Below are 57,671 nucleotides of genomic sequence, written 5' to 3' on the forward strand. Positions count from 1 at the left end.
AAATCAGATAGGTGATCTGGATTAATTTTCACATTAGCGTCCAGTGCTCTTTCAAAAGCTATCCATTTTTCCTTATTTTGCTTCACAAAAGCAGCTTCACGCATGGGCTATTTTTTTATAAAGATATAAACTTACAACTGTATGTCAAATACTGCAATTAACACAGCACAAAATGTAAACATAGAATATGAATTTGCCGGTGTTGGTAAACGCATGTTAGCCTTCTTATTAGACTTAGTTATATTTGCTATTTATCTGATTACCATGTCTCTTACTATATACAGAGCGGTAGGATTATTTGACGATAATAATACATTAGGAATTCAAGAACTTTCTATGCTTCCTATTTTTTGCTACTCACTATTAATGCATCTTATCTTTAATGGACGTACGGTAGGTAAATTTATTATGGGTATTAAAGTGGTAAGAGAAGACGGATCACCTGCTCGTTTATCAGATTATTTAGTGCGATGGATATTCAGATTAGTAGATATTGTAATCTTTTTTGGTACCGTAGGTGTAGTTTCTATTCTATTTTCAGAAAAAAAACAACGCTTAGGTGATCTAGCTGCAAAAACCATAGTCATTAACACTAAGAAAAGCACAAAAATATCGCATACCATTCTAGAAGATCTAGACCCTAATTATCAGACTCAATTTCAAAATGCTTATCTATTAACAGATGCAGATGTTAATGAGATAAAAGATATTTACCGCCTTGCTGGAGAAAGTCGTGATTATATGACTCTTAGAGAACTGCGTATTAAAGTAGAATCTCTCTTAAACATCAATTCAGATTTAAGAGATGGAGTTTTTATACGCACCGTGCTCAAGGACTATACTTACCTAACTCAAGGACGATGAATTTTATAGAAATTATTGATTTTCTAGGGATTATTGCCTTTGCCATTTCTGGTGCACTCGCAGCTTTTTCTAAAAAACTAGATCCATTTGGGATAGTCATCATAGCCTTTGTCACAGCCGCTGGTGGTGGTACTTTAAGAGATGTTCTTATAGGAGTGCAACCCATCTCGTGGATGCGTAACATGAACTTGATCTACACCATACTAGCTTGTGTGGTCATCACTTTTATCTTCAGGGCCCAACTAGCAAAACTGCGTAAAACTCTCTTTTTATTTGACGCTATCGGTATAGGTCTATATACAGTAGTAGGTCTAGAAATGGGACTGGCCGCTGGTTTACATCCATTAATCTGTATTATTATAGGGTGTATTACTGCTTGTTTTGGTGGTGTGCTCAGAGATATTTTGATTAATGAAATTCCCGTTATTTTCAGGAAGAATATCTATGCTACCGCTTGTATTATAGGTGGTATGGTATACTTTATACTTTTAAAGTTCAACTTACCTAACAATATTGTTTTTACAGCATCTGCAGTGACGGTAATATTAACACGTGTACTTGCCGTGGTCTTTAAAATAAAATTACCATCGCCTTACTCTAAAAATGAAATTATAAATAAGTGATTTCATTATTCCGCTTTCGCGAAAGCGGAACCAACTATCCAACTAAAAAGAAATAAACTAGTCTTTTCCTGCTTTAAACAAGTAATCTTTTTCTGCTTTTGATAAGGACTCATAACCACTCGCCGAAATTTTATCAAGAATAGCATCTACCTTTTTCTGATCTGTAGATTTTACTGTACTAGCTGTTTTTGAAGATGCTGTTTTCCCTTTATAAACTGTTTTCATTTTTGCTTTACGCTCTGACTTAGGTTTCTTAACGCTAGGCTTAAAAAGGTTTGTAAAAAAGTCTCCTATTCTAGCAAAACTCTCAAGAATATCATCTCCTTCTTTCATACGTACAGCAGCAAAATAACCTACTGCAGCACCAGCTAGATGTGCAAGGCTACCGCCTGTATTTATTTGTAACGCAACCATTACTATATTAGTTGCAAGAAAGAAATATGCAAAGTATTTCAACTTAATATTTACAAATATCAATCGATACTCTGACTCTGGAAAATAAGCACATGCAAAGAAAATCAATGCAAAAACACCAGCACTTGCACCTATTAAACCAGGAGATCTAAAAAAAGTAGGAAGTAAACCAGATGCTAGTATAAAAGATAACGCACCAGCTAGAACACCTAAAAAAAATAAGGTTAAAAACTGTCTTCCTTTAAAAATATTTAAAATGTATCTACCAGCTATATAGGTACCCAAAGCGTTACCTATAAAATGCCATAAATCATCATGTATTAAACCATAAGTAATCCAGCTCCACGGCTGCAATAACGCAGGCAAAAAGCCACTTGGTAAAACAAATTGTAAATAAGCAGGTGAATAAGTAAAGTATAAAATCCACCCTATAATAGAGCTCAAAAACAAAACGGTAATCAACTTACCACTTATATCAAAAATGGCATATTTTGCTTTAAACTGATCCCAAACATTCATATTTAATAGATTCTATATTTATCCATATCGTTTTTCTTCCAGTACCATATCATGATAAAACCAAAGATAGCACCACCTATATGAGCTAGATGCGCCACATTAGCAGATGGTGCAATAAAGCCTAATGTAGCAAGTAATTCTTTGATCATATAGAACCCTATCAAATATTTAACTTTTATAGGTATAGGAATTGGGAATAAAATCAACTTTTCATTTGGGTACAACCATAAAAAAGCTGCTAGAATACCATAAATAGCACCACTTGCACCTACAGAAGGCACATTGTAATCTGTCGCCATGAAATGAGTATAATTAAAGGTGAAGTTATAATAATTAACCGCAGCTACTGTAAGGAAAGCACCGATACCACAAGCCAAATAAAAGAAAAGAAAACGGTTAGAATCCATCCATCTTTCAATTGCAGGACCTAAAAAAACAAGTGCGAGCATATTGTACAAGATATGCGTATAGTCATACTGACTGTGCATAAACATATGAGTAAGCGGTTGCCAAATTCTAAAATTAGGGTTTTGAAAAGGCCATAATGCAAAGGTGTTAAATAATGGCCCTGCATTAGGAATAAACATAAACCCAAGGTAAATCACCACATTTAAAATGAGGAGATTCTTAACCATAGGTGATAAATTGAAATTAAACATCTTTAGTTAAATTTTGAATTAAGACTATCGCCAGATAGATTTATAAATATTTTCTTTCCTGAAGAGGTGATCTCAGGTTCTTTACATGCAAATAATTCATCCACTAGATTCTCCATCGCCTCGCTGTTCAACACCTCACCTGTTTTAATAGACATGCTGGTCGCCATGGTTTGTGCAAGTCTGTCTGCAGGAGAATAGGTGTTTTCTGGTAAATCATGTTGCTCTTTTGCAATAACTGCTTCTAGAACGCCAGGCACATCTTTTTCTTTTAATTCTAGTGGCAAACCTTCTATCTCTACCACATTATTTTCTAGACTTTTAAATAAAAAACCAGTGTGTTCTAGCTCTTCTTGTAAAGCAATAAGTATCGCTACTTCTTCTACAGGTAAATTAATCTTGATAGGAAAAAGCAATTGCTGGCTCACTCCATTTTGCACGGTAAGCTGTCTCAATAGTTTTTCATAAAGAATGCGCTCATGCGCTCTTTGCTGATTGATAACTAACAGTCCACTTTTTAAAGTACTGATTATAAACTTGCGTTGTAATTGAAAAATATTGCGCTGTTCTACCTCATGTTGTTGAAACATAGAAGAAGTAGACTCTTCTGTATGCGTTTCATCAATTAACTGCGTGGTTTCTTCTATACCTGCATAAAGTGATTCCCATGGTTGAGACGGTGGCTTTTGAAACGTAGGCGCCTGGTATGATTTTTCTGGTTTTGAATCTTGTTGAAACGGATTAAAATCAGGATCTACCTCTATCTTAGGCGCTTGTGTAAAGCCATTTTTTGCCACATCATAAGGCACTTCATATTGTTTCTCTTGTTGAAAATCAATAGAATTCACAGAAAACTGACCTAATGCATGCTTTACACTTGCTCTAAGGATTGCATATAGACTATGCTCATCGTCAAATTTCACCTCCGTTTTTGTAGGGTGGATATTTATATCAACACTATCAGTCGGTACGGTTAAATAAAGAAAGTACGACGGATTTGATTTGTCCTTTAACAATCCTTCAAAAGCACTTGCTACCGCGTGATTTAAATAATTATGTTTTATAAATCTATTGTTTACAAAGAAGTATTGAAGTCCTCGAGTTTTTCTAGCAAATTCTGGTTTACCTATAAAACCTCTTATAGACATCAATTCTGTTTCTTCTTCTACAGGAACTAATTTTTCATTAGTTTTTGCTCCCATAATACCTACTATACGCTGTCGGTAGGTACTCTTAACAAGATTAAAAAGTGAAGTATCATTATGGGTGAAACTTATTGCTACTTCTGGATGCACCATTGCCACACGATGGAACTCGTCTGTAATATTGCGCAATTCTACCTGGTCAGATTTAAGGAATTTCCTTCTAGCTGGGACGTTATAAAACAAATTACGTACACTTATCATTGTACCTTTAGAAGTAACCACAGGCTCTTGCTTTGTGATTTTACTTCCTTCTATTTCTAACAACGTACCTAGATCATCTTCTTCTCTTTTAGATTTTACAGAAATTTGTGCAATAGCCGCAACAGAGGCAAGTGCCTCACCTCTAAAACCTTTGGTATGGAGATTAAAAAGATCATCGGCAGTAGAGATTTTTGAGGTCGCATGACGTTCAAAAGCCATACGAGCATCTGTCATGCTCATACCCTTACCGTTATCAATAACTTGTATTAATGTTTTACCAGCATCTTTTATGATCATCTGGATTTGTGTTGCTCCGGCGTCTATAGCATTTTCTAGCAACTCTTTTACCACACTGGCAGGTCGTTGTACTACTTCTCCGGCAGCGATTTGATTTGCAACGTGATCTGGTAATAATTTTATAATGTCTGACATGAAGTCAATTAGAATCTAAAGATGGATAAATCAAAGTCAATAATCCAAAGAAAAATGAGAACAAGAATCGAGATAATAATTAAGAGTCTTCTCTTAACCAGCACATCTGCTCCTTGTTTTAAATCTTGTATCGCATTACCGAATTTGCCCTTGAGCCCTACATTTTGTACTGTAGAACGTTGATCATCAAACTTATGTTTGATCTCAAAGGGTTTACCGCCGGTACTATTTTTATAGTAACGTGGCTCATAATCGTATTTCTTATTCTTTCTGCGACCTATAATTCCCATAACCTCTGGTATTTTACAAATTTAACGAATACTCGATAGACAATGAACAAAGATGATGCCTAGTTATTAAGACAGTGCAATTAAGTTGCTCTAGATCTTCTTATCTCATGACAAATGCTTTTTAATTATCTCTTAAGCAAAAAAAATGCGGGCTTTGCCCGCATTTTTTTTACTCTTCTTTATAAAATAAAGACTAAGAATACATCTTATCTCTCAATTCTTTAATTTTCTTATCGTCCATATACTCTTCAAAAGTAGTGTAGCGATCTATAACTCCTTTAGGCGTTAACTCTATCACACGATTACCTACAGTCTGAGCAAACTCATGATCATGCGTAGTAAGCAACACGGTACCTTTAAAGTTTTTTAAACTGTTGTTTAAAGCTTGTATAGATTCTAGGTCTAGGTGGTTAGTAGGCTCATCTACTACAAGAACGTTTGCTCTTTTCATCATCATGCGAGATAACATACATCGTACTTTTTCACCTCCAGAAAGTACACGTGCACTCTTAAGAGCTTCTTCTCCAGAAAAAATCATCTTACCTAAGAAACCTCTTATGTGTACTTCTTCTCTCTCTTCTTCAGTTTGTGCATACTGTCTTAACCAGTCTACAAGATCTAGATCTACATCAAAGAATTCAGAATTATCAACTGGCAAATAACTTTGCACTGTGGTAACACCCCAAGCAAATTTACCAGCGTCTGCAGTAGCGCGATCGTTTATGATATCATAAAATAAAGAGGTGGCACGACTGTCCTTAGAAAACAAAACAACTTTATCACCTTTGGCCAGGTTAATATCTACATCTTTAAAAAGTACTTCACCGTCTACAGATCCTGCTAGTTTTTCAACATTTAAGATTTGGTCACCTGCCTCGCGATCTCTTTCAAAAATAATTGCAGGATAACGTCTAGAAGATGGTTTTATCTCAGATATATCTAGTTTATCAATCATCTTCTTACGAGAAGTTGCTTGTTTAGACTTTGCCATGTTTGCGCTAAAACGAGCAATAAATTCTTGAAGTTCTTTCTTCTTCTCTTCGGCCTTTTTATTTGCTTGCTGGCGCTGTCTCGCTGCTAGTTGAGAAGACTCATACCAGAAGGTATAGTTACCAGAGTACTGGTTAATTTTACCGAAATCAATATCCGCTATATTCGTACATACCGCATCCAGAAAGTGCCTATCGTGAGATACTACTATTACCGTATTTTCATAATTAGCAAGAAAATGCTCTAACCATGAGATAGTTTCATAATCCAGGTCGTTAGTAGGCTCATCCATTACTAACACGTCTGGAGTTCCAAAAAGCGCTTGTGTTAAAAGAACACGCACCTTTAATTTGTTATCCATATCTCCCATAAGGGTATAATGATACTCCTCACCTATACCTAAATTAGAAAGCAAAGATGCTGCAGAGCTGTCTGCATTCCATCCATCCATTTCTTCAAAGGCAACTTGTAACTCACCTATTTTCTCGGCATTCTCGTCAGTATAATCGGCATAAAGAGCATCGATTTGAGTCTTTAAATCATAAAGAGGCTTATTACCTTTAAGTACTGTTTCTAGTACGGTATCTTCGTCATGAGCGTTGTGATCTTGTTCTAGAACAGACATTCTTTTTCCTGCCTCTAGACTAACATGACCGCTAGTAGGCTCCATTTTTCCTGTAAGAATTTTTAGAAAAGTAGATTTTCCAGCACCATTTGCTCCAATGATACCATAGCAGTTACTACCGCCAAATTTTGCATTTACTTCATCAAATAATACACGCTTACCGAATTGAACCGATAAATTAGAAACAGTTAACATAGATTGATTTTTGAATTTGCAAAAATACTCATTCTATTCAGTTTAAAAAGAACTCTTTGACATCATTTTAACAATGCATTAACGCCACATGTAAATCAATAAGTCTTTTTTTGTGGCTATCTCTATTATTTAGTGCCTTTATGATTGATTATATCTCGCTTTCGCGAAAGCGAAACTATAAAATTCTTTACATCGCTTTACTGGCGGTGTCTCTAGCAGCTTTAATAAGTTGTGAAGAAGAAAATAGTGGCGAGACTTCTATTGTATTAACTGGAAAAATTATAAACCCTAAGGCTGATTTTATTGTTCTAAGAAACTATTCTGGAGTTAGAGACACGATTAAACTAAATAAAAAAGGTGTATTTCTTAAGAAATATGAATCTATAACGCCTGGATTATACACTTTTGCGCACCCCTCTGAATACCAATCTATTTATATAGGTTATGGGGATACCTTAAGGTTAAGATTAAACACAAAAGCATTTGATGAGTCTCTTGCTTTTACTGGTGCCGCTGCAAAGGAGAATAACTATTTGATCAATTTATTTCTAGAAATTGAAAAAACAAATAGAAATTTAATGAGCGAGTACCATCGTGAGCCTAGTGACTTTAAAAAAATGATCGATGAGCTGACTGCAAAGCGAATCAAATCATTAAAGAAAACGGCAAAGAAAAATGGTTTTCAAACCAACTTTGTGGAGAACACAGAGAAGATTATCAGATTTAGCTCTTGGTCTACACTAGAGCGATATGCCTTCACACATTATGGCAAAGGTGATATTTTAAAGAGTGATGTATTACCGTCTAATTTTTATTCTTACAGACAGCATCTAGAAATATGTGACACTAAATTACTTAACAACTATGCTTATAGACCTTATGTAACCTCATTAGTTTCTAATGTTGCTTTATATAACTGTGCTCGTAAACATGGGTCTGGTGAGGCTGTAGATAGACATGGTTATGAATACCGTAAAGAGAAATTACATGTTATAGATAGCCTTTTTACTAATGAAGAATTAAAAGGTTTATTTGCAGGTATCGAGACTAGAAACTTTATTAGAAGTAGAAAAAATGCAGGAGAAATTAATGATCTGGTTGCAGAGTTTCTAGAAATATCACAAGACGAGCAACTCAATAATCAAATTACTAAAATAGCTGCAACTTATATTAATCTAGATCCAGGAAATAAATTACCTGATTTTAAGATTTATGACGACCAAAAGAATATCACTCAACTATCTTCTAACATAAATGGTTTATCTGTTCTTTTTTACTGGTCTAATAAAAATGAATCTTATGCTTTAAGGGTGCATAGAAAGGTGAATGAGTTGCGATATAAATATCCAGAGATTAAATTTATAGGTATTAATCTAGATAACCCTGAGAGCGACGCCTGGAAAGATGCTAGAGAACAATTTGGTTTTAATATGGCAACCGAATTCCAACTGGTAAACAGTCAGTCCATAAGCAAGCAACTCGCTTTGAGAAATGATAATAGAAGTATGGTTATAGCACCAGGACTTACTATTCTAGACCCTAACATTAACCTGTTTCATTATAAAATAGAAACTACTTTATTAGGTTATTTAAGTAGATAAGCTAGTTGCATAAAACGTAAAAAAAAGGTGCTTAGTAATATTACTAAGCACCTTTTTTATGTTTAACTAGATAAAGATTAAGCGTTTCCTTTATTGTAATCTTCTAGAAATTTTGCAAGACCTATATCTGTTAATGGGTGTTTTAATAAACCTTCTATAGAAGAAAGAGGTCCAGTCATTACGTCTGCTCCTAATTTTGCACAATCAATAACATGCATAGTATGTCTTACTGAGGCAGCAAGAATCTCTGTATCAAAACCATAGTTATCGTAGATCATTCTAATTTCGGCAATTAGGTTAAGACCGTCAGTACTTATATCATCTAGTCTACCTATAAATGGAGATACATAAGTAGCACCTGCCTTAGCAGCAAGTAACGCCTGTCCCGAACTAAAAACTAAGGTCATGTTAGTTTTAATACCTTTATCTGTAAAATACTTACATGCTTTTACACCATCTTTGATCATAGGTAATTTTACAACTATCTGGTCATTAAGAGCTGCAAGCGCCTCTCCTTCTTTTACCATTCCTTCATAGTCAGTAGAAATAACCTCTGCACTGACGTCTCCATCAACTAGTTCACAGATTTTTTTATAGTGATTGATAATATTCTCTTGACCAGTTATTCCTTCTTTAGCCATAAGAGAAGGGTTTGTAGTCACTCCATCCAGGATTCCCATATCCTGAGCATCAGCTATTTGGTCTAAGTTTGCGGTATCAATAAAAAATTTCATCGTTGTGTATTTAGATGTTAAATATAAATCTAGTACAAAAATGGAGATTCCCTTTATTAAATAAGTATTTTTGGATCATTAAATATGATTATTTTTTAACAAGCTTAAATATTATGAATAAAATTACAAAGCACTCATTTGTAGCACTCTGTATTTTAATAATTACCACCAGTTGCAGTGTTTTTCAACCTGTAGATACTAATGATCCTTTAGTAACAGACCCATCTACTCCACCTGGCACGATACAACTTACAGAAAATTTATACATAGACAGAGTTCCTGTAACAAATCTCATGTACAAAGAGTTTCTAGATAACTTGAGTAACTACTGGTCTATGAAGAAGCATGAAGAACTTAAAACATACCCTAGATTTAATCTAGATGCAGATAGTGTTTTTATACCATGGACTGGTAACACGAGACTTTTAATGTCTGCAACGCACAGCAACCCACAGGAAATGATCACTTCTAAACTGAGTACTGGTAACTATTCTAGTAGTCCTTTTTTTCAATGGCACCCTGTAGTAAATATTAATAAGGAACAAGCAGAATTATTTTGTCTGTGGAGAACTGACCTAGCAAATGCTGTGTATGCAATTAAAAGTAAAAACGAGAGCAAAAGAGCTCGTTTTCCATATAAAGTAAAGTACAGATTACCTACCGAAAAGGAAATGATTGCTGCACAGAATAAATTAGAACGTGAGTTTAAACTGACTAAATATCAAAATCAAATTTTTGCGTACACTGGTGATTTTGGTTTATTTAGAAGAATGCAAAATGAAACCGAGCAATTAACCATAACTGAAATTAAGGAAATAGGAAAAGATAAAACTTATAACGCCATGCTAGATAGAAATCTTTCTTACTACCAGCAAAGTGAGCTAAAGACTGGTTTCCGTTGTATTTGTGAAATAATAGAAGAAGATGAATAATATTTATCTCAATTTATAAGTAATTTCTAGTTAAAACAGAATTCACTTTTTAAGCTCTATAAGTATCTATAAAAAAAGATCTTGTAGAGCTTTTATTTTTTACTCTATATTCTATTCGCACATATTTTTAAGCATTTTCATAAAACCTTATCTTCTTAAATCTTTCAAAACAAATCGTCTAGTCCCTATTTTAATATGTATTTTAAGAAGAAAAACTATGGAAATTAATTGGGATCATTTCACTAAAGATTTAGACATTATGCCAGAGGTACTAGTAGGAACTGTTATCATCTATGCACTTATAATTATATATACTAGAATTTTTGGATTAAAGAGTTTTAGTAAAATGACTGGTTTTGATTTCTTAAATACTGTAGCAATAGGTAACCTACTTGCCATGAGTGCAGCTACTAGCTCACCATCCTTACTTGTAGGAGCTTTATTGATAGGTATCTTCTACTTAATTAATTACCTCATTACATGGTTCACTTTCAATAGCGAAACCGTTGAAGAGGTCATGGATAACTCTCCTATGCTTTTGATGAAAGATGGTAAAGTATTACATGATAATCTAGAAAAAACTAAGGTCACCGAAAACGAACTAAGAGGTAAGCTAAGAGAAGCAAATGTTTTAAGATTAAGCGAGGTAAGAGCTGTGGTACTGGAAACTACAGGTGATGTAAGTGTCATTCATACGTCTGGTGATGAAGAATTAGAAGATTATATAATGAAGGATGTAAGACGGTCTTAATTCATGAAGAAAGGACAAACAACTTTCTCAACTAGATAGAAATTCATTAATGCAGCGATTTTCTTTTGTAGTACATTTGTTCACTAAATTGAATTAATGAGTTTATTATATTTATTTCTAGGTTTTATATTATTAGTAGTAGGCGGTGAGTTTTTAGTTAGATCTTCTGTAGGACTATCTCTTAAACTTAGTTTATCTAGAATGATCATAGGTCTAACTGTTGTCTCATTTGCCACTAGTGCTCCAGAGCTTATCGTCAGCATACAGGCAGCAATGGACGGCTCTTCTGGAATTGCACTCGGCAATGTAATCGGTTCTAACATTGCAAACATAGGACTGGTATTAGGTGTAACAGCATTAATCGCCCCACTTGCCATCGATAAAGACTTTTTTAAATTCAACTGGCCTTGGATGATTGTTTTCAGTCTATTATTATTTGTATTCTTATTTTTTAATCACGATATCAATAGATTTGAAGGTGCCGCACTATTATTATTATTAATAGTTTTCTTAGTTCTATTAATAAGAAGAGCTCGTAAAATGCCAGAAGCCGTTGCCGTAGATGATGATCTTAAAGAATCTAAATGGTGGAAAATATTTCTATTCCTAAGTTTAGGTGGTGCTGCATTATGGATAGGATCTGAATTGCTAGTAAAAGGAGCTGTTGATATAGCAGAAAGTCTAGAAATTCCAGAAAGTATTATCGCAGTTTCTATGGTTGCCATAGGTACGTCAGTTCCAGAATTAGCAGCATCTGTAATAGCCGCACTTAAAAAAGAAAAAGCAATATCTTTAGGTAACTTAATAGGTTCTAATATTTTCAATATAGCATCTGTATTAGGTATCACCTCCCTTATACAACCTATCACGATAAGCGGAGAGAATTCTGGACTTATAAGTAATGACATCTTTTGGATGCTAGGTTTTGCATTCATTATGCTTCCACTAGCATTTATACCTAAGACATATTCTATAGGCAGGTTTAAAGGTATCTTTTTAATGGCTTCTTACGTTCTTTTTGTTTACTTGATATTTACGACCCTAGCATAACAAGGGATATTCACACAATTTAACTATTATTTTATATCAATACCCTATTTAAATCAGGGGTGTATTAATTATTATACTTATTTTTGCGGTGTATTTTATTAAAATAACACCACATCATGTCTACATTAAGATTTAATGCCTTAAAAGAAACACTCAATCGCCAGCCTATTGAAGTGAATGAACCAAAACGTCGTAGCGATATATTCGGAAAGAATGTATTCAACAAATACGCGATGCGCCAGCACTTAACTAAGCAAGCTTACAAAAGTGTCATAGACGCTATGGAAAACGGCACTAAAATAAGCCGTGAAGTAGCAGATCATATTTCTACAGGTATGAAAGAATGGTCTATCCAGAATGGTGCAACACACTATACTCACTGGTTCCAACCACTTACTGGTGGTACTGCAGAGAAGCACGATGCTTTCTTTGAACTAGAAATGGATGGTGAAGTAATAGAAAAATTTGGTGGTGGACAGTTAGTTCAACAAGAACCAGATGCATCTTCTTTCCCTAATGGTGGAATAAGAAACACATTTGAAGCTCGTGGTTACACAGCTTGGGATCCTACATCACCTGCATTTATTATGGGAACTACATTATGTATTCCTACTGTATTTATAGCTTACACAGGAGAAGCTCTAGATTACAAAACACCTTTACTACGTTCTTTACAGGTAGTAGATCAAGCAGCAACAGATGTATGTAAATACTTTGATAAAAACGTTTCTAAAGTAGTTGCTACCTTAGGATGGGAACAAGAATATTTCTTAATAGATGCTGCTCTTGCAGACTCACGTCCAGATTTACAAATGGCTGGTCGTACTTTATTAGGACACTCCTCTGCAAAAGGACAACAGCTAGACGATCATTACTTCGGTTCTATACCATCTAGAGTATTGAACTACATGCGTGACATGGAAACAGAATGTATGCTTTTAGGTATACCTGTTAAAACACGTCACAATGAGGTTGCTCCTAACCAGTTTGAGCTTGCTCCTATATTTGAAGAAGCAAACCTTGCGGTAGACCACAACTCTTTATTAATGGATGTGATGAGAAAAGTAGCTTCACGTCACAACTTTAAAGTATTATTCCATGAAAAGCCATTTGCAGGAGTAAACGGTTCTGGAAAACACAATAACTGGTCACTTGCGACTAACACTGGTGTAAATTTACTTTCTCCAGGTAGTACACCTATGAAGAACTTACAGTTCTTAACTTTCTTTGTGAACACTATTAAAGCTGTACACGATAACGAAGAGTTAGTTAGAGCAACTATCGCTAGTGCCTCAAACGACCACCGTTTAGGAGCAAATGAAGCGCCACCAGCAATTATTTCTGTATTTATAGGTTCTCAATTAACTAAGGTTCTTGACGAATTAGAGAAAGTAACTGATGGAAAACTTTCTCCAGAAGAAAAAACAGATCTTAAACTTAATGTAGTAGGTAAAATTCCAGAAGTAATTCTTGATAACACAGACCGTAACCGTACGTCACCATTTGCATTTACAGGTAATAAGTTTGAATTACGTGCCGTAGGTTCTACAGCAAACTGTGCAAATCCTATGACCGTTCTTAACGCGATAGTTGCAAAACAATTAATCGAGTTTAAAGAAGAAGTAGACGCACTTATTAAGGACAAAAAACTTAAGAAAGACGAGGCTATTTTTAATGTATTGCGTGAGTACATCAAGCAATCTAAGAAGATACGTTTTGAAGGTGATGGTTATGGAGAAGCATGGGAAAAAGAAGCTAAAAAACGTGGACTAAGCAATAACAAAACAACTCCTACTGCTCTTAAAGCAAAAGTTTCTAAGAAAACGATAAAGCTTTATGAAGACCTAAACATCATGAGTAAGGTCGAGACAGAATCTCGTTATGAAATTGAGGTAGAAGAATATGCAATGCGCATCCAGATTGAGGGACGTATCCTAGGTGACATCGCACGTAATCATGTGATTCCTACAGCAGTTAAGTATCAAAACAGATTGATAGAAAACGTAGTAGGATTAAAAGAAATCTACGGTAAAGACTTTAAAAAGTATGCCAAAGAGCAAATGATTCTTATTGAAGATATCTCAGAACACATTGAGAAAATCAACAAGGGAATTACAGAAATGACTGATGCTCGTAAAAAAGCAAACAAAGCTAAAAACGCTGAAGAAACTGCTGCTCAATACTGCGATAACGTAAAACCTTACTTTGATGTGATACGTTACAGCTGTGATAAATTAGAATTATTAGTAGATGATGAATTATGGCCACTTACTAAGTACCGTGAGTTATTATTTACTCGTTAATCAACTAGTTAATAAATGATTTAAAAGCCTCTAATTTTATTATTAGAGGCTTTTTTATGTTTCGCTTTCGCGAAAGCGGAAACGAAAAAACAATAATCAAAATAAGTAGTTAGACCATAAAATCAGACTATAAATACGATAGAAAAAGGTGAAGTATGTCTCATCTACTTTGTTAGCTTTAAAAATAGAAGCAATATTTTAAGTGGATGTTCTTTAAATTTTTGAAAGAGAACCATCTGATTGGGATATTTCTTAACAACCTATTCATACTTTTTACTTAATACTTAAAAGTTAATAGCACTTAATTGCTCGTAAATAGTAAATTTGCCATATGAGCCAAGACATTTCCAAAAGATATGCGCAGCGTGGTGTAAGCGCTGGCAAAGAAGACGTACATAACGCGATAAAAAACGTAGATAAAGGACTGTTTCCACAGGCTTTTTGTAAAATAGTACCAGATTCTCTAACAGGATCTGAAGATCACTGCCTTATTATGCATGCAGACGGTGCTGGGACAAAGTCTAGTCTAGCCTACATGTACTGGAAAGAAACTGGAGACATATCGGTCTGGAAAGGAATCGCTCAAGATGCTTTAATAATGAATGTAGACGACTTACTTTGTGTAGGCGCAACAGATAACATTCTACTTTCTAGCACTATAGGAAGAAATAAAAACCTCATTACAGGAGAAGTAATCAGTGCTATTATCAACGGTACAGAAGAACTTATCGCAGATTTAAAATCACACGGCGTAGAAATTATTTCTACCGGTGGAGAAACGGCCGATGTTGGTGATCTAGTAAGAACCATTATCGTAGACTCTACCGTTACCGCACGTATGAAACGCAGTGATGTAGTAGACAATGCAAACATAAAAGCAGGTGACGTTATTGTAGGACTTTCTAGTTCTGGACAGGCCACTTATGAAACAGAATACAATGGTGGTATGGGATCTAATGGTCTTACCAGCGCTAGACACGATGTTTTTAAGAAGAGCCTAAAAGAAAAATTTCCTGCGAGTTATGATGCAGCAGTACCAGAAGATCTAGTTTATTCCGGTTCAAAAAACCTAACTGACGCTGTAGAAGGCAGCCCGCTAGATGCAGGTAAATTAGTCCTTTCTCCTACTCGTACCTATGCACCTATCATTAAAAAGATATTGAGCAATGTAAATCGTGCAGATTTGCACGGTATGGTTCACTGCTCTGGTGGTGCACAAACTAAAATTTTACACTTTGTAAAAGACCTGCACATCATCAAAGACAACATGTTTGAATTGCCACCACTTTTCAAAATGATACAAGAAGAATCTAGTACCGACTGGAAAGAAATGTATCAGGTTTTCAACATGGGACACCGCATGGAACTTTATGTAAATGAATCTATAGCACAAGAAATTATAGAGATTTCTAAGTCATTTAATGTAGATGCAAAAATCATAGGTCGTGTAGAAGCTGCAAGCTCTAAGAAACTTACTATCGATAGTGAGTTTGGTGTTTTTGAGTATTAGATTATAAAAGCATCTAGGGTAATTACAAGGTATACTCAAAATTAATTCAGTGTGACAAGTTATGTTTTCCTGTCACGCTGAATTTATTTCAGCGTCTTATCGATAGGAACTCAAAAAGATTATTCTAGCACCCAACCTGCCGCAAGATCCTGCCATTCAAGATTTTCTTCTTCGATCAAATTTATTTTCCATTCTCGATGCCAATTCTTCAATTGCTTTTCTCTCGCAATGGCATCATTGATATACTGAAATTCTTCGAAGTAGATTAATTTATGAGCGTTGTACTTTTTAGTAAAAGCAGATCCTTCTCCTAATCGGTGTCTTCTTAACCTATCGTCAATTCCACCGGTAACACCGATGTATAGAACACCGCCTTTCTTATTTGTAAGAATATAAATCCAATAAAGGTGTAGTGATCTTATTGCCATGGAAGTAAGATAACTTAAAATTCTCGATAAGTTCCAACAGATACTGAAACGAGTTCAGCATGACAGTCTCTTTTCTTTTTTTTTGTTACGCTCTATTTATTTGCGCATCCCCATAATCCTTCAACATTTCCTTCACAACCTCTAATTTCGGCTCAATATATCGTTTACAAAACGGTGCTTCTGGTCTTGTCTTGTAATAATTTTGTATCGATTCTCGCGATGCTTCAAAAGATGAAAACGGAATGATATGAGTGATGTATTTTTCGTTCCGCTTTCGCGAAAGCGAGAACACAATATCCTCTATCCTACTTTTCATTTCTTCATCAAAATAATAAATAGCACTGCGGTAATCCTCACGCCTGCTGTGTTCCTTAGTCGAAGAATGTGTCTGCAAATGAATATCGATTAATTTTTCTAGATTCATAGAATCAGTAAGATGGACGATTACGGCCTCACTTCTAGTTTCAAATGGTGTGACACTAGAGACATAACCTTGTTCTACTCTCACCACACCGGTAATCGACTGAAATACAGCTTCTGTACACCAATGACAGCCACCTCCTAAGCCTAGTTTCAAATCTGTTTTCATAAGCAAGATTATAGTTTAAAATTAGAAGCAAATTCCGTATTTTCGCAACACTTGATATAGACCATGATAGATAAATTAAATATTGTAAAAAATCGTTTTGACGAGGTAAACGACCTAATCATTCAACCAGATATTATATCTGATCAAAAACGATACGTACAACTGACCAAAGAATATAAAGATCTTAAAAATCTCATGGATAAACGTGAGATTTATATAGAATTAACTGCAAATCTTGACGAGGCAAAAGAAATCATAGCAGACGGCAGCGATGCTGATATGGTTGAGATGGCTCAAATGCAACTAGATGAAGCTAAAGAGGCTATTCCTGCTCTTGAAGAAGAGATACGCATGATGCTGGTTCCTAAAGATCCAGAAGATGCAAAGAATGCTGTAATGGAAATACGTGCTGGTGCAGGTGGTGACGAGGCGAGTATTTTTGCTGGTGATTTATTTAGAATGTATGAAAAATATTGTTCTAGTAAAGGCTGGAGTACAAGTGTAGTAGATACTAGTCACGGTACCAGTGGTGGTTATAAAGAAATTATTCTAGAAGTAAATGGTGAAGATGTGTATGGAACACTCAAGTTTGAAGCTGGAGTGCACCGTGTACAACGTGTACCACAAACTGAAACTCAAGGTCGTGTGCACACGAGTGCCGCTACGGTAATGGTACTTCCTGAGGCCGAAGAATTTGACGTAGAACTGGACATGACAGAAGTACGCATAGAACGTACTACTTCTACAGGTCCTGGTGGACAGTCGGTAAACACAACTTATAGTGCGATAAAATTACACCACGAGCCTACTGGTATGATCGTTAGTTGTCAAGATCAAAAATCGTCGCATAAAAACTTAGAAAAAGCTTTAAAGGTTTTACGTTCTCGTTTATATGAAATGGAGCTTGCTAAGAAAATGGAAGCCGATTCTGAAAAGCGTAAAAGCATGGTAAGTTCTGGTGACCGTAGTGCCAAAATTAGAACTTATAACTACTCACAAGGACGTGTTACAGATCACCGTATCAACCTTACTTTATATGATCTAGATAACATTATCAATGGTGATATTCAAAAAATCATCGACGAGCTTCAACTGGTAGATAATACCGAGAAGTTGAAAATGACGGATGAAGGTTTATAACGGCGCAGGCCATGCGCCGAAACATATTTTCAGTTCATATAACCAATATTGACGCATCGCATCCATCAAACTCAGTAAAGGGCGGATCGCATCCGCCGAAATAACTACCTCTATGACCTTAGAAAAACTTTACTCTCAAATACAAGAAAAAAAATCCTTCCTATGCGTAGGATTGGATGTTGATCTAGAAAAGATACCTGCTCAGTTATTACAGGAAGAAGATCCTATTTTTGCATTTTCAAAAGCAATTATAGATGCAACGCATGATCTATGTGTAGCTTATAAACCTAATACGGCTTTCTTTGAAGCTTATGGTGTAAAAGGCTGGATGGCTTTAGAAAAAACGATCAATTACCTCAACGAGAATTATCCAGATCATTTCACTATAGCCGATGCTAAACGTGGCGATATAGGAAATACGTCAACAAGATATGCCAAGGCTTTTTATGAAGACTTGAATTTTGATAGCGTAACGATTGCTCCATATATGGGAAAAGATTCTGTGGAGCCGTTTCTTGCATTTGAAGATAAGTTTGCCATTTTACTAGCACTTACTTCTAATCAAGGTGCCTTTGATTTTCAGACTAAAACTGTAGATGGAAAACCTCTATATCAAGAAGTTCTTAAAACAGCTTCTCAATATGAGAATAGTGATAGATTAATGTATGTAGTAGGTGCTACAAAAGCAGAATATCTAGCAGATATTAGAAAAATAGTTCCAAAATCTTTTTTACTAGTCCCTGGAGTTGGTGCTCAAGGCGGCTCACTTGAAGAAGTAGTAAAATATGGAAAGAATGATCAAATAGGATTGTTAGTAAACTCTTCACGTGGTATTATCTATGCATCTAATGGTAGTGATTTTGCAGAAGCTGCAAGAGCAAAAGCTCTCGATTTACAGCAACAAATGGCCGACTTGATCTAGGTAACGGTCATTTAAAAATTTTATCCAATATTTCATAATCCCTTATCTAATTCGTTTAAGAATTAAATAAGGGATTATGCATTTATAATTGAATTAACCTTTACGGCTATTTTAATTTTTAAAAATCATGATCAAACGATCTGAAGTTTCTTGATCGTAATCTTCTAACTGGTAATTACCATAAACGTCTATTAACTCTACTCCTGCTGCTGCAAAATAACTTTGAAAATCTTCTAAAGTTAATGCACTTACACGCTCAGTAAAATGGTAATCATGATCGTTATCTCTAAATTTTATGTCTTTGTAGATAAAGCCATTTTCAAAACGTCGTGAGTTATGAAAGGTGATTGCTTCTTCTGTTTTAGAGTTTTCTTTTACTAGATTTTCAACCACATAATGTGCGTTCATAAAATCAATAACCGCATATCCACCTGGTTTCAGGTTTGACTTAATCGCCTCGATCGTTTTTAGATTATCTGCAGCATCATCAAAGTACCCAAAACTAGTAAAAAGGTTAAAAACAGCATCAAAAGTCTGGTCATAAGGAACCGTCATATTGTGCACATGAAACTCTATTCGAGAAGCATCTATAGGATTTAAATCTTTATTTCCTTCATTAATAGAAGGTGTAGAAGTGGTTTTTCTTAATTCCGCTTTCGCGAAAGCGATACTACTATCACTCAAATCAACACCAGTTACACGATATCCTAATTTATTAAGATACATACTATGTCGTCCACGACCACAGGCTAAGTCCATGATATGAGAGTCTTTACTCAACTTTAAACGTTGTGTAAGTCGTTGCATAAACTGTCCAGCCTCTGTGTAATCACGATCTCTATATAAGATGTGATAATACGGTGTGTCGAACCAACTAGCGAACCATTGATCTGATGTGTTTACATTGCTCATAGACCGCAAAAATACCTTAATTTTGCCGTTCAAATCTCACGAAAATGTCTCAAAATTTTAAGATGATTGCCAAAACGCTTTTTGGCCTAGAAGAAGTACTTGAAAAAGAGTTGCGTCAACTAGGTGCCATGAATATAAAGCGTGGTGTCCGTATGGTAGAATTCACTGGTGACCAAGGTTTTATGTACAAAGCAAACATGATGTTGCGTACCGCTATTAGAATCTTAAAACCTATTTATAGTTTTAGAGCGCGTAATGAGGTGGATCTTTATGACGGAATTTATCAATATGACTGGTCTAAACATTTAACACATCATGACACGATTGCTGTTCATGGTACGATAGCGTCACAGTATTTTAACCACAGTCAGTATGTGGCTTTAAAGACTAAAGATGCTATAGTAGATCAAATACGTCGCAATACAGGACAACGTCCAGATGTGGATACTAAACATCCTGACTTGAGAATATCGGTACATATAAATGACCAAAATGTAGATGTGTCTCTAGATACAAGTGGCGATCCTTTATACAAGCGTGGTTATAGAAATATGACTAACGAAGCACCGATTAATGAAGTGCTTGCTGCTGGTATTATTCTTTTGAGTAATTGGGACCAACGTTCTACGTTTATAGATCCTATGTGTGGTAGTGGTACGATAGCTATCGAGGCAGCTATGATAGGTGCTAACATTGCGCCTAATATAAACCGTCCTGAATTTGGCTTTGAAAAATGGCCAGATTATGATAATCAGTTGTTTGAGAATATTCAAGAGAGCTGTTTGAAAAAGATGCGCGAGTTTGATGGTAAAATAATCGCACGTGACGCAGATGGTTACACGGTAGAAAAAGCTATAGAGAACGTAAAGAATGCCAATCTAAGTGATTTTATAACGGTAGAAAAGGGAGACTTTTTTAGAGATCATCAAAGTGCGAGTGCTTTTATTTTGTTTAACCCACCGTATGATGAGCGTATATCTGTAGATGTTGAGGAGTTTTACAAAGAAATAGGTGATACTTTAAAGCAACGCTATGCTGGGTCTACCGCATGGATGATTACTGGTAATATGGGGGCGCTTAAATTTGTAGGCCTGCGTCCATCTCGTAAAATCCAATTATATAACGGTAAAATCGAGGCGAGACTAGTTAAATATGAGATGTACAAAGGGACTAAAAAAATACATAAATTAGTAGATAAAGAGGAATAGGTTTAAAACCTCTATAGCTTTAATTATTTAAGTTGATACAGTAATTAAAACTGTATTTCAATTTGCTTTGTAAAAATATAATGAATTTACTTTTACCTTTTCTCGGTGTATTAATCGGTTTTGTGGCTGCTTTATTAATAAAAGCAAAGTCTAGAAATCGCATGAAATTACTTCTCGCTTTTTCTGGAGCGTTTTTATTAAGTGCTGTAGCTAGCGAGTTTTTACCTGATATTTATGAAGGTGGTGATAGCAGGTATGGTGCCTATCTATTAGGTGGTGTGTTTTTACAAATTATTTTAGAATTCTTTTCTAAAGGTGCAGAGCATGGCCATTTACATATAAACAAAGAAATGCCGGTGTTTCCTTATTTGCTTTTCGGTAGTTTATGTTTGCACGCATTTCTAGAAGGCATGCCTTTACAAGGAGAGAATAGTATGATATATGGTATTTCTATTCATAAAATACCGATTGCTTTTATTTTTACTTCATTTCTATTATCTAGTAATTATAATAAAGTCAAAGCTGTAATTATTCTATTATTCTTTGCAGCAATGTCTCCATTAGGAAGTATTACTGCTGGAAATATAGAATTTCTAAAAGATATTATGTTACCTATAAAAGCGATAGTTGCTGGTATTGTACTTCATGTTTCTACGACACTTATTCTAGAGGCTAGTGAAGCACATAAATTTAATCTAGCAAAAATAGTAGTGATGCTAATAGGTGCGGCTTTGGGATTTTTACTTTAAGGCAATTATTTGATATAAACTTCTATAATTTTTGCAGCCTCTGTGTCTACAGATACATTTGTTGAATTTGCAGGGATTAAAACCGTCTCTCCTACACTTATCATTTCTGTATGGTTATTTATAGTAATCTCAAATGATCCTTCTACACACATATAAATCACAAACGAATCCTTGTTAGTATAATCCATTTGCATCGCTTTATCTACGTTTAAAATAGTAGATGTAAAATAGGTGCAGTCTGCTAATACGTTTGTGTCAGATTGAAATTCTATGTTATTACTTAAAGTAGTACTACTTCTTTTTACAGCTCTCATAGATTGGTCCATGTGTAGTTCTCTTTCATTCCCAAAATTATCTACTCGATCCCAATCATAAACTCTGTATGTGATATCAGACGTTTGTTGAATCTCTGCAGCTAGAACACCTGCTCCTATAGCATGTACCTTACCAGCTGGTATGAAGAAAGAATCACCTTTACTTACCTTCTCTGTATTCAGTATTTGTTCTACATTATTTATAGTAATTTCTTGAAGTGAAGAAGTCGTTACTTTATCATCTTTAAATCCATTAATAACACAAGCGTCTTCTTCATGATCCATGATGTACCACATTTCAGTTTTACCCTTAGAATCGTGCTCTGCCTTTGCCATTTGATCATCTGGATGTACTTGAACAGATAGATTTGTTCTTGCATCTAGATATTTAATTAATAGTGGAAATTCATTACCAAAGTGACGGTAATTTTTCATTCCTACAAATTGTTCTTTATGATTTTCTATAAGATCTACTATAGAGAGACCTTTATACATTCCATTACTTACTACAGATATGTTATCCTGTACACCAGATATTTCCCAGCTTTCTCCTGTAGAATCACTGATAGCTTTTTTGTTTAAAACTGTTCTTAGTTTAGAACCACCCCATATTTTTTCTTGAAGTATAGGCTCGAATTTGATAGGATATGCTTTCATAATAAATAATTTTAAAGAGTAGAAATTTATGCTGCTATAGAATATTCAGTTGATGCGTTGTTGACCGCAAAAGAACCACCGTATATTTCATGTACTGAGTTATCTGTGTTCAATAAATTATAGTTGAACCATATTTGAGTTAATTTACCAGGGATAATTAAAGCATCTTTAGTACCTAATTTAGAGTCATCTACATGTACCCATCTCATTAATGGTTGCTCTGTAATTCTCTTCATAACATTATCCTTACCTAAGTGTTTTTTAAGTCTTAAGAATATCTCTACATCAAACAGCCACTTACTTAAAAAAGCTTCTTGATATACAACAGGCACTATATCTCTAGTAAAAACTTTTGCTCCACATTGAGTATCTCTGATAGGCATGCCTAGAATCAATAGAATAAATTGTTTTATGAACTTAGAGAATACATTTCTCATAAAGTTCCTTTCTATCTTGCTATTCCCACCAGAGTTTCTAGAACCGAAAACCATGATCTTATTTTCGTTTTTCATAGTTTTTACCAGATCTTTAAAATCTCTAAAATCTGTAGAAAGGTCAGCGTCCATAAAACCTATAGAAGAGATATATGATTCATTATATAAAAATCTCGCTCCTGCTCTAACAGCCGTTGCTTTTCCAGAATTTTTCTTTACGTCTACTATACTTATAGCGTCTGGCGCTTGTTCTTTCATTTTATGTAGAACATCTAGCGTGTTGTCTTTACTACCGTCGTTTACAAAACACAGATGGTAGTCTTCATTTTGAGATACAAAAGAAACAAATGCTTCTTGGTCTAGTCTCTTTTCTTCATTATAACAAGGGATAATAATTCCAGTTTTCATACTTGTAAAATTTAAGTTTTTCATTAATTACACTACAAACATACTGAGGTAAAGAGGTCCAAATCAGCGATTTTCGATGGACGACGGTTAAGCATAGACAGAAACCACTCGTCGATAGACGGACCATTTATCGAAAGATTTATCTTTACATCGTAGAAAGAATGACTATTTTTCAAGTTCATAATGCAGACTTCAAAAACAAATAAATATTTAATCACCGCTGTCCTACTAGGAATCATATTCCATGGGACCTCTATGTTCTTTACTATAGAAAAGACATATGATGCATTGATTCATTTATTTTTTGCAAATCATTATGCTACAAGCTGGTTTGAACCATGGAGTTATAGCTGGTATACAGGCTTTACCGTTATGGGATATCCACCACTAGTCCATCAGACTATAGGAGTGCTTTCTTTAATAGGTGGATTAAAATTTGGAATGTTTACTGTAGCACTAATAGGTGTCGTTCTATTTATTACAGGTGTTTATAGGTTTACAAAGGTTCTTATTCCTAATGAAAAGGTTGCTGGTTATGCGGCGATCATGGCAGTATTCTCATCTTGCTTTGTAGAAACCTTGCACATATTTGGACAGTTGCCTAGTGTTATAGGTATCTCCATTCTCATGCATGCGCTGCCAGAGATCTATAAATGGTTAAAGACTAGTAAGAAAATTTACCTTTTCAAGTCTTTGGGATTACTAGCTATTACAGTAACATCTCACCATGTAACACCTATTTTCGGAATGGTCTTTTTCATTTTCCCATTAATAGGTACGGTATTGATGGATGCTGCAAGAGAGAAAGTTGATAACAATAATGAGGTTACTATTTTCGCTTTCGCGAAAGCGTTATGGACACACTTAAAACGCATTATCCTATTCGGTGCATGTTCTCTAGTATTAATAATAGGCTGTATTCTACCTTACTGGATCAACACAAAAAATAATCCTATTACTCAAGTACCCATACCGCATGGATCTAGAGATAGTTTTATAGAAGTGACATCTTCTGGACTGGTATTCTTTATTATTCCATGGGGTATTTTATTGTTACTTCTTCCCTATTTTTTCTATCGTTATTACAGTAAAAGGCTTTTGTTTTTCGGAATCTCTTTTAGCATTTTATTTGTTTTAGGGACCGGTGGCACCACACCTATTCCCTTAATGGTATTGGGAGAAAATGCATTCAACATTCTTACCCTAGACCGTTTTACTTTATGGGCATCGATAATGGCTCTACCGGCATTTGGAGAGTTTTGTTATCGATTTACCGATGGAGATTATAAAGAGTTATTACAGAAAAAATGGGGCGCGGTCATTCATAGAGCTAGTGGTGGTTTTCTAGCTGTTACTTTTATTTTTATAGCTGTTTTTACCATGACGCTCGGTAAATTTAGACCTAGCCAGCCAGACCCTATAAAAATGCAACCTATTGTCAATTTCTTAAATGAAGATGATCATGACAAGTGGCGTTACCTGCCACTAGGTTTTGGAGATCAAATGGCATGGCTGTCTGCTCAAACTAAGGCCACTACAGTAGATGGTAACTACCACTCTGCACGTAGATTACCAGAACTTACTTCTAGAGCCGTAGAACGTCTAGAAAACTCTAAATACAGAGGTATAGAAGGTCTGGGATCTTTACAACAATTTCTTACGGTACCAGAAAAATTTCATTTAAAGTATGTCTTCTCAAATGACAAATTCTATGATCCACTACTCTATTTTACAGGGTGGCATAGACTTAGTTTATTAGAAAACGGCATAACTGTATGGGAACGCTCTGGTATCGCTCCTTTACCTAGTATTTTGCCTAAAGATGATGTCCCATTATTTCAAAAATTAATGTGGGGTATTATTCCCTTTTCTACAGTAATCATCGCGATATTGCTTTACCTAGGTAGTATGTGGTTCAACTCTTACAAGGATAATAAAGAAAAGCAACGCATTTACTTTACAATAAAACCTGCCTCACGATTAGTCTTAAAGTTATTATACGGTATTTCACTTTTATGGTTAGGTGTTATGCTATTTTTTATCGTGTATATGGTTTACGGTTTTTACCTGAAGAAATCTGTACAAATGAGTCCTGAAAGTGTAGTAACTGCCTATTATGACGCACTAGATTTTAAAGAATTTGAAAGAGCACATTCTTATATAGATCCATCTAGTGAAAAGGAGATCTCGCAATTTATGTTAGAAATTTCTGTGACTGATGGTCTATTAAGTTCTTATGCAAAAATGGATAGCATATCGGTAAATGTTATTGATCAAACTAAGTCTACTGCAACAGGTGTGGCATCTATAAGCTGGATTACACCACTTAAAGAGATTAAAACTAGAGACACTCTTTCTATTAAAAAAGAAAAAGGTAAATGGTATATAGTGCCTAAAAATGTAGATCCTGACATCCCACCAGATCAATTAATGTTCGAGAGCGGTACACGATTTTTTAATCATGGAAAACGCAAAATAACATCAGAGCAAACTTTTCATGAAGATGTTTTAAAACAGCCAGTGGTAGAGGTCGTTAATGCAACACTTGTTCAAAGAGACACTACTTTTTATATAGTTGGGTCTATCCAGAATGTAGATAATATTCCAGCAGACATTGCAGTAACTGGTGCTATTTATAATAAATTCAATAAAGAAATTGCTAGATACAATGCACAAGATATTGTAAAACACAAATTATTGGCCAAAGAGACTACTCCATTTTTAATCGAATTTAATAGTAGTAATGATCCTGACAGGCCATTTGAAATGCCAGAAAACTTTGAAATACAGGTTAAAGCAAATGTCGCGACCACCGATTTATATCAAGCTGTTGCTCCTTCTCAAATACATGTAAATAACAGCGAACTGACAGGCTTTTTATTCAACCCTAGTATAGAAGCAGCTACTATACCGCAGCTACTTATAAGTTATTATAACGAATCTAAAGAAATGATATGGACAGATGCCGTTTATGTAGATGAAAGTGTACGCCCACAACGCAAAAGACCTTTTAGCATACACTTACCAGAAATGGAGCAGCCGTTAATTATTTCTTCTAGTCTCTTAAACGTGTCCATAAATGGATTACCTAATAAGAGCATTGCTGCTAAGGTAAATCCTAATAGAAACAAAGCTGGAACTAATGAATTTTTAATACCTGTAACTGGCTTACCATATTCATATATATCTATAAGTACTAATGCATATATAGGTAATCCACGATGATAAAAAGAAATCTACATATCCATATTTTTATAGTCATGGCTCTTATAGCTCTACTTTTTTCTTGCTCTACGGCTAGTAAAGAAGAAGTGGAAAAGACTACTACCTATAATTACAGCATTAAATCACCTATTGACCAGGTAGTTACTAATACTGGAATACTAATTCAATTTGAATCTTTTGAAGAAGAGTATGTAGACCAACTAGAATTTATAATTTCAGGTACTTATGGAACAACCGTTTTACCTATTGAACTAGATAACAAACAACTCAAAATTAATATCCCTAAAGAAATAACTCAACATGCAGGTATTATTAACTGGCAACTTATTGCTGGTGGTAAGACCATACAGAATGGCGATTTTAAATTATTTTCAAACACAAGTGCATTAAAAACGGTAGAAAATTATCTGGGCCCACGTAGTATAATAGCAAATAATAGAGACTACACCATGCTAGTCAGCATACCTGTAGACAGTCTGGATAACTTGTTACCTGACGGCACAAATGTCTTAATGCAACATCAATTTAAAGGAACTATAAATAAAGAGGTACACAAAGTAACGGCAGGTTTTACATGGCAAAGAATCAACTCTCCATTAACTACTGGCAGGTTGATAACTGGTAGCACGCTAAGTAATATCTCTTCAACAGAACTAGTTGCCGATGTTTTTCCTGACATTGCAAGACCTTTTAAAATATATGAAGATAGCAACCACAACTATGCAGACGCTAACGAAATCATCAGCATTAAAACCGATCAAATTAAAGACCCTAATGGTAACGTAATGAGCGACGGTACTATAGTGACCTTTTTTATGACAGATAATTTTAATCAAAGATGGACTACTACGGCAAGTACTGTTAATGGTTACGCTTTCGCGAAAGCGTTACATCCAGAAAAACCTTCTACATGGACAGTAAGAGGAGTCATTACCGGCATGGTAGAGAGTCCTGAAATAGATATAAATTTTAAGTCTATTTTAAAAGAAATCATCATACAAAAACAAGAAAGAAACACCATAATCATAGGTCCTTTAACTAGTTATTTAGGACAAACAGTACCAGACGGCATACAAGTATCTCTTAAATTAGATGGTAAAGAAATTATCTTAAGGACTAAAAAAGGAATAGTCTCTCATACGTATGACACAAAAACTATCCTGCCAGGCAACTATGAATTAAAGGTAGAATCTCTTGGGATTACTGCCTTAAAATCTATAGATCTCAAGTGAAAAAAAATAAAATCCTATACCGCATTTTTATTATCGCTGTGTTTATTTTTTTAAACGCTGGTGTTATTTATGGAATAAGTCAGGTTATTGCATACCTCAACACTGGTGCAGATAGTTCTAAGATGTTGCATCTAGATGTGGCACGCACAGATTATTATTTACCAGATGTAACCTGGGTGTCTATTGATAACCCTGGTAGACCTATGGAGGCTGCAAACCAACAAAAAATAGAACAAGATTACTTGGACGCGTGGTACGTTAAGAATCTAGCTCTAGAAAACAATAACATAGATGGTATTTATGATCATTATACAGAAACTGCTCGTAAAAAAGTAAATGCGTTAATTGAGTACAACGCTGCTCAAAATATATCGATACAGTCTACCACATTGAGCCATCACGTTACACTCAATTTTTATAGTGCAGACGGTACTGTAGCTGTTCTGACCGACAGGCAGGTCACTGGAGTAGAAAAAATTTACAAAGACCATGTGTTTGTAACACAACGAGAATTTAACGAAGACTATAGAATCATTTTATTACTAGAAGATGGTTTCTGGCGTGTGAGACATTTTGAAAAACTTGCCGTACATCAAAATACAACCATTGCACAAATCGCGCCTGTAGGAATAGAACAAATGCAAGGGCTTAATTATTATCCAGAAAAACACCCTTGGGACACTTTTAATGATTCTATAAAAGAAGAGACTCTAATTGCTGACTTTAAAATAATTAAAGACTTAAATCTAAATACGATTAGAATATTTATAGGCTATGAAGATTTTGGAAAAGCAGAGATAGATGACCTCAAATTAAACAGATTGAACACTCTTCTAGACCAGGCTCAAAAAGCCGACTTAAAAGTTATGATTACTCTTTTTGATTTCTATGGTGATTATGACATGAACAACTGGACACTAACTAACAAGCATCTTAAAGGTATTGTTAGTTCTGTAAAAGATCATCCAGCGGTTCTATGTTGGGATATTAAAAATGAGCCCGATCTTGATTTTAAAAACCGTGGTAAGGATCGTGTACTTTCTTGGTTATCTCAAACTATTAAGGCGTTAAAACAACTGGACTCTTTACATCCTGTGACTATAGGATGGTCTTCTCACAAGGCTGCTCTTAATTTAAAAGACGATGTAGATTTTATATCTTATCATTATTATCAAGATCTAGAAGAGTTAAGTAGTGCTCATAATACACTAAAAAAGTCTACCATAAAACCGATAGTTTTACAAGAAATAGGACTGCCTAGTTATGATGGTTTCTGGACATTTAATGGAAATGATAAAGAAGATCAGGCTCTTTTTTATAAACAACTTCTTGAAACGCAAAAAAGAGATAGCATTAACTATCTCTTTTGGACTCTTTATGACTTTGATAATATTCCCCAAGATGTCGCAGGATCGCTTCCATGGCGCAAAAACAAACAGGCTTACTTTGGGATTATGGACTCCACAGGTATAAAACCTGCTTACAATGTCATTAAAAATAGATCTTCTAGACTGCCATAGGCATTTGAGGATAAGTAACCATCTCTTCTACACCAAATTCATTTAAATACATTCTTGTAATTACAGACATAGGTAATGCCGTTGCCGCTTTATAATTTGCTTGTGCTATCCCATTTCTGTATGCTGTATCTTGTACTAATTTCTCAATAGCTCCAGCTAGACTTTCTACACTTTCTGGTTCAAAAAACTCTCCTTTGTAACCTTCTTCTTTTACTAATATACTTAGATCTCCTAAGTCTGGCATTACTACCGCTTTACCATAACTACCAGCCTGGTGCAATACACCTGAGCTACCTGTGGTAGAAGTGTAAGGAAATACAACCATAGCACTTTCTGAAAATATAGTGGGCACATCTTCCTCTGCAACATAACCTGTAAAAGTAATGTTAGACACTTCTTTATATTGTTCTTTTACATCATCAAGGTATCCTATTGTGTTAGGGTTATCTGTACCAGCAATAACTATTTCTAGATCTTGACCTGTACGAGTTCTCACTTGCTCTACCGCTTCTATTAAATTCTCGACCTTTTTGTACGTACCGAATTTTCCGAAAGTCATAATTTTAAGAGCTCCAGTAGGTAAGTCGTAAGAAGGCTCTTCTGGAATTTCAAATGTACCATGTGGTATCAACACACAATTATCTGCTTGATACTTTTCTTCTAAGATATCTACATATTTACTTATGGTTAGTACAACTTTATCTGCTTTAAGAATAACACGTGTTAAAGATTCTCCTATGAAATTAAAAATTCCTTTTTTGATTTTATTAGTTGTAAAACCTGCACTCTCAAGATCTACCGTTTCCATAATGTTATGAAGTAGTACCGTAGTTTTTACTTTCATTAACTTAGTTAACCATGGAGAGAATAAGCCTAATGCAGCTGGTATTTTCTTATCTCCAAATTTCATGAATTGTAAATTGTACAACACCATATCTGGTTGTGTAATTCTGATTGCTTTTGCAATAGAAAGTACATTTGCATAACTATTAAATTTCCAACATGGTTTTACAGTTACTTTACAACCTTCTTCTTTAAAATCGATCACCGCCTCAGCCGCAAGATCATCTGTTAAAAGCACCAGTTCTGATACTTCTTGATGCTGTCTAAAATGTTTTACTAAATGATAGGCATATTCATTAAGAGTTACTTTACTAGGTGGATATGCTGTGACGATTGCTAATTTCATGATTTTGGTTTTTAAAGTGAGTGGAATCTTTGTAGTGGATTATGCTGCTAGCCTATTAGGATAAATAGGATTATTAATTTGTTGAAATAAAAGACTAACATTTTCAGTCTTTGCTCCATAAAACAACAGCATCTTATCGTCTGCTATTGTTCTTTTCATTTCATTTAATCTACCCATTAAAAGTTCCTTTCCTTCTTTTAAACCACATAGGTTAAGAATTACTTTATTTTCTGTTTCTACCACTATAGAAATAAAGTTTAACAACTCTTGAACGTGAGTGTTAGAAACTGTTCCTGTTAGTGTAAGTACTCCTTCTATTTCGTTGATTTCTAAAGCCATGATATTTGTTTTAAATGTTATTATTGTTTGTTTACACTGCAAATATCTAGCATAGATTCCTTGATTTTAAGAAATAACGATAGATCGACATTAAGTGTAGACGAGTGATCATTTACTATCGTTTACGCTTTTTTTGCTCTGTGTTGTTCTTTTGAGAAATAGCAAAGTTGTGCTATAAGTAATCCTGCCATTACATATACTTGGTCCATCACAACTTGTAAAAGGCTATCATGAAATAATATAATAGTCACTACTTGTAGTGCTCCAAAAATGGCTGTTATTACTATAGGCTTGTAATGATCTAATGATAAAAAATAATAAGCAAAAATATTTGCCAAAGCAAAAAATGAAGTTGCCAGTGCATACCATCCTAATAAGGGAGCAATGCTCACATAATCTTCTCCAAAAAGTAAATACACAGCTGTAGTTGGAAAAATAAATGTAAAACCTACTATTACTAAAGAAAGAGCTGTAATATATCCTACAAACTTTTTAAGAACAGGCACAGCATCTTTTCCTTCTTTACGATTTTGAAGAACCTTAGGAAGAAGTAACATAACAAACATCCATGTTACAAAATAAACCACTCTACCTATTAGAGCTAGAGATGCATATAAGCCAGCATCATAAGATGGGAAATAATGTTTTACTAATAATATATCACTGTTATTACATACTATTTGAGTAAGCTCATAACAGGCAGTAAGAATAAAAAACAATAAAATTCTCTTTTGTTCTGTCTTAGAAATAATAATTGCTGGACTTGTATTCTTAGAATTTCTACTCAAAGGAAAAAGTCCTGCAATAAAAGAAACACCTATTGCTATAGAAACAGCATATTCTGATGGTAAGTCTACTAATAGAAGTAATGAAAAAGTAAGCAGCAACCTGCAAAGCATTTCTGTCTGATAGGTAATCGATAGGTGGAAAAAATTATTCTCACCTTGTAAAATACCTCGATTGATACTCATTATAAAATATAAAGGTATCGCCATACCAAATGCGACAAACATACCTGAAGATTGTGTCTGAAATATATCTTTAAGCCCTCCAGCAAACCCTACCGTTATCATTCCTAAAAAAAGTCCAGTACCTATCGCATACTTATAAATCTTTGCTATAAAACTCTTTTTTTGCTCAGGAGCAAATTCTACCGTAACCTTCGTTACGGTTAATTGAAAAGTCATCGCGATAAATGATAGTACTAATAATAAGGTTATTAAAATAGCAGCATCTGCAAATTGAGTGGGTCCTAAATAACGCCCTAACATGAGGTTATAAAAATAGTTTCCGCCGTTTACTATAAATGCGCTGAGCATAAAAAGCTGCTCTTGTGTAATATTATTTCTTAAACGTTGAGTAATGGCTAACATAGTTTTATATTGTAGAAGCAATTAATTGTATAACAGGCTTATCTACCCTTTTATGTACTACGGTTAATTGATGGTTCTTTGAACTCATTCTGCCGTTATGTACGATTCTCATTGCGTTGTCATTCTTTATAAGTGTAAGTTGCATAGCTGTGTTGTTTTTAAATTCTGATACAAATATGCGATCTCAATAGCGTGTAAAACGCTCAATTTCGACCAGATGAAAAATGCTGTAGACGAATGGTAAGTATCGTTCTTTAAAAGAATTTTAGAGGTTTGTGGTGTTCCGCTTTCGCGAAAGCGGTATAAACACCTACTATATAGAGCAGTTATAAGCTATCTAAAAAACTTACTTTTTAAGTGCTGCTAGTAGTAAACTGTCGCAGGTAGAAATGCAATGTCTTTGAATCGACAAAAAGTGTAGACCAGTTGCAATTAACCGCAGATTAAAACTGTGGTATGTGGTGATAACTTGCAGGTGTAAATAAACGAACAATGAAAAATCTAGGTCTCTTTTTAATTTTATTAGTAAGTACGATGTGTTACGGTCAGGATATGAATGCTGGTTTCCGTTTTTTAGAAACTGGTAAATATGCTGAAGCACAAACCTTTTTTGAAGAAGTACTTAATGATTACCCTACTAATAAGACAGCTAGGTTATGTTATGGTCGCGCTCTAGGTCTTAATGGCCATACGGTAGAAGCTAAAGAACTTTTTACAGATCTTAAAGCTACCTATCCTAATGATTTTGAGATTTTATTAAATTATGCTGAGTCCTTATTATGGAATGAAGATTTTAACGAGGCTAAGGGTATGTATGAAGGCCTAGTAAAAAAAGACAGTACTAGTTTTCCTGCAACACTAGGATATGCAAACACACTATCTAATCTAAAAGAATATGACGCAGCTTTATTATATGTAAATAAAGCTCTAGAGATTTTACCTGGTAACCAGAATGCAGTTGTTTCTAAAAAATACATGAGACTAGGTAAAGCATCTCAATCATTAACCGCACAGGACTACCCTACTTCTATAAGTCTACTAGAAGAAAATCTTGTTGATTTCCCTAACGATGCAGACTCTATGAGTGCGCTAGCAAACGTTTATATTACCAGTTCTGATTTTGAAAAAGCAAACGACATTTATAACAAAATAGAAGACCGTAGTAATGCACTAGTAGGGTTATCACTCGTTGCACACTTAGATAGTAAGGATAAAGAAGCGCTTCAGTATGCAAAAGAGGCTACTACACTAGCAAAAAACGACTCACTTAAAATCATGACTACTCAAGAGCGTTATATACAGGCGCTTATATGGAATGGGAAATATAAAAATGCAACCCTTGCAATAGACTCGTTAACTAACCTACTAGGATCTAGTAATAGAATAAGTGCTCTAAGTGCTTCTATGTCTATGTATACTGGTAAAATAAATAAAGGTATAGATTACTATAAGGCTATTCTAGAAAAGGATAGTACCTCTTTCAGCGGTAATTTAGGAATTGCAAATGCATACCGTGGTCAGGGAAATTTAAAGAAAGCATATGCCTATGCTCAGAAAACTCTAGAATATTATCCAGAGCAAAAAGATGCTAAGTCTTTAATAGCAGCCATTGATAATTCATTAAGTCCTACGATAAACACAACTGCTGCATACACTAGAGATAATGGTGATAATGAAGCTTATGGAGCAAGTATAAATGCTACGGTTCCTTTTTCAGATCGTTTTACGGCTAGCTTTAATTACTCTTATAGAACTACAGAAAATATGACACTGGGTAATATGGCAAATAATACTAATATCTCATTAGGTACTAAATACAGAATCAAAAATAACACATGGGTAGAAAGCACTCTAGGTTTTACAAAAGCAAATGCAGACGTGAATAGCTATACAGATGTAAATGGTTCTTTGTTCTTAAAAACAAGACCATTTGCTCTACAAAATCTAGAGATAGGCTACAGTCGTGAGTTACAAAATTTTAATGCTGCTCTTATAGACGAGAAGATATTCTTAAATAATTACATGCTTAATTATAATATGGGTACGACTTTTAATCTAGGCTGGTACACCGGTTTAATGCATACACAACAAACAGATGGTAACTCTAGAAACTTGTTATTCACTTCTCTTTATTACACATTTACTAAAGCGCCAGCTATTAAGGCAGGTTTAAACTATCAGTATTTAAGTTATAAAGAGCAGTTACCTAATCAATATTTTAGTCCTAGTATCTACCAGGCTGCAGAGGCTTTTATAGATCTCAATGGCAACAGTGGTAAATGGACATATCTAGCAAATGTAGCTGGTGGATATCAATTTGTAGAACAAGACGAGGCTACTACTTTACTAAGAGCTGAGGCAAAATTAATCTACAGTTTCTCTCCTAGATTACAAGCTGGTGCTTATGGGAAATACAGTAATATAGCCAGCGCAACAGCAGCAGGATTTGAATTTACTGAAGTTGGTTTTACTCTTAGACTACAAGTTACTAAAGGAAAGTTGTTTAAATTCTAGCCTCTATTATAATCGAGTGCTTATTTAATAGTACCGCTATTTTACTTTATAAAAGTGAGATAGCGGTATTTTTATGTAGTGGATATTTCTAAGCGAGTGATATTTTTATTCGTCTCGAGTTCTTTATTAAATTCAAGTCTATTTATAGCTATTACACACTTTCCTTTGCCAATTTCTACGTCAACCATATTCTCTAAGTATTCAATTTGGTCTGCACTGACTCCATGGTAATCAAAAACAAGAAGATCATACTTTTCAAAATCACATTTGATGTACAGTACTTTTCGTTTTCAAACAGGTAGTTGATTAACCTTATCATGTACATCTAATTTTAAGTAGTCGGCTATCTTCTGAGCATACTTAGTATCCACTTTTATAATATTATTAAGGTATTACTCTACAGTAATAGATTTGGTAAAGTTGAAAACTCCGCTTCTGTATGTTCTTTTGAGTGTTTTGATTTAGGTAGTATTATCTCAAAGTGATTTAATAATTTGAACCGGAAATCGCCAGTCAGATCAACTTCATTTGAGTCAAAATTGGGTAAACATAATCTAATTAGTTTTCATGACTCTATAGTAAACTCAGGTATTAGAACTCCCATATATTCAAATTGAAAACTATGAAAAATCGCATTTGACATATAGATAGATAACTTACATATGTTTACTTATCTATTTTAGAATAGTAAATACACTGACATAAAATTACAAAACATTCTTAACAAGAAAATTTTTCTATACACTCAACTATTCAATGAAATCAGATCCAACACAAAAAAACCATCACTCTTTCAAGTGATGGTTTTAGTATTAATAATTTTTTAAAGAATTTATTCCTTTACAACTCTACCTGAGTAACTTTGGTTTTTTTCGTCTGTGATTCTATACATATATATTCCTGGTTTTAAAGACGGCTTTGAGTAGCTTACTGTACGGTTGTTTTGACCAGTTTGTATTTTTTGAACGTCTACTACTCTACCAGATAAATCAAAAAGTGTGATGCTTACTTTATCACTTTCATTTACTAGTTCAAATGTAGTATTGTTCACAAATGGATTAGGGTAGTTACTTACCGTTGCTTGTTCTAATAGACTATTATTATCAAGACTTAGTGTATTGCTGCTTGATTTAAATTTTAGGTCATTTATACTTAAATTAAATGGTTGAAACGTGCTATAATCTCCACTTACAGAAAACACAACAGATCTTAATTGGTCACTAGTAGTAGATGCTCCTGACGAATTCAAAAAGTCAGAGAAATTAATAACTAAATCAGCTGCTGTAAGATGTGCAGGTATGTTGTAACGGTAACGGTCTGCCCATAGTACATCTTCATCTGTAATTAAAATAATCTCCATAGGTAAAGAGTTATTTACCGTAAATGACATCTGGTCATAATCTGAAACTGTCACTAATTGATCGCCTGCTTTTAAATGTCTGAAAAGGTTTAATGTTTCTTTGATCTGACCTTGTATCGATGGATTTCTTTCTACATAATAAACATCGTTTTCCATAAAAGAATTTGTAGTGGTAACGTCAAATGTATTGATAAGAACCTCACCATCTACATAGTCTGTACCCCATGGTCCATCTGCCAGATATAAAGCATCTATTTGTTCATTTTGATTAGGCGTTATAGAAACTCCTGCGTCAAAAATACTACCAGTATCTACTACTATAGATTCTATAGTGCTACCTGTTAAACTCAACGTACTATTAGAAGGGACTAAGCTTGCTACCTCTGTTGCTTTAAGGTTGGTATTTAAAAATAAGCTTTGATATCCTTGTGAGTTATTGATTTCTAAATACAATTTACCTTCTTCATAATAACCACTACGTACAAATACTGGTGGCACTACATTGCTTAAAGCGACGCTATTCAATGTTTTTTGAACCGTATAAGCATCTAGTATATGATTTACTATATGGAACACTTGAGAATAAGAACCTCCCCAAACTTGATAGTTGTTATAATCACCAGCAGGGTAACGATCTATACTCCAAAAACTAAATACCTCATTTGCTGCAGTTCCTAATTTAATAGAAAAACTAACGGCATATTCTACTTCTCCATTATCACGTATGATAGTTGATATTAATAACTGGTGTCCTCTTGCTGTTACCGTTCTAACATCATCTAAGACTGATTTATTTAATCGATCACAAATAGCCTTAGAGTGATCATATACCCCATTTTGGGTAGATGTAGCAAGAACTGCAGATACACGATCTGCCTGCAGGTAATAATCCACAGCCAGCACTTCATTTGCATTTGTAATACCTATCAAGTCGGTAGGTGTAGAATACTGAGCCACTTCTGTATTAAACTTACCAGAGTTAGGTAAATAACCATCTAATGAAGTAGGTATGGTTCCATTTTTCATTAAAAAAGATCTTTGCATCGACTTTTGAGACATTTTGTTGTTCTCTTTTAATCTAGTCAAATTACGTTTGGCTATAAGACCAGCTAGATCTCCATTGCTCTCTAAACCACCATCGTTACCAGAAGAAACTGTTTTAAGACCTGAATCTGGAACAGATAAATTAGTTGTTTTTAAAGCTGAAAATGGATTTGCAGTGATGTAAAAAATGGCATCATTAAAATCTTGATCACAAGATGCATAATCGCGTCGTATATCTTCAAAACCTAAAATGATACGTTCATTTTCTGAATCATTTAATAATACATTATGCTGTCTTATTGTTGGATCATTTTCTGGATTGTAATCTTCATTAGAATAAAGTTGCCACAAACCTGGAGTTACCTGGTTATTTTGATATCCATTTGCTAGTAATACCCATCCTATTCCTGTTCCTGCTGTAAAAGAACCTAAATGTACTTTGTTTCCAGGTATAAGTCCACCACCACTAAACTGTGCTGATATGTTAGGAAAAATAATAGTTACATCACTAGGTGTAGGTGCAGGATGAACAGCCACAGTCGCATCATAGGTATAAAAGCCTAAGACATTTTTATAACCGGCACCTTCTCCTACAAAGGTTACCCAGATATCTCCATCTGCCTCTAAAACAATATCAGTATCATATCCAGAAGATAAATATTGCGGATTAAAATCTGGAACTGGATAACTTTCAGGAAGTGCATTATTAACCGTTTCTAATAATGTACCTGTTATGACATCATTGACTGGTTCTAGATAATCTGGTGTCCCATCAGAACTAAATGTTCCTAGATATTGATAATTCTGAGAAAGCGCTATTGTACTGCAAATTAATGCTAAGAGTAAAGTAATTTTTTTCATGACCTATTGATTTATAAGCCAAATTTAATCTGCTACATCGTCTTAAAATTTTTAAAACGATTAGTACCTTTTTACTGTCGACGAATGGTCGTTCTAGCTAGTTAACCTATTTACAATAAGTTAAGTCTGCGCATTAATTCTGGTCTATTGGACCTACTTATAGGAATAACATTCTTTGCTATAAGCACACTATTATCTTCTATATCTATTATTTTCTTGAAATTAATAATGTAAGATCTGTGAACTTTTAAGAATAAGGAGTCCGGTAATTTTTCTACTATTTTCTTTAATGTAGAATGAACCGTATAATTTTTCTTTTCTGTTTTAATGAGTATATAATCCCCTTTGGCTTCTATCAAATAAATATCTTCAAAAAGTATCTTAACCAGCCTGCGATCTATATTCACATACAGTTCTTTTTCCACTAGTGCGGTAGATTCTTTTACAACAGGAGCTGCTGGAGCTGCGGCAACACGAGGTGCAACCTTCTCTTTTTGAGCTTTTTGAACTGATTTTAAAAAACGAGGGAAAGTAATAGGCTTTAGTAAATAATCAACAATACAGTCGTAACCAAAAGCCTCTATAGCAAAGTTTTTATCTGACGTAGTAAGTACTATTTTAGGTGGATTTTTGAGTGTCTCAATAAAATCAAATCCGCTAAAATCTGGCATATGAAGATCTAGAAATATAAGATCAATATCATTTCTATTAAGAAATTTCATTGCACTTATGGCATTAGGAAATTCTTCAATAACATCTAGATTATCTACCTGACTGCACAGGTGTGCCACTATAGTTCTCGCAGCCGCTTCGTCATCAATTATTATACAATTCAAAAGGTTCTAGGTTTTAGTTATAGAGCAATTTACATATTATAAATCATTTATAAAATGATTACATGCAACAAGTATGGATTCAAATTCAGTTTTAAGACTGCTCTTCCCTAATTTCAATTGTTCTTCATAAGCAATAGCAGTTTCATACCCATCTACTAGTCCTAAAATTCCTAGCTTGTGTTTTAATTTATGTACGTTTTCTGCCGCTTTCGCGAAAGCGGAACTATTCATATTACTATGGTAAATTTCTATTTCTACTGGTAGTTCATCCTTTACCACCTCAATAAGTTTATTCTTAAATGACTCATCTCCTGCAGCAAGATCGTTGATATAACTCAAATTAGGTTGTTCCATAATATTATGATTTAGGTAATGTGAAGAAAAACGACGTCCCTTTTCCTATCTCGCTATCCAGCCATATTTCACCGTCATAGTAGTTAATAATTTTCTTTACGATGGAGAGTCCTATACCGGTGCTTTTTGAATCATTTTCTAGCTTTTGAAAAATTTGAAAAATTTTATCAAAGTATGCCGCATTTATTCCTTTACCGTTATCCTTAATCTCAAACTGGTATTTTGTATCTAATTCTCTAGAAATAATATCTATGCGCCCATTTTCCTTATCCATATTACTTACTGCATTATCAATAAGATTCTGGAATACCTGTTGTAATTTAATTTGATCTCCTTTTACAATAGGTAAATGGTGTATTTTCACCTTTATATGTTCTGGTATATGTAGTAATTCTACCGTTTCTTGAACTAATAAGTCTAGGTTTATATCTCGCTCTACTCGAGTATCTTTATCTATAGAAGAGTATTCTAGAATACCAGAAATAAGAGCATCCATTTTTTCAACGTTTGCCACTATAAGCGCACAATATCCTCTACCTTCATCTGTAAAATTAGAACTATATTCTTCTTTAAGCCAGCTTACTAGTGCTTCTATACTTCTTAATGGGGATTTAAGATCATGTGATACTATGTGTGCATAATCGTTTAACTCTTGATTTTGAAGTGCTAGTTCTTCCAGTAATTTCTCTTGATTTTTATTGACTTTAATCAACTGCTCTGCCTGCTCGCTTATATATTCTGCAATGTTTTTACTTCCATTTATAGAATAACTCTCCTTATCACCATCACTACTTTCTGGTTGTACCGTATTAATTACGGTCTGCAACCTTAAGAGTAAACTACGCTGTTGTCGTGTTTCCTCCCTTAGGGATTTATTAGCTTCAAACAACTCGTCAGAACTTATTTTCATAGCTCTTTGAGTCATTTTAAACTGGTCATCTAGATTTTCATAAGAAGCTGCTACAGATTTTAAAAAGTCCCGAACATCTTCCCTATCCTTAACATCGTCTGGAAGGTACTTACGTATTTGTCTATTTAACAGTGGATTCATTTATTCACTTATTAAAGTTATAGTCATGGTCTGGTTGTGTAGTTTACAGCTGCGTTCTCCATAAAAGGGTGCTATTTCTCCATAAGAATACATACCACTTACTACCACATCTTCTCCTATTATACCACGTACTTCTTCTATTTCTTCTTCTATTCTTTGATCTAGAACTAGTTTACGACCTATACAACTTATTAGAAATGCTAACTGTGGAGATTCATTTCTTCCTTCCATGGCTCTTATGGCTGCAGTTTCTGACGCTGCGGCTATACTATCCATATTAGTCATCATTAACTGTACAGAAGAATTAATAGGTACATCTCCTGCTAGAATCATGGCGTTTTTTTCTTCGTCTATATTGAGAATGGTACGGACAAATGACTGTTCATTCTCTTCACTTTTTACGTTTAATGGATATATAAGTGCAGACGCTGGTAAATCTTTTGCCTTCTCACCTAGGTAGGTTTTGTATAGATCTAGTGCTGGTTTTCCATCTATTTCATAAAGCACATTTCCTTCTGATTTTGTGACTAATCTCTCTGGGCCAAATGGTGTCCAGCCTCCATAAATAGAAAAAGAAGCCTCAAAACTATCTCCATAAAAACCGATGACAATAATCTCTCCTTCTTTAGGTGCCTCGTTATAAGAAGCAAGTGTTTTTTCAAAACGAGCGTCGTCACCACAAAGCCCACCAGTAATTAAAACCTTGGGTAAGGTTTCTTGCATCCCTTTTGTAAGAGCAGATCCATTTACAGAACTACCTTCTGATATTACAAATATGTGTTTAAGCCCTTCTGGATTAAGTTTACTTACTACTTCCTTTCCTGCAATCTCACTATCACCTTTACTTTCTTGTATATTAAAAGTTTGAACCTCAAATGTTGTGCGTTCAAATTCAATAGCTGTTACCGTAATGTGTTGATCATTCACTTTACTACCTACCAGCTCTCCACAAGAAGAACCGAAAACTAAATGTCCATCAGGAAATAAAGATTTTAATTCATTATAAATGTCTTGATCCTCTAGCATAAATCTATTTCCTAAAATAAGAACTAGTGGCTTTTTAAGCTTTATTTTCTCACTCAGGTATTCCCAATCTTTCCCTTTAGCCTTCTGTAACTGTAGTGTCTTCATAATTTTATTTTTCTATGGTAAAAAAGAAAGTTGTGCCTTTACCTAAAGTGCTTTCTAACCAGATACGTCCATTATATAAATCAACAATTTTCTTTACAATTGATAATCCTATACCGGTAGACTCTTCTCTTTTATTGAGAGATTGGAAAATCTGAAAAATCTTTTGATGGTATTCTTTATCGATACCCATACCATTATCTTTAACAGAAAAAGTGTATTCTTTGTCTCCTTCTTCAAAGTCTATTTCTATAAGACCTTTACTTTTATCGCTATAATTAACAGCGTTGCTTATCAAGTTTTGAAACAATTGCTGGATTTTAACTCGATCTACTTTAATCTTGGGAAGTGGTTTTACAACCGTACAATGTATATGCTCAGGAAAGTGTAGCAAGGTAATTATGTCGTCCATGACAATGTTTAAATCTACATTAGTAAGTGAACTAGTATCTCCCACAATACTCGAGTATTCTAACACATCTGATATAAGTTGCTCCATTTTTTCTAGAGTAGCCTCTATCATGTCAAAGTTAGTTAACGTGTCTGGAGACAGCTTTCCTTCATTATCATCTTTAATCCAACTTATCAATGCATTTATACTGCGCAATGGTGACTTTAAATCATGAGATACCACATGTGCATATTCTTGCAGCTCATCATTACTCTTTTCTAGTTTTTTAAGAAGACTTTGTTTTTGTAATTCTAGACTTCTTAACTCTGTAATATCTCTAACTATTCCTTGTGCGGCAATAGGTCTATTATCGCTATCATAGATCATACTAGCATTAACATGTACGAGACGTATAGCACCATTTGCTATAGAGATTTTAATATTAAAATCTGTTATAGAGCCATTTTTATAAAGTTGTTGAAAGCTTTCTGCTAGTCTTTCATGTTCTTCAGGAATGACAAGGTTTAATAAATTTATTTTATCATCAACAGTGTAACCTAATAGTTTTTCTGCAGCTTCATTCATTTTAAGAACATTACCAGGAATGTCCATTACTACATAAGCGTCCACTATATTTTCAAAAACCCCTTTAAGTTCTGAAGTTTTTGCTTCTACTAGTTCTTCTAATTTTTTATTAGAAACTTCTAATTCTTTGGATTTAAAATAAAGCTCTCTAGATTTTTCTTCTAGAATGCGCTCTGCTTCTTTACGAGCAGCTTTTTCACGAGCGATGGCTCGTTCATACATTTTAAGTTTATCCTCTGCCATGAATTTCAATACTGAATTTTACCTCTGTACCATTATCTTTAATGTTCTCTACTAATATACTCGCTTTAGCATTAAAATGCTCTAGAGTTTTATTCATAAGTCCTTTACCGAATGAAGACATCGCTCTACTCGATTTATAAATCATCACTAGTGTATTTTCAGTTTTTTCTACCACGGTAAAAGTAGGCAGTTCTGCATCAGGGTATATCTTGCGCACCTCTACATGTATATGATTTTCTATAGAAGATAGCATTTCTATTGGGTCAGTAAATTCTTCTAAAAAGGTAGGATAACTCTTTTCTACTACACTAAAAAAATGTTCTCCATAAACAAAAAGCAAGTCGTTTATCGGTACTCCTGTTTCTTTATTCAAATTGGTCAACAGACTTAACATCTCTGAAAAACTATAAGTTCCTACAGCTGTGTATACGCCGTTAGAAGGCAAATCGGCATTACTAAGTATGGTATCTACCATTTCAAAGCCAAATTTCTCTTCTACTAATTCTAAAAATTCTGTAAAAACTATTCCTTTCATTATGCCTTAATTAATTCATTCATACTCCAGTACTGTAAAGCTACCTCAATTTTCTTTACGTAATCGTCATATTTTAGTGGTTTTATTATATAACCTGCAACACCTGTTTCATAACATGCAAGTACATCTTTACGATTATTAGAAGTAGTTAACATCACTGTAGGTATGTATTTTAATACATCATCCTTTCTAAGTATTCTTAAAAATTCAAGCCCATTTATCTTAGGCATATTGAGATCTAGAAAAATCACATCTGGAATCACTTTATCATCTCTCAATATAACAAGTGCTTCTTCTCCATTCTTTGCTTCTATAAGTTCATGACTCAACTCAAGTTTCTTTATTGCTCGTTTTAATTTCATTACTTCTATAGCATCATCTTCAATAAGAAGAATTTTAAGCTTTATATTTTCCAACAGTTCTATTTTAGAGTATCGCCAAATATGATCATAAATTATACATTTTTTGAATAAAGTTAGATCAATACCCATTTTAGTGTCGACGAATGACCGTTAAGTGTCGACGGAGCAAATTACCGATAGATTGTTTTTGTCTCGCTTTCGCGAAAGCGGAATTATAAAAAAGCTATTTCTACCTAAAAAAGAAATGGGTAACGCCATCCACATTACCCATTTCTAATCACTCCAATCAAATAATCTTACTCATAATTTAACGCCAGCCACCACCTAGTGCTTTATAGAGATCTACAGTTGCTATCATTTGCTCTTTTTTAGTATGAATCAACTCCTTGCGAGCCTCTAATGCATCACGCTGCGTTAAAAGCACCTCCATATAATCTGCCCTCGCATATTGAAATAGTTGGTTTGCTATCTCTATGGATTCTGTTAATGACTGTACTTGTTGCTCTTTTAAATTATAACTTTTAACGAGATAATCCAGATTAGAAACTTGATTTGCAACTTCTTTATAAGCATTTAAAAGTTGCTGCTCATACTCAAATGCGGCCTGTATCTGTCTGGCATTTGCATTTTTGTACGCTGCTTTAATAGCATTTCTATTCACTAACGGCGCCATAATATCTGCAGCCGCGCTGTATAAGAAAGACTCTGGTGTGTTTAATAAAAACTTAGGGTTAAATGCGTTAAAACCTACACCAGCTTTGATACCTATAGATGGATAGAAATCTGCCTTAGCAACTTTAATGTTTAAACGACTTGCGGCTAGTTCTAATTCTGCCTGACGTACATCTGGTCTGTTTTGCAACAGTTGTGATGGTACACCAGTTTGTACAATTTTAGGAACTAGGTCTATAAAATCTGTCGCATTTCTAACGATAGGTTGCGGTGTGCGACCTAGTAAAAAATTGATTTCATTTTCTGTCTCACGTATTTCTTGTTTTACGAGATATACTTCACTTTTGTTCTTTTGCACCTCTGCCTGAAAACGTTTTACTGCTAGTGATGTGGTACGTGCACCTTCTTTTAAAAGTTTAACCACTTCTAGTGCATTTTCCTGAATTTCGATATTCTGATTCAAATTTTGTAATTCATTATCAAGTGCAACGAGTTCATAATAAGAGCGTGCCACTTCAGAAACAAGATTAGTTACCAGTAGGTTTTTACCTTCTGTAGTGGCTAGATATTCTAGAACAGCAGCTTTTTTTGCATTTCTAAGTTTTTTCCAAATATCTAGTTCCCATGATGCAGTAGCTCCTAATTTAAAATCACCTAATGGATCTGGAAATGCTTTTCCATCTCTTATGTTTAAATTTTCTTCTACGGCACCATTGCGAGTGTATCGACCCACTTTTTCTACCTCAGCTCCTGCGCCTAGGTTTACAAATGGTAGGTACTCTCCTTTTCTAGTCTGAATCTCATTTTGAGACATCATGATCTTTTGGAGCATGATGTTTACTTCTTTATTATTCACAACAGCCTCATCAATAAGGTTTGTTAAAGCAGGGTCTTCAAAGAAGGTTTTCCAGTCTGCCTTTGCAGAGTTTACAGAATCTGTGACTTCATTTTGATATGTTGTCGGTAGATTCTTATTAGGATCTTTTTGAGTCACTTTAGGTAATGCACAAGAGTGCGCTAATAGTACAATCAGTACAGCGACTAGGGCTTTTATTATTGAATTAGTCTTCATTTTTCTGATCGTTGTAGTTATACTCTTCCGTTAATGGTTCAAAATCTTCGTCCTTAATCATAGAACGTTTATCTGCTATAGTTGCAAAAATGTAATACAGTCCAGGAATTACTAGAACACCGAATACGGTACCGAATAACATACCACCCATGGCAGATGTTCCTATGGTACGGTTACCTACAGCACCTGCTCCACTAGCTATTACTAGAGGTATAAGTCCTGCGATAAAAGCAAACGATGTCATTAAAATAGGACGGAAACGAACCTTTGCTCCTTCTATAGCTGCCTCTCTTATGGACATGCCTTGATTACGTTTCTGTACAGCATATTCTATAATTAAGACGGCATTTTTACCCAATAGTCCTACCAGCATGACCAGACCTACTTGTGCGTATATATCGTTTGCCAAACCTAGAATTTTCAATAAAAAGAAAGAACCAAAAATACCTACTGGTAAGGATAGAATTACTGCTAGTGGCAGTATAAAACTCTCATACTGTGCAGCAAGTACGAAATAAACAAATATCAACACGATACCAAAAATGATAATCGCTTCATTACCTCTTCTAGCCTCGTCAAAAGAAAGTCCTTCCCATGCGATGTCATAACCTCTAGGCAGGGTTTCTTTTGCTACTTCTTGAACGGCTTTTATCGCATCATCTGTAGTAAAACCTTTTGCAGGGTTACCTCTTATCGCTGCAGAGTTGTATAGGTTATACCTAGTAACTTCATTAGGTCCTTGCTTTTTATTCAATTTCATAAAGGCAGAATAAGGTACCATTTCACCTACATCATTCTTTACATAATAATCCAGTATATCGCTAGGATATCTTCTGTATTCCGGACCAGCCTGAGTATATACTTTGAAAAAGTTATTGAATCTTGTAAAACCTTGTTCATAGGTACTACCTATTAGAATGTTTAAGTTTTCCATTGCAACACCTATAGAAACTCCTTTTTGCATAGCAAGAGCGTTATCTATCTCTAATTCATACTGTGGATAATTTGCTGCATAAAAGGTAAATAGACCACTCAACTCTTCTCTATTACCTAGTGCATCCATAAAATCTTGATTGATTTTATCAAACTCTTGGTAATCTGTTTCATTGTTTTGATCTATTAAACGTAAGGCTAGACCGCCAGCTGCTCCATAACCTGGTACTGCAGGCGGCTCAAAAAACTCAATGACCGCACCCATCTTTTCAGTTTCCTCTTCTAGCTGTTCAATAATCTCGTGTACAGAATGCTCTCTATCTGACCAGTCTTTTAAATTGATCAAACAAGTACCAGCATTAGAGCCACGTCCTTCAGTTAAGATCTCATAACCTGCAAGGGATGAAACAGATTTGATTCCATCTATCTCTTCGGCTATGGCTTGTAACTGTCTAGAAACTTTATTAGTTTCTTCTAGTGTAGACCCTGGTGGTGTTTGCACAATAGCATAAATCATCCCTTGATCTTCATTAGGTATAAATCCTGCAGGAAGTGTTTTATTAACAAAGAATGTAGCGGCAATAAAAGCTCCTAAGACTACAATAGTTAATAAACGTCTAGAGACTATTTTCTCTAAGACATTCGTATATCGACCGGTTAGTTTTTCAAATTGATTATTGAAACCATCTATTAAATAAGTGATAGGTGTTTTACGTTTTTTCTTACCATGGTTATTTTTCAAAATCATTGCACACAACACTGGTGTTAAAGTAAGTGCAACCACTGCAGATAAAGTAATTGCCGAAGCCATAGTAATAGCAAACTGTCTATAAAACACACCTACAGGACCACTCATAAATGCTACCGGCACAAATACAGCTACCATAAGCAAAGTAATGGCTACAATTGCACCACCTATCTCACCTAGAACTTGCTGCGCAGCTTTATATGGAGAAATACCAGGTACTTCTTCCATTTTTGCATGCACTGCCTCTACTACCACTATGGCATCATCAACCACAATTCCTATAGCAAGAACTAACGCAAACAATGTGATTAAGTTAATTGTTAAACCAAACATTTGCATTACAAAAAATGCTCCTATCAATGATATAGGAACTGCAAGAACTGGTATTAATGTAGAGCGCCAGTCGCCTAAAAATAGAAATACAACTAGAGATACTAAGATGAAAGCCTCTCCTAATGTGTGTATTACTTTTTCAATAGAAGCGTCTAAGAAATTAGAAACATCATAACTGACCTCATATTCCATACCAGCAGGAAAGTCCTGTTTCATTGTTTCCATTTTTTCTTTAATCTGCTCGATAACGTCACTGGCATTACTACCATATGATTGCTTTAAAACTATCGCCGCAGATGGATATCCATCTTTATTAGAATAAATATCAAAGAATTCACTTCCTAATTCTACTCGTGCAAGATCTTTCAGTCTTAATATCTCACCATCAGGACTTGCTTTTATAATTATATCTTCATATTCTTCTGGCTTGTTATATCTTCCTTTGTAAACTAGTACATATTCTAATGATTGTGCTTCCTGACCAGAACTACGACCTAATCGCCCTGGTCTACCGATAACACTTTGTTCATTAATGGCTTCCATGATCTCTTCTGTAGAAACATTATATGCTCGCATGCGATCTGGTTTTAACCATAAACGCATCGCATACTGTCGACTACCTAGAATCTTTGCACTAGAAATACCGTTTACCCTTTTTATTTCAGGAATCACATTTGCATTTGCATAGTTGTACAAAAACTTTTCATCGTCATTTTTGTTTTTACTGAAGAGATTTACGTACATCAACATACTAGGTTGTACCCTAGAAACTACTACACCTTCTAGTTGTACTAGTGGTGGTAATTTATTGATAACCTGATCTACACGGTTCTTAACGTTAACCACCGCTACGTTAGGATCTTCACCTAATTCAAAAATTATTTGAATAGTAGCCTCTCCTGCACTAGTTGCGTCAGACACGATATATTTCATTCCTTGTACACCATTTATGGCTCTTTCTAGCGGTATAAGTGTCGTATTAGTAAGTACCTCAGCACTAGAACCTGGATAGGCTACAGTAATAAGTACACGTGGTGGGGCTATTTCTGGAAATTGCGAAATAGGAAGGCTCTTAATCGATAATCCACCTATGATCATAATAATCAACGAGACTACTATGGCCAGTACTGGTCTTTTTATAAAATTTTTAAACATCTTATTATTTTTTGAAACCTATTATTCAGCTACTAGCTTTAAGTCTGCTAGTACTGTTTTTGGTTCTATGAAGTCTGCATTGATTTTTTGCCCATTACGCACTTTTCTTAATCCATCAATTAATATGCGGTCGTTGCTATCTATACCGTCTTTAACGATATACAGATAAGGTAATTCTTCTAAGATGCTTATCTGACGTTGTTCTACTTCTTCTTTATCGTTCACGACGAAAACGTACTTTTTATCAAGAATCTCGAATGTTGCTTTTTGAGGAATTATTTTAGCATTCTTGAACGGTATATTCATCAATATGTTCCCAGTCTGTCCATGTCTTAAAAGACTTTCTGGATTAGGAAATGTAGCTCTAAACTCGATGTTACCAGTCTCGTGATTAAACTCACCTTCTATAGTTTCTACTTTTCCTTTATGGTTAAAAATAGCCGAATTTGCCATTTGTAATTGAACACTAGAAGCGTGTGTCGTAGTATCCGTTACATAATTAATATATTCAGACTCAGGAACATTAAAGTATACCCACATCTTACTATTGTCAGATATTTTAGTAAGCAATTCACCTTCTTCAAGTAGGCTACCTTCTCTTGCTTCTAGATGATCCATAATCCCAGTAAAAGGAGCGTGAATAGTGGTGAAATTTAAATGTGTTTGCGCCATACGAACTTCCGCATTTGCTTTTGCTAGTCTAGCTTCGGCGAGTGCTAGTTCATTTTTAGAAACTACATTTTTATCAGATAACATTTTTGTGTTATCATATTCTATTTCTGCAGCTCTTGCTTCAGACTTTGATTTTTGAAGTTCGGCTTTGTAGACATTTGCATTTATAGCAAACATGGTCTGCCCTTTTTCTACTTTCTGTCCTTCATCGACATATATTTTTTGAAGATAACCTCGTTCTAAGGCTCTTAACTCGATATGACGCATCGCATGGATTTGACTCACATACTTTCTAGTTATGGTAGTATCTTTTAAAATTAGATTTGTTACTCTTAGAGTAGGGATGGATTTATGTTTTTCTTCTTTGTGCTGGCAACTCACAACAAGTAAGGCCATTACTATAAAAGGAATGATTTTTTTCAACGGAATGATGTATTAATTGATAGATAAATTGAGTGAGTTTAATTCAAGACATAGCAGTGTATAGAAAGCAAAAAACTTTCATAACCTACTGATTAATAGAATAAATTAAACTGAGTTTCGGAATCACAGATAGAGACAGCAAAGGACTGTCTATAAAACACCTCTAAAAGGTGAAACCTGTAATTAATGGATAAAACCTAGACTCTGATATCTTCGTAAATGAGATACAAATTCTGTTGAGAAACTAAATAAACACCTTCTCTAGTAGTGAAATTTTCTTTTTTGAAAGAGTTTACTTCGGCAATAATATTACTCGAGGTGGAATGAAATAAGCTAGAAACGGTATCTGTAGAATCTTTCTCACTAACCTCTTCTTCTTCACCTACTTCTTCATAAGCGTCTATCTTTTCTTTAGAATCGTGATCTTCTTGTTGTATAGTAACGAGATTACTCAATAAACCATCATATGATGAGGAATCACCAGTTGAGGCTAGATTAAGAAAACTAGCAAATAAGAATAATAACAGCGTACTGTATTTCACGTCTTTCTATTGAGACTTCAAAATTATATAAGAAGACGTTAAGATAATGTGTCTTAGTAGTACTTTAACATAAATAATCAATGAAGAAAATAAATAAGAAACTCAAAGTACTGATTATCTACCTTGTACTATACTCCATACCATGGCGGCATGACTAAGACTACCTCCTAAAACAAAAACATGCCAGATGACATGATTAAAATAAAGCTTATTCCACGCATAAAAAATGATTCCTACGGTAAAGAAAACACCACCAGCAATTAGAAGATTCATTTGTAAATCTGTAAAAGCATCACTTAGAGTTTGCAAATCAAAGACAATCATCCAGCCCATTACTAGATAAAGAATGCTAGAAAAAGCCTCAAATTTACCTGTAAAGAAAAGTTTCCAAATAATTCCAAATACAGCAATTCCCCAAACCGCAGCAAGTATAAACCAGCCGCTAGATTGTTCTAAAGTAATAAGGCATACTGGTGTGTAGGTACCAGCAATAGAACCATATATAGAGATATGATCTAATTTTCTCAGTTTAAACTTTAATTTACTAGGCTCTACTTTATGATAAACTGTAGAAGAGAAATATAAAAACAATTGAGATAACACATATACAAGAATAGCTGGCAGCATGTAATCTACTGACCAGTTAGCCTCATAAATTAAGCCTATGGTAATCGCTATGAATAAAAGAAAACCAAAACCATGAGTAATTACATTCCACTTTTCTTCTATTGCTGTTTGAATTCTAGCCATTTAAAGAAAGGTTAGATAATTCTTTTCTAGCTTCTTCAAATTCTGTAACCATATCCACCACCACTTGTGCAGCAGGAATAATATCGTTTATTAATCCAGAGACTTGCCCTATTTCTAATTCTCCTTCAATTAAATCTCCTTCAAACATTCCTTTTTTTGCTCTCGCTCTACCTAAAAGCTCTTTTAAATCTTCTGGAGTGGGCGCTTTTTTGTAAAGTTCTTGAACATCGTTCCAAAATTTGTTACGTATTAAGCGTACTGGTGCTAGTTCTTTTAAGGTTAAGTGAGTTGCTCCTTCACCTGCCTCTACCACCGCATTTTTAAAATTGATATGACTACTCGCCTCATGTGTTGCAACAAATCTACTACCTACTTGTACACCATCTGCCCCTAGAGTCATGGCTGCTAGCATACCACGACCAGTGGCTATACCACCTGCAGCAATTAATGGAATATCAATAGCTTGTGCTACTTGCGGTATAAGAGTCAAAGTGGTAGACTCTTCTCTACCATTATGTCCACCAGCTTCAAAACCTTCGGCAACCACGGCGTCCACACCAGCTTCTTGAGATTTCAATGCAAATTTTACAGAGCTTACTACATGAACTACGGTTATTCCAGCATCTTTTAAACGCTTTGTGTAGGTCTTAGGGTTTCCTGCACTTGTAAAAACTATAGGTACTTTTTCTTCTATTATTATTTGAAGAATTTCCTCTAAATCTGTATAAAGAAGTGGAACATTTACCCCAAAAGGCTTATCTGTCCCTGCTTTTGTTTTTTGAATATGCTCTCTCAATACTTCTGGATACATAGAACCAGCACCTATTAATCCTAATCCACCAGCATTACTTACCGCAGTGACTAGTTTATGACCGCTTGCCCATATCATACCACCTTGAATAATAGGGTATTTAATTTTGAAAAGCTGAGTAATTGCGTTTTGAGACATAGATTTTGCTACTTGAATTTGATTGTGCTACAAATTTAAGGAAGATTAAATAGTTACAGTCTTCCCTTTGCTAAGAGCTTAATATTTAATTTAGAAAAGGCTTCAATATGAATAAAACACATTAAATAATACTAATTCAATTACCTAATCACCACTTTATAAGTAACATCACTTTGATCTATAGTAAAAAGATACAATCCACTAGAGACTTGGTTAAGATCTATAAAACCATCTTGTGTTGTCGCTTTTTTAATGACCTGCTGCCCTTGCAAGTTATAGAGCTGGAAAGAGGTTACGTTTTCGCCTTGAGCAGTATTAAAAAACAGAGTTTTATCTTTTACGTAATAATTAAAATCTTGTGTGTTAAAATTAGCAGAACTTAAAGTCTGTTGTGCTGCACCAAAATCAGGAATTCCATAACCTAATAAATTATCTGGCAACATGGACTGGTCACTACTAGCACGCACGGCATCTATTATTTGTTGCGGTGTGAGATTAGGAAATGCTTGCATGAGACATGCCATCGCGCCGCTTATCATGGGTGCACTGAAAGATGTACCACTAGTTGTCACAAGATTACCAGACTCATCTATACTAGCAGTCGCGCTACCTTGAGCTGCAATATCAGGACGTATGCGACCGTCTACGGTAGGTCCTATGCTTGAGAAACTAGATTTTGCTCTTGTGTCTGTTACAGACCCTATGGCAAATGCTCCTAAAGCGTCTGCAGGAGAGGCAACATAAGGATGCGTGGTGCTGTTACCAGAATTACCTGCACTGGTCACTACTATTATCCCTTTTTCAAAAGCAACATTAGTCCCTTGAGATATAAAAGAAGTGACACCATTCATGTCTTGGTAATCGAGACTTTCTGCCGTGTTATCAAAGCCTAAATAGCCCAAAGAAACATTAATAACATCTACTCCTAGAGAATCGGCACGCTCTGCAGCCTGCACCCAGTAGGACATCTCTGCTGGTGTTTCTTGTGCTCCTTCTTCTGTACGGAATAAGTAATAACCAGCGTCTGGTGCGGTACCTTCAAAATTATTAGGATCATTTCCTGCCATTACACTCAGTACTCTAGAGCCATGAAAGTTATCTTCATAAATAGAATTATCTCGTTGTACAAAATCCCAAGTTCCTTTAATACCATTATTGTTGCGCAATTGTGCAAAACCTGTATTTATGTCTACGTTAGGAAAACCAGAGTCTGTCACTGCTATTAACATTCCTGCACCGGCGTTACCTGTATTGTGCAAATCATCTAGGCCTATCATTTCTATCTGATTTCTAGCTGTACCATAAACCAGAGGTGTGGTAACCATGTTTGCATACTTATCATGATTGCTTACAGACGTACTTTTTGTAGGGTCTGTATAATCTATACTAGAAACAAAAGGCAAACTGGCCAGTGCATCGATAGCTGTCGTAGTACCTACTACATGCACACAGTTAAACCACTTAGACTGGGCTTTATAACTTATACCTGGCTGACTTTTTATTTGTGCTACATATATTTGATTCATAGGCACATCACGATCATCTATCGCGATGTTATGTCTCATTTTACGATCTATAGATCTTTGAGTCAGTATACTCTGCGGATTTGCTAACGACGTCGCCACATTAGGTTTATCTACAAAATAAACCAATGCATGAAAATCTTGTGCATTTGTAGCAATAGAAATAAATGCAAAAAGAATAAATATTATTTTTTTCATAGAAGTAAATTTACACTTATTCTATCACAATTTGCGTGATACTAAGCTATTACCCCAGAACCTAAACAGTCATTATCTTGATACCATGCTACAAACTGACCTGGAGAGATCGCACTTTGCTCGTCATTAAAAATGACATAAAGACCATCTTCTGTGCGGTGCAAAGTTGCCGGCTCTAGAGTCTGTCTGTATCGTATGCGCGCCATAACATCTAGAGTCTCACCTACTGCTATTTCTAGATCTTCTCTTATCCAGTGCGTCTCTGCAGCTGTTACAAATAATCCACGACGGTACAAACCTGGGTGTTGTTTTCCCTGACCTACATAAATAGTATTGGTATTTACATCTGTCTCTATAACAAAAAGAGGCTCTGGTGTACCACCTACGGCTAGTCCTTTGCGCTGTCCACGAGTAAAATAATGAGCACCTTGATGTACTCCTACTTTTTTTCCGTCTGTAGGTTGATATTTACGCTTTCGCGAAAGCGTAACCAATTCATTCCCCTCGCTAGAATCTATTGTAGCATCTATTTCTAGCATTTTATCGCGACTGGTTTGTGCATCTATTTCTACGATGTCACCAGCTTTTGCTTGCAACTTCTGTTGTAAAAAATCTGGTAATCTCACTTTACCTATAAAGCACAATCCTTGAGAATCTTTCTTTCCTGCAGTAATTAAATCTTGCGCAGCAGCAATTTCTCTTACCTCAGGTTTTTGAAGATGACCTATTGGAAAAAGAGTTTTAGCTAGTTGTTTTTGAGACACCTGACAAAGAAAATAGCTTTGATCTTTATTTGCGTCTGCTCCACCTATTAAGTGATGTATTTCTTTACCGTTTTCTACGGTAGTTGTTTTCTGGCAATAATGTCCTGTTGCAACAAAATCTGCCCCAAGTTCTAGTGCTATATCCATAAACACATCAAACTTAATCTCGCGATTACACAACACATCTGGATTAGGCGTGCGCCCACTCGCATACTCGTCAAACATGTAATCTACTATGCGCTCTTTATATTGCTCACTTAAATCTACTGTTTGAAAAGGGATACCTAGTTTATCTGCAACCAGCATTGCGTCGTTAGAATCTTCTAACCACGGGCACTCATCACTTATAGTAACGGTGTCATCATGCCAGTTTTTCATGAAGAGACCTATCACCTCATGACCTTGTTCTTTTAATAAATGTGCCGCTACACTTGAGTCTACGCCACCAGAAAGTCCTACTACTACTTTTGCCATGGTGCAAAAATACAATAAGAGTCAACTATAAGAGTTTTTAACGTGTTAGATTTTTCTTATCGCTACAAGTACTTTCTCTATCAAAAATAACGAGAGTTTCCACTTGTAACTAGCAATATAAATGCTTTGATTTCGTTATTTTGCAAGCTGAAAAAGAATATTGAAAATAATGAATACTTTTAAGAAATACACCATAGCTATTTTTGCTACTGTAGCTTTATTATTTACCGCTTGTGAAGATGCAGATGATGGTGGTAATAGAATACCTGGCGTTAACTCGATACTCAATCAGACAGAAAACAATGCAGATCTAAGCATGTTAAACGCTGCACTTATAAGAACAGGTTTAAATACTACCTTTAATTCTTCAGTTACTTATACTTTATTTGCTCCTAACAATACTGCTTTTACTAATTACCTGACCGCAAACGGTATCGCTAGTATAGATGATATTCCTGTGGCAGACTTAAGGGATATACTTCAATATCATACATTAACGACCGAGGTTACTACCGATGTAATGACTACCGATTATATAAAAACACTAGGTAAAGATGACGAGATAGAATTTCTAGATTTATTTATTGAAACAGGTACTTCTATTCTATTAAACGGTAATGTAACTATTATAGATGCAGATAACGACGCAGATAATGGCGTCGTACACATAGTAGATACTGTGATAGAATTACCGACTGTCTTTTCTTTAATTGCTGCAAATCCAGAATTCAGTGAACTGACTGCAGCTTTACAAACAAATGGATTGGAAACTGACCTTTCTAATACGGATGGTACTTTAATGGATCCTTATACCATTGTTGCACCTAACGATGCTGCATTTCAGGCACTGGTAGACTTAAACACTACAGACGAGTTTGATTCTATTGCAGACATAACAGGTCAGACAGACATAGACGAAGATTTATCATACCACGTAGTAGGTAATGACCGTTTACGTTCTGGAGATCTTAGTACTGGTTTAAGAGTTAACACTTTAAGACCTAGCACATCTTTTACTGTAGATATAAGTGCTGGTACGGTGATCACAGACGGCACAATGAACACAGCAAATGTTACTACTACAGACATTACAGCTATTAATGGTGTGGTGCATATTATTGATTTATTTATACGCAGTAATTAATTACACACTATTCTTATTTTAAAAGTCTCGTTTAAAACGAGACTTTTTTTATTCTATATTTACTTTTATATGAGTACTATCGATTTTCCTGAATTTAAAAAAGCTATCAACACTTACTGTCTAGAAACTGTAGGTGAACGATTATCTATTATAAAAAAAAATCTAGATTCTTTGATGGATGCAAAGCGCAATGAAACTAAAAGTAGCGCTGGTGATAAATATGAGACAGGAAGAGCGATGATTCAAAATGAAGAAGAACTCTATAAAAGACAACGAGCAGAAACATCTATTATCCTAGATCAACTCCTGCGCATCGATCCTGATAAAGAATGCTCCTTTATAGAACCAGGAGCCCTTGTTGTACTTCCGTCTGGTTATTTTTACATAGGCGCCGGAATGGGAAAACTAGTGGTTAATCATATAGATTGCTTTGCAATATCTCTATCTTCACCTATAGGACAGGCATTAAAAAGTAAAAAAAAGGGAGGTACTATTCTATTCCAAAATCGGGAAGTAATGATACTTAACGTATATTAATTTAAATGCTCCACTCCATTATGTCAGATCAATTATACAATCAATTAACTGAAATTAAACCCTTTATAAACAAAGGAGATATAGAAAATAATAAAGTTTCTAAAAAAGGAACTTACTGGCACATAGATCATAGTTTACAAATATTAAATTCCATATGCGAGGTATTAGAACACTCTAATCCTGGAGATTATCAACCTAAATTTTCTTTTACCAAATTCATCATAATGAAAACTGGTTACATACCTAGAGGTAAAGGCCGCGCACCTAAACAAACCTTACCGCAAAATATCAAGACTAAAGAAGAACTATTAATAGAACTCGATAAAGCTGAAAAGGCTATAAAAAACCTTAATACTTTACCTAGTAACAAGACTTTTAGACATCCTCTTTTTGGATGGTTAAACCTAGAAGACACGATTAAATTTATGGGAATACACACGCATCATCATATTAAAATATTGAGAGATATTGTGAAGTAGTCTTCTATAAAAATAAGAACAAAAAAAACCAGCCTAACGGCTGGTTTTTGAATGCTATAATTAAGAAGATTACTCCTCTTCTTCGTCTTTTTTCTTCACTTTGGGAACAAACAAAGCCGCACGTTGTAATAATTTCTCAGACACTTTAAACTCTCCACTAAAGTGATAGTTTGCATCTTCTCGAGCATATTTAAAATAAGCCGTTTTTGCCCATCTTAAATCAGTTGCTTTTTTAAGAAACTGATCGTGTGTAAGAACTTGCTCCACCTCATCATTTTTCCAAACGAGTACTTTGTACATTCCTACACCATTTTTCATACTTCTTTCTATCACCTCTCTGAAGGATTCTGATGGAAAAACGTGCACGCCATCTTCAGTAACTTTGTAGTCTAGGTCTTTGAATAAGATGTCAGTAAGGAATTGTTCTAAAGTCATTATCTATTTAATTTCTAATTGCAAAGGTACTGCTATCATCTCTCAAATTGATTAAAGAAATAGGTAATTA

52 protein-coding genes (1 of these 52 only partly in view) are annotated in these 57,671 nt (G+C 34.8%); 19 read left to right on the forward strand and 33 right to left on the reverse strand.

Features of this window, described 5'->3' with window-relative positions; genetic code table 11:
• Positions 1–104: the beginning of a stage II sporulation protein M gene (locus ACJJVJ_RS05820; protein ID WP_104515448.1), read on the reverse strand. Its footprint begins 868 nt before the window's first position; the window shows 104 of its 972 coding nt (coding positions 1–104); its start codon is at positions 102–104; its stop codon lies beyond the left edge, outside the window.
• Positions 105–141: 37 nt separating this feature from the next.
• On the opposite strand from ACJJVJ_RS05820, the gene ACJJVJ_RS05825 reads away from it, so the two are divergent.
• Entirely contained in the window at positions 142–864 is a 723-nt protein-coding gene (locus ACJJVJ_RS05825; RefSeq protein ID WP_104515449.1) for an RDD family protein, read from the forward strand.
• Positions 861–1,487, forward strand: coding sequence for a trimeric intracellular cation channel family protein (locus ACJJVJ_RS05830; protein WP_104515450.1), 627 nt, complete (start codon positions 861–863; stop codon positions 1,485–1,487). The genes ACJJVJ_RS05825 and ACJJVJ_RS05830 overlap by 4 nt, the downstream gene beginning before the upstream one ends.
• 57 nt (positions 1,488–1,544) lie before the next feature.
• Here ACJJVJ_RS05830 and ACJJVJ_RS05835 read toward each other — a convergent pair whose 3' ends face one another.
• The 5 genes from ACJJVJ_RS05835 to ACJJVJ_RS05855 form a co-directional block, all read right to left on the reverse strand.
• Positions 1,545–2,420, reverse strand: coding sequence for a rhomboid family intramembrane serine protease (locus ACJJVJ_RS05835; protein WP_405369499.1), 876 nt, complete (start codon positions 2,418–2,420; stop codon positions 1,545–1,547).
• A 2-nt stretch (positions 2,421–2,422) separates the two neighbouring features.
• Positions 2,423–3,055 (reverse strand): rhomboid family intramembrane serine protease, encoded by a 633-nt coding sequence (locus ACJJVJ_RS05840; protein ID WP_405369500.1) that lies wholly within the window; start codon positions 3,053–3,055, stop codon positions 2,423–2,425.
• Positions 3,056–3,081: 26 nt separating this feature from the next.
• Entirely contained in the window at positions 3,082–4,914 is a 1,833-nt protein-coding gene (gene mutL, locus ACJJVJ_RS05845) for a DNA mismatch repair endonuclease MutL (RefSeq protein WP_405369501.1), read from the reverse strand.
• 8 nt (positions 4,915–4,922) lie between these two features.
• The gene (locus tag ACJJVJ_RS05850; protein ID WP_104515454.1) at positions 4,923–5,204 is read right to left on the reverse strand and encodes a riboflavin synthase subunit beta; all 282 of its coding nucleotides are present in this window, start codon (positions 5,202–5,204) and stop codon (positions 4,923–4,925) included.
• A gap of 193 nt (positions 5,205–5,397) precedes the next feature.
• Positions 5,398–7,014 (reverse strand): ABC-F family ATP-binding cassette domain-containing protein, encoded by a 1,617-nt coding sequence (locus ACJJVJ_RS05855; protein WP_104515455.1) that lies wholly within the window; start codon positions 7,012–7,014, stop codon positions 5,398–5,400.
• Positions 7,015–7,154: 140 nt separating this feature from the next.
• Here ACJJVJ_RS05855 and ACJJVJ_RS05860 point away from each other — a divergent pair, with 140 nt between their 5' ends.
• The gene (locus tag ACJJVJ_RS05860) at positions 7,155–8,615 is read left to right on the forward strand and encodes a redoxin domain-containing protein (protein ID WP_405369502.1); all 1,461 of its coding nucleotides are present in this window, start codon (positions 7,155–7,157) and stop codon (positions 8,613–8,615) included.
• A 77-nt stretch (positions 8,616–8,692) separates the two neighbouring features.
• Here the strand turns inward: ACJJVJ_RS05860 and fsa are convergent, their stop codons facing one another.
• Positions 8,693–9,349 carry a fructose-6-phosphate aldolase gene (gene fsa, locus ACJJVJ_RS05865; RefSeq protein ID WP_104515457.1) on the reverse strand — a complete coding sequence of 219 codons (657 nt, stop codon included), beginning with the start codon at positions 9,347–9,349 and terminating at the stop codon, positions 8,693–8,695.
• A 113-nt stretch (positions 9,350–9,462) separates the two neighbouring features.
• Between fsa and ACJJVJ_RS05870 the strand changes: the two genes are divergently transcribed.
• From ACJJVJ_RS05870 to ACJJVJ_RS05890, 5 genes are all read left to right on the forward strand, one after another.
• Positions 9,463–10,281: an SUMF1/EgtB/PvdO family nonheme iron enzyme gene (locus ACJJVJ_RS05870; protein WP_405369503.1), complete on the forward strand. Its 819-nt coding sequence runs from the start codon at positions 9,463–9,465 to the stop codon at positions 10,279–10,281.
• 217 nt (positions 10,282–10,498) lie between these two features.
• Entirely contained in the window at positions 10,499–11,032 is a 534-nt protein-coding gene (locus ACJJVJ_RS05875) for a DUF421 domain-containing protein (RefSeq protein WP_405369504.1), read from the forward strand.
• Positions 11,033–11,128: 96 nt separating this feature from the next.
• Entirely contained in the window at positions 11,129–12,082 is a 954-nt protein-coding gene (locus ACJJVJ_RS05880; RefSeq protein WP_104515458.1) for a calcium/sodium antiporter, read from the forward strand.
• A gap of 116 nt (positions 12,083–12,198) precedes the next feature.
• Positions 12,199–14,385, forward strand: a complete 2,187-nt coding sequence (locus ACJJVJ_RS05885; RefSeq protein ID WP_104515459.1) for a glutamine synthetase III — start codon at positions 12,199–12,201, stop codon at positions 14,383–14,385.
• Positions 14,386–14,716: 331 nt separating this feature from the next.
• Positions 14,717–15,895, forward strand: coding sequence for an AIR synthase related protein (locus ACJJVJ_RS05890; RefSeq protein ID WP_405369505.1), 1,179 nt, complete (start codon positions 14,717–14,719; stop codon positions 15,893–15,895).
• A 119-nt stretch (positions 15,896–16,014) separates the two neighbouring features.
• Here the strand turns inward: ACJJVJ_RS05890 and ACJJVJ_RS05895 are convergent, their stop codons facing one another.
• Together ACJJVJ_RS05895 and ACJJVJ_RS05900 are read right to left on the reverse strand one after the other, a co-directional pair.
• Complete coding sequence (locus tag ACJJVJ_RS05895; RefSeq protein WP_405369506.1) at positions 16,015–16,323, reverse strand: GIY-YIG nuclease family protein; 309 nt, start codon at positions 16,321–16,323, stop codon at positions 16,015–16,017.
• 85 nt (positions 16,324–16,408) lie between these two features.
• Positions 16,409–16,912 carry a peptide-methionine (S)-S-oxide reductase gene (locus tag ACJJVJ_RS05900; protein WP_104515462.1) on the reverse strand — a complete coding sequence of 168 codons (504 nt, stop codon included), beginning with the start codon at positions 16,910–16,912 and terminating at the stop codon, positions 16,409–16,411.
• 63 nt (positions 16,913–16,975) lie between these two features.
• On the opposite strand from ACJJVJ_RS05900, the gene prfA reads away from it, so the two are divergent.
• Together prfA and pyrF are read left to right on the forward strand one after the other, a co-directional pair.
• On the forward strand, positions 16,976–18,052 hold the full coding sequence (gene prfA / locus ACJJVJ_RS05905; RefSeq protein ID WP_104515463.1) for a peptide chain release factor 1: 1,077 nt from the start codon (positions 16,976–16,978) through the stop codon (positions 18,050–18,052).
• Between the two features lie 112 nt (positions 18,053–18,164).
• A complete protein-coding gene (gene pyrF, locus ACJJVJ_RS05910) occupies positions 18,165–18,974 on the forward strand; it encodes an orotidine-5'-phosphate decarboxylase (protein WP_104515464.1) in 810 nt (269 codons plus the stop codon).
• A 111-nt stretch (positions 18,975–19,085) separates the two neighbouring features.
• On the opposite strand, the gene ACJJVJ_RS05915 is transcribed toward pyrF, so the two are convergent.
• Complete coding sequence (locus tag ACJJVJ_RS05915; RefSeq protein ID WP_405369507.1) at positions 19,086–19,886, reverse strand: SAM-dependent methyltransferase; 801 nt, start codon at positions 19,884–19,886, stop codon at positions 19,086–19,088.
• Between the two features lie 44 nt (positions 19,887–19,930).
• Between ACJJVJ_RS05915 and ACJJVJ_RS05920 the strand changes: the two genes are divergently transcribed.
• Positions 19,931–21,094 carry a class I SAM-dependent RNA methyltransferase gene (locus ACJJVJ_RS05920; protein WP_405369508.1) on the forward strand — a complete coding sequence of 388 codons (1,164 nt, stop codon included), beginning with the start codon at positions 19,931–19,933 and terminating at the stop codon, positions 21,092–21,094.
• Positions 21,095–21,174: 80 nt separating this feature from the next.
• On the forward strand, positions 21,175–21,843 hold the full coding sequence (locus ACJJVJ_RS05925; RefSeq protein WP_405369509.1) for a ZIP family metal transporter: 669 nt from the start codon (positions 21,175–21,177) through the stop codon (positions 21,841–21,843).
• 5 nt (positions 21,844–21,848) lie between these two features.
• Here ACJJVJ_RS05925 and ACJJVJ_RS05930 read toward each other — a convergent pair whose 3' ends face one another.
• On the reverse strand, positions 21,849–22,814 hold the full coding sequence (locus ACJJVJ_RS05930) for a type I phosphomannose isomerase catalytic subunit (RefSeq protein ID WP_405369510.1): 966 nt from the start codon (positions 22,812–22,814) through the stop codon (positions 21,849–21,851).
• Positions 22,815–22,840: 26 nt separating this feature from the next.
• Positions 22,841–23,656, reverse strand: coding sequence for a dolichyl-phosphate beta-glucosyltransferase (locus tag ACJJVJ_RS05935; protein ID WP_405369511.1), 816 nt, complete (start codon positions 23,654–23,656; stop codon positions 22,841–22,843).
• A gap of 183 nt (positions 23,657–23,839) precedes the next feature.
• Between ACJJVJ_RS05935 and ACJJVJ_RS05940 the strand changes: the two genes are divergently transcribed.
• Genes ACJJVJ_RS05940 through ACJJVJ_RS05950 form a run of 3 tightly spaced genes read left to right on the forward strand, consistent with a single transcriptional unit; the run spans position 23,840 to position 29,633 of the window.
• On the forward strand, positions 23,840–26,881 hold the full coding sequence (locus ACJJVJ_RS05940; RefSeq protein WP_405369512.1) for a hypothetical protein: 3,042 nt from the start codon (positions 23,840–23,842) through the stop codon (positions 26,879–26,881).
• Between the two features lie 35 nt (positions 26,882–26,916).
• Complete coding sequence (locus ACJJVJ_RS05945) at positions 26,917–28,113, forward strand: hypothetical protein (protein ID WP_405369513.1); 1,197 nt, start codon at positions 26,917–26,919, stop codon at positions 28,111–28,113.
• Positions 28,110–29,633 (forward strand): cellulase family glycosylhydrolase, encoded by a 1,524-nt coding sequence (locus tag ACJJVJ_RS05950; protein ID WP_405369514.1) that lies wholly within the window; start codon positions 28,110–28,112, stop codon positions 29,631–29,633. The genes ACJJVJ_RS05945 and ACJJVJ_RS05950 overlap by 4 nt, the downstream gene beginning before the upstream one ends.
• Here the strand turns inward: ACJJVJ_RS05950 and ACJJVJ_RS05955 are convergent.
• From ACJJVJ_RS05955 to ACJJVJ_RS05970, 4 genes are all read right to left on the reverse strand, one after another.
• Positions 29,620–30,822 (reverse strand): glycosyltransferase, encoded by a 1,203-nt coding sequence (locus tag ACJJVJ_RS05955; protein ID WP_405369515.1) that lies wholly within the window; start codon positions 30,820–30,822, stop codon positions 29,620–29,622. The two genes, ACJJVJ_RS05950 and ACJJVJ_RS05955, sit on opposite strands and share 14 nt — an antisense overlap.
• Positions 30,823–30,861: 39 nt before the next feature.
• Entirely contained in the window at positions 30,862–31,161 is a 300-nt protein-coding gene (locus ACJJVJ_RS05960) for a hypothetical protein (protein WP_405369516.1), read from the reverse strand.
• Between the two features lie 122 nt (positions 31,162–31,283).
• Positions 31,284–32,534 carry a sugar isomerase gene (locus tag ACJJVJ_RS05965; RefSeq protein ID WP_405369517.1) on the reverse strand — a complete coding sequence of 417 codons (1,251 nt, stop codon included), beginning with the start codon at positions 32,532–32,534 and terminating at the stop codon, positions 31,284–31,286.
• A 4-nt stretch (positions 32,535–32,538) separates the two neighbouring features.
• Complete coding sequence (locus ACJJVJ_RS05970; RefSeq protein WP_405369518.1) at positions 32,539–32,679, reverse strand: hypothetical protein; 141 nt, start codon at positions 32,677–32,679, stop codon at positions 32,539–32,541.
• A gap of 347 nt (positions 32,680–33,026) precedes the next feature.
• On the opposite strand from ACJJVJ_RS05970, the gene ACJJVJ_RS05975 reads away from it, so the two are divergent.
• The gene (locus ACJJVJ_RS05975) at positions 33,027–35,048 is read left to right on the forward strand and encodes a tetratricopeptide repeat protein (protein WP_405369519.1); all 2,022 of its coding nucleotides are present in this window, start codon (positions 33,027–33,029) and stop codon (positions 35,046–35,048) included.
• Between the two features lie 832 nt (positions 35,049–35,880).
• On the opposite strand, the gene ACJJVJ_RS05980 is transcribed toward ACJJVJ_RS05975, so the two are convergent.
• The 16 genes from ACJJVJ_RS05980 to mnmA all read right to left on the reverse strand — a co-directional run bounded on the left by ACJJVJ_RS05980 (position 35,881) and on the right by mnmA (position 55,006).
• Positions 35,881–38,313 (reverse strand): DUF4114 domain-containing protein, encoded by a 2,433-nt coding sequence (locus tag ACJJVJ_RS05980; protein WP_405369520.1) that lies wholly within the window; start codon positions 38,311–38,313, stop codon positions 35,881–35,883.
• 110 nt (positions 38,314–38,423) lie between these two features.
• Positions 38,424–39,149: a LytR/AlgR family response regulator transcription factor gene (locus tag ACJJVJ_RS05985; protein WP_405369521.1), complete on the reverse strand. Its 726-nt coding sequence runs from the start codon at positions 39,147–39,149 to the stop codon at positions 38,424–38,426.
• 36 nt (positions 39,150–39,185) lie between these two features.
• Positions 39,186–39,503, reverse strand: coding sequence for an Hpt domain-containing protein (locus ACJJVJ_RS05990; RefSeq protein WP_405369522.1), 318 nt, complete (start codon positions 39,501–39,503; stop codon positions 39,186–39,188).
• A gap of 4 nt (positions 39,504–39,507) precedes the next feature.
• Entirely contained in the window at positions 39,508–40,554 is a 1,047-nt protein-coding gene (locus ACJJVJ_RS05995; protein ID WP_405369523.1) for an ATP-binding protein, read from the reverse strand.
• Positions 40,555–41,685 (reverse strand): FIST signal transduction protein, encoded by a 1,131-nt coding sequence (locus tag ACJJVJ_RS06000; RefSeq protein ID WP_405369524.1) that lies wholly within the window; start codon positions 41,683–41,685, stop codon positions 40,555–40,557. It lies immediately after the preceding gene.
• Between the two features lie 4 nt (positions 41,686–41,689).
• A complete protein-coding gene (locus ACJJVJ_RS06005; protein ID WP_405369525.1) occupies positions 41,690–42,901 on the reverse strand; it encodes an ATP-binding protein in 1,212 nt (403 codons plus the stop codon).
• On the reverse strand, positions 42,888–43,436 hold the full coding sequence (locus tag ACJJVJ_RS06010) for a heme NO-binding domain-containing protein (RefSeq protein ID WP_405369526.1): 549 nt from the start codon (positions 43,434–43,436) through the stop codon (positions 42,888–42,890). The genes ACJJVJ_RS06005 and ACJJVJ_RS06010 overlap by 14 nt, the downstream gene beginning before the upstream one ends.
• A complete protein-coding gene (locus tag ACJJVJ_RS06015) occupies positions 43,436–43,852 on the reverse strand; it encodes a response regulator (RefSeq protein WP_104515617.1) in 417 nt (138 codons plus the stop codon). Before ACJJVJ_RS06015 ends, ACJJVJ_RS06010 begins: the two co-directional genes overlap by 1 nt.
• Positions 43,853–44,105: 253 nt before the next feature.
• Positions 44,106–45,542 carry a TolC family protein gene (locus ACJJVJ_RS06020; protein ID WP_405369527.1) on the reverse strand — a complete coding sequence of 479 codons (1,437 nt, stop codon included), beginning with the start codon at positions 45,540–45,542 and terminating at the stop codon, positions 44,106–44,108.
• A complete protein-coding gene (locus ACJJVJ_RS06025; protein WP_405369528.1) occupies positions 45,532–48,711 on the reverse strand; it encodes an efflux RND transporter permease subunit in 3,180 nt (1,059 codons plus the stop codon). The genes ACJJVJ_RS06020 and ACJJVJ_RS06025 overlap by 11 nt, the downstream gene beginning before the upstream one ends.
• 21 nt (positions 48,712–48,732) lie before the next feature.
• Positions 48,733–49,806 (reverse strand): efflux RND transporter periplasmic adaptor subunit, encoded by a 1,074-nt coding sequence (locus tag ACJJVJ_RS06030; RefSeq protein WP_405369529.1) that lies wholly within the window; start codon positions 49,804–49,806, stop codon positions 48,733–48,735.
• 197 nt (positions 49,807–50,003) lie between these two features.
• Positions 50,004–50,348: a hypothetical protein gene (locus ACJJVJ_RS06035; RefSeq protein WP_104515485.1), complete on the reverse strand. Its 345-nt coding sequence runs from the start codon at positions 50,346–50,348 to the stop codon at positions 50,004–50,006.
• A gap of 114 nt (positions 50,349–50,462) precedes the next feature.
• A complete protein-coding gene (locus ACJJVJ_RS06040; RefSeq protein WP_405369530.1) occupies positions 50,463–51,098 on the reverse strand; it encodes a hemolysin III family protein in 636 nt (211 codons plus the stop codon).
• A complete protein-coding gene (locus ACJJVJ_RS06045; protein WP_405369531.1) occupies positions 51,091–52,047 on the reverse strand; it encodes an NAD(P)H-dependent flavin oxidoreductase in 957 nt (318 codons plus the stop codon). Before ACJJVJ_RS06045 ends, ACJJVJ_RS06040 begins: the two co-directional genes overlap by 8 nt.
• Before the next feature lie 140 nt (positions 52,048–52,187).
• On the reverse strand, positions 52,188–53,768 hold the full coding sequence (locus ACJJVJ_RS06050) for a S8 family serine peptidase (RefSeq protein WP_405369532.1): 1,581 nt from the start codon (positions 53,766–53,768) through the stop codon (positions 52,188–52,190).
• A 41-nt stretch (positions 53,769–53,809) separates the two neighbouring features.
• Complete coding sequence (gene mnmA, locus ACJJVJ_RS06055) at positions 53,810–55,006, reverse strand: tRNA 2-thiouridine(34) synthase MnmA (RefSeq protein ID WP_405369533.1); 1,197 nt, start codon at positions 55,004–55,006, stop codon at positions 53,810–53,812.
• Positions 55,007–55,175: 169 nt separating this feature from the next.
• On the opposite strand from mnmA, the gene ACJJVJ_RS06060 reads away from it, so the two are divergent.
• The 3 genes from ACJJVJ_RS06060 (at position 55,176) to ACJJVJ_RS06070 (ending at position 57,166) form a co-directional block, all read left to right on the forward strand.
• Positions 55,176–56,150, forward strand: coding sequence for a fasciclin domain-containing protein (locus ACJJVJ_RS06060; protein WP_405369534.1), 975 nt, complete (start codon positions 55,176–55,178; stop codon positions 56,148–56,150).
• A gap of 69 nt (positions 56,151–56,219) precedes the next feature.
• Positions 56,220–56,687: a transcription elongation factor gene (locus ACJJVJ_RS06065; RefSeq protein ID WP_405369535.1), complete on the forward strand. Its 468-nt coding sequence runs from the start codon at positions 56,220–56,222 to the stop codon at positions 56,685–56,687.
• Between the two features lie 5 nt (positions 56,688–56,692).
• The gene (locus tag ACJJVJ_RS06070) at positions 56,693–57,166 is read left to right on the forward strand and encodes a hypothetical protein (protein WP_405369536.1); all 474 of its coding nucleotides are present in this window, start codon (positions 56,693–56,695) and stop codon (positions 57,164–57,166) included.
• Positions 57,167–57,235: 69 nt separating this feature from the next.
• Here ACJJVJ_RS06070 and ACJJVJ_RS06075 read toward each other — a convergent pair whose 3' ends face one another.
• Entirely contained in the window at positions 57,236–57,601 is a 366-nt protein-coding gene (locus ACJJVJ_RS06075; RefSeq protein ID WP_104515494.1) for a hypothetical protein, read from the reverse strand.
• Between the last annotated feature and the right edge of the window lie 70 nt (positions 57,602–57,671).

The sequence above is a fragment of the Nonlabens sp. Asnod2-A12 genome, from assembly GCF_045063745.1.
In the GTDB taxonomy this organism is placed as follows: Bacteria; Bacteroidota; Bacteroidia; order Flavobacteriales; family Flavobacteriaceae; genus Nonlabens; species Nonlabens xylanidelens.

Excerpts from the sequence above, each read along its gene's own strand:
- ACJJVJ_RS05825 (WP_104515449.1), top strand. The coding sequence starts at position 142 with ATGTCAAATACTGCAATTAACACAGCACAAAATGTAAACATAGAATAT.
- ACJJVJ_RS05830 (WP_104515450.1), top strand. The coding sequence starts at position 861 with ATGAATTTTATAGAAATTATTGATTTTCTAGGGATTATTGCCTTTGCC.
- ACJJVJ_RS05835 (WP_405369499.1), bottom strand. The coding sequence starts at position 2,420 with ATGAATGTTTGGGATCAGTTTAAAGCAAAATATGCCATTTTTGATATA.
- ACJJVJ_RS05840 (WP_405369500.1), bottom strand. The coding sequence starts at position 3,055 with ATGGTTAAGAATCTCCTCATTTTAAATGTGGTGATTTACCTTGGGTTT.
- mutL (WP_405369501.1), bottom strand. The coding sequence starts at position 4,914 with ATGTCAGACATTATAAAATTATTACCAGATCACGTTGCAAATCAAATC.
- ACJJVJ_RS05850 (WP_104515454.1), bottom strand. The coding sequence starts at position 5,204 with ATGGGAATTATAGGTCGCAGAAAGAATAAGAAATACGATTATGAGCCA.
- ACJJVJ_RS05855 (WP_104515455.1), bottom strand. The coding sequence starts at position 7,014 with ATGTTAACTGTTTCTAATTTATCGGTTCAATTCGGTAAGCGTGTATTA.
- ACJJVJ_RS05860 (WP_405369502.1), top strand. The coding sequence starts at position 7,155 with ATGATTGATTATATCTCGCTTTCGCGAAAGCGAAACTATAAAATTCTT.
- fsa (WP_104515457.1), bottom strand. The coding sequence starts at position 9,349 with ATGAAATTTTTTATTGATACCGCAAACTTAGACCAAATAGCTGATGCT.
- ACJJVJ_RS05870 (WP_405369503.1), top strand. The coding sequence starts at position 9,463 with ATGAATAAAATTACAAAGCACTCATTTGTAGCACTCTGTATTTTAATA.
- ACJJVJ_RS05875 (WP_405369504.1), top strand. The coding sequence starts at position 10,499 with ATGGAAATTAATTGGGATCATTTCACTAAAGATTTAGACATTATGCCA.
- ACJJVJ_RS05880 (WP_104515458.1), top strand. The coding sequence starts at position 11,129 with ATGAGTTTATTATATTTATTTCTAGGTTTTATATTATTAGTAGTAGGC.
- ACJJVJ_RS05885 (WP_104515459.1), top strand. The coding sequence starts at position 12,199 with ATGTCTACATTAAGATTTAATGCCTTAAAAGAAACACTCAATCGCCAG.
- ACJJVJ_RS05890 (WP_405369505.1), top strand. The coding sequence starts at position 14,717 with ATGAGCCAAGACATTTCCAAAAGATATGCGCAGCGTGGTGTAAGCGCT.
- ACJJVJ_RS05895 (WP_405369506.1), bottom strand. The coding sequence starts at position 16,323 with ATGGCAATAAGATCACTACACCTTTATTGGATTTATATTCTTACAAAT.
- ACJJVJ_RS05900 (WP_104515462.1), bottom strand. The coding sequence starts at position 16,912 with ATGAAAACAGATTTGAAACTAGGCTTAGGAGGTGGCTGTCATTGGTGT.
- prfA (WP_104515463.1), top strand. The coding sequence starts at position 16,976 with ATGATAGATAAATTAAATATTGTAAAAAATCGTTTTGACGAGGTAAAC.
- pyrF (WP_104515464.1), top strand. The coding sequence starts at position 18,165 with ATGACCTTAGAAAAACTTTACTCTCAAATACAAGAAAAAAAATCCTTC.
- ACJJVJ_RS05915 (WP_405369507.1), bottom strand. The coding sequence starts at position 19,886 with ATGAGCAATGTAAACACATCAGATCAATGGTTCGCTAGTTGGTTCGAC.
- ACJJVJ_RS05920 (WP_405369508.1), top strand. The coding sequence starts at position 19,931 with ATGTCTCAAAATTTTAAGATGATTGCCAAAACGCTTTTTGGCCTAGAA.
- ACJJVJ_RS05925 (WP_405369509.1), top strand. The coding sequence starts at position 21,175 with ATGAATTTACTTTTACCTTTTCTCGGTGTATTAATCGGTTTTGTGGCT.
- ACJJVJ_RS05930 (WP_405369510.1), bottom strand. The coding sequence starts at position 22,814 with ATGAAAGCATATCCTATCAAATTCGAGCCTATACTTCAAGAAAAAATA.
- ACJJVJ_RS05935 (WP_405369511.1), bottom strand. The coding sequence starts at position 23,656 with ATGAAAACTGGAATTATTATCCCTTGTTATAATGAAGAAAAGAGACTA.
- ACJJVJ_RS05940 (WP_405369512.1), top strand. The coding sequence starts at position 23,840 with ATGCAGACTTCAAAAACAAATAAATATTTAATCACCGCTGTCCTACTA.
- ACJJVJ_RS05945 (WP_405369513.1), top strand. The coding sequence starts at position 26,917 with ATGGCTCTTATAGCTCTACTTTTTTCTTGCTCTACGGCTAGTAAAGAA.
- ACJJVJ_RS05955 (WP_405369515.1), bottom strand. The coding sequence starts at position 30,822 with ATGAAATTAGCAATCGTCACAGCATATCCACCTAGTAAAGTAACTCTT.
- ACJJVJ_RS05960 (WP_405369516.1), bottom strand. The coding sequence starts at position 31,161 with ATGGCTTTAGAAATCAACGAAATAGAAGGAGTACTTACACTAACAGGA.
- ACJJVJ_RS05965 (WP_405369517.1), bottom strand. The coding sequence starts at position 32,534 with ATGTTAGCCATTACTCAACGTTTAAGAAATAATATTACACAAGAGCAG.
- ACJJVJ_RS05970 (WP_405369518.1), bottom strand. The coding sequence starts at position 32,679 with ATGCAACTTACACTTATAAAGAATGACAACGCAATGAGAATCGTACAT.
- ACJJVJ_RS05975 (WP_405369519.1), top strand. The coding sequence starts at position 33,027 with ATGAAAAATCTAGGTCTCTTTTTAATTTTATTAGTAAGTACGATGTGT.
- ACJJVJ_RS05980 (WP_405369520.1), bottom strand. The coding sequence starts at position 38,313 with ATGAAAAAAATTACTTTACTCTTAGCATTAATTTGCAGTACAATAGCG.
- ACJJVJ_RS05990 (WP_405369522.1), bottom strand. The coding sequence starts at position 39,503 with ATGGAACAACCTAATTTGAGTTATATCAACGATCTTGCTGCAGGAGAT.
- ACJJVJ_RS05995 (WP_405369523.1), bottom strand. The coding sequence starts at position 40,554 with ATGAATCCACTGTTAAATAGACAAATACGTAAGTACCTTCCAGACGAT.
- ACJJVJ_RS06000 (WP_405369524.1), bottom strand. The coding sequence starts at position 41,685 with ATGAAGACACTACAGTTACAGAAGGCTAAAGGGAAAGATTGGGAATAC.
- ACJJVJ_RS06005 (WP_405369525.1), bottom strand. The coding sequence starts at position 42,901 with ATGGCAGAGGATAAACTTAAAATGTATGAACGAGCCATCGCTCGTGAA.
- ACJJVJ_RS06010 (WP_405369526.1), bottom strand. The coding sequence starts at position 43,436 with ATGAAAGGAATAGTTTTTACAGAATTTTTAGAATTAGTAGAAGAGAAA.
- ACJJVJ_RS06020 (WP_405369527.1), bottom strand. The coding sequence starts at position 45,542 with ATGAAGACTAATTCAATAATAAAAGCCCTAGTCGCTGTACTGATTGTA.
- ACJJVJ_RS06025 (WP_405369528.1), bottom strand. The coding sequence starts at position 48,711 with ATGTTTAAAAATTTTATAAAAAGACCAGTACTGGCCATAGTAGTCTCG.
- ACJJVJ_RS06040 (WP_405369530.1), bottom strand. The coding sequence starts at position 51,098 with ATGGCTAGAATTCAAACAGCAATAGAAGAAAAGTGGAATGTAATTACT.
- ACJJVJ_RS06045 (WP_405369531.1), bottom strand. The coding sequence starts at position 52,047 with ATGTCTCAAAACGCAATTACTCAGCTTTTCAAAATTAAATACCCTATT.
- ACJJVJ_RS06050 (WP_405369532.1), bottom strand. The coding sequence starts at position 53,768 with ATGAAAAAAATAATATTTATTCTTTTTGCATTTATTTCTATTGCTACA.
- mnmA (WP_405369533.1), bottom strand. The coding sequence starts at position 55,006 with ATGGCAAAAGTAGTAGTAGGACTTTCTGGTGGCGTAGACTCAAGTGTA.
- ACJJVJ_RS06060 (WP_405369534.1), top strand. The coding sequence starts at position 55,176 with ATGAATACTTTTAAGAAATACACCATAGCTATTTTTGCTACTGTAGCT.
- ACJJVJ_RS06065 (WP_405369535.1), top strand. The coding sequence starts at position 56,220 with ATGAGTACTATCGATTTTCCTGAATTTAAAAAAGCTATCAACACTTAC.
- ACJJVJ_RS06070 (WP_405369536.1), top strand. The coding sequence starts at position 56,693 with ATGCTCCACTCCATTATGTCAGATCAATTATACAATCAATTAACTGAA.
- ACJJVJ_RS06075 (WP_104515494.1), bottom strand. The coding sequence starts at position 57,601 with ATGACTTTAGAACAATTCCTTACTGACATCTTATTCAAAGACCTAGAC.